Origin of the sequence: Maribacter polysiphoniae (assembly GCF_003148665.1) — a bacterium.
In the GTDB taxonomy this organism is placed as follows: domain Bacteria; phylum Bacteroidota; class Bacteroidia; order Flavobacteriales; family Flavobacteriaceae; genus Maribacter_A; species Maribacter_A polysiphoniae.
On sequence record NZ_QGGQ01000012.1, the window covers coordinates 1 to 57671 of the forward strand.

Below are 57671 nucleotides of genomic sequence, written 5' to 3' on the forward strand. Positions count from 1 at the left end.
GTAGCTTAAGGCTACTTTATAGAATATGATTTCTCCCTATGGTCGAAATGACTTAGGGATAAAACGATTGGGGAATTACATCAAGGTGAGCTTATAGCCAGGATAAATATGTACATGATGCGATTCCTCCTCGCATGGCTCGTTCGGAATGACTTTTAGATTCATTAGGGCAATCCGTCATTTCGAAGGAGTGAAAGGACTGAGAAATCACACTGGTAGCTTAAGGTTACTTTATAGAATATGATTTCTCCCTATGGTCGAAATGACTTAGGGGTAAAACAATTGGGGAACCACATAAAGCCGAGTCTGAACCCAGGATTTTTAAGTATAGGATGCAATCCCATATTTTTAGTGATTCTAATGGCACTTCTTCCCTCCTTAAGCAAGAACAACTATCGGTAGATCATCGCATTCTTGAATGCACCCTTTCCTGTGGTTAAGTCCAATAAGAATCCGTTTATAACCGCATATTCGGGTTTTCCATTCTTTTCCAACAGGAAGGTAGGATTAATACCTACCTGCAATTGAAGTTCGGTCGATTCATAGGCACTTCCCACAATGTTCAAGGGAATGGGTGATTCCAACGCGTTTAAAGGAATTTTAGCTATCCGTATAAAGGTATATCCTTGCTGTAACAGTTCCATGGCATTAATCTGTTCCAATTCAGCCAAGGTGTTTAGGGTTTTTGGATATACTTTCCCTTGTTTTATGGTATAACCCGTGGCATCGATAGTTTCATACCCATAATAGGTCGACAAATCCCCTTGGTCCAAAATACGGCTACTGTACCAAAAGTCGTTTTTTCCTTCTTTGTCAACTTCCAATCTATTTATACCTAAATCAAGGACATAATTTTTATCCAAAAGGCGATAGGTGGCGTTGGTGATTTTCAAATCAAACAATTTCCTGTCATTTTCGGGGATCTTTTCATAATCCGCAATGGGAATATCCTTATAATTCCCTTCCGCAATCGTATAGATGGCCGAAAGTATGGATACATAATTGAGTTTCCGTATTTCCTGCTTTTCCACATCATTGGCATATCCACCGGATTCTATTAAAATGGTGCTTGTGCCCCACTTTTGTATATTATCCCCAAAGGCCCGTGGTTCAAAATCATCATTGTAACGCCCTACTTGCCCTGGAGCATATTTCTGGATGATATTGTTCATAAAAACAATGATTTTCATGGCATTTCCACGTGTTTCATTAATGTCCTTTTCATAATTATAGGCAGGAGCCAAATAGGAAACCGTGGCTGGCTTATCGGTGCGCTCGGCATTGTAATAGGTGCTTTGATCGTGAAGATTAAAGCCGAAATCGGCCTTTAAGCTATCCCTTACCCGTTTTAAGGTTTGGCTTTCCGGGGATTGTAACCGTAGTGCATCCCGATTTATGTCGACCCCCAATACGTTTCTTCGCTGAAAACGTTCTGCCCCATCGGGATTCAACATCGGCAAAAAGTGGAGGGTTAGGTTGTTAAGGATTTCCTCTTTTTCAGACTTAAAATCCCCACTGGATAGAAAATTGAGGATATCGAAAATAGCCTGGGTGGCAGTTGGCTCATTCCCATGCATTTGGGACCATAAAAAGACATGGGTCTTACCCGAACCGATACTGATCAAACTCAAATCGCGTCCTTCAATGGACTCCCCCACCTTGTTTATCGTAAATATGGGGTTAGCGGCATGTTTGGCAATCAACGGTTGTAAATCATGGTGTTTTATACGCCGTATATTCAATTTTTGTTCCTTGTAGGTATCATAGGTACTATAGAGTTCCGAGGTGATATCCGAATTTTGGGAATATACGGGATGGAATAGGATAAGGCTTAAGAAGAGCACTATTAACTTTGGATTCATATTATTTGGTATTGTTTGGTAGTGGTTTAAATCCGTAATTTTTTGTCGCCTTTCTGACCTTGGACATAAATTCCTCCCCAGGATCCGATTTTGTCGTTCGGTATCCTTCATCTTTTTCCAACCATAATTCATGTCCTTCAAAAAGGGTATATTCATGGTGTCCGATGACATATTCAATATCGTACTTTTCAGCCAAATACTTCACCAGCCAAATATTCGATTTTAATTGTGCCTTGGTCAGTGGGGTGTCTTCAGTACCCCCAACGTTTTCAACCCCAATAGCACAATGGTTCAACCCAATAACATGCCTCCCCATAGTGGTTTCCGGTATCAATCGGTAAACAGTGCCGTCACGATCGATCAAAAAATGGGCAGAGACATTCAAGCCACTGACACTCTCAATATCTGGTCTCCAATTCGGTAATTTTGGATCATGGAAAGCCTCAAAGGACTTTTCAAAGGTTGGGATGGCGGTCCAATGTAACACAACCATCTTAGGTACAATGGTTGGTTCTTTTTGATCCAAACCATATCTGTCCTTTAAATATTTTAATGTAAGTTCATTGCGTTCCTCATTGAAAACAACGGGTTTGTCCACAATATTCCTAGTACTTGAGCATGCCGTAACAGCGAGTAGGACGAAAAGCGGTAAAATCTTATTCATCATGTTTGATTTTAATCGTTTAAAGGTAAAGAATCCAATTTTTCTTTTAAAACGGCATATTCAATAATTATCTTTCTTTTTCCCCAATTAAGTGCCGTATCGATTTGCTTTCCCATATAAATGTCAATCTTGTTTTTCCATCTGGGATGCATCTTGTCATTAATATAAAATGTATCGGGAAAAGTATCGATCCGCACCATGGTACCATATTTTAAACCCTTTGCGATCAAATCACGGGAAACGGCCAATGATTTTACCCCAGGTTTCAACGTATCGCCCCAAGCGGTGATGGTAGGTGCCTCATTGGTTTGGGAAGGCAGGGAATTGTAGGCGGTAGCCGTAACTTCCAAAGGGATCCAAACATAGGGATCCTCTTCTTTATCCTCTTTACATCCCCAGAAAATGGAAATGATAAGAAAGCCAATAAGTTTATTGTTGCTCATGCCCCGATCTTGTTTTATTCTCCAAAACCAAAATATCAATACCTTTTTCCCTCCAATATTTGGTTTTTTCAATAGGGACTTGGGTAAAAGCGTATGAAAATGAACTTAGGATAATATCCTGGTCCCCATCATTATCGACATCACCGGCATCCATAAGCAACCATCGGGCAAAGTTGGCCTCTTCAAGGGTCGCATCCTCAAAAGTAAAGTCCTGCGCATTTTTGTTTTCCAAGTAAACAAATGATGATTCTTTAGGATTATGGTAATTCGGGAATGTGGATAACAGTCCAAAATCGATATCCCCATCCTGATCAAAATCCCTTGCAACCACCCTAGTGGCACCGTTCAAGGGATAAAAGTATTTCTCTTCAAAATGATTACTCCCATCATTGATATGCAACCGCATACCATGATAAGGTTTGGGAATAAACGTGAGGTCGGCATTATCGCCGTTGACCGTTACAATATCGACATCCCCATCATTATCATAATCGATCAACTCAAACCAACTACTCCCATAGATGGGACTAAAACGAATGACCTTATCCATGGTGAATTTCAAATCATCTTCTTGGTAGAATATGGTAATACTCTCATCCCCTTGGGAAAATAAAGCCACAATATCCTTTCTCCCATCTCCGTCCATATCCTTGACAACGGATCGAATCACTCCCGGAAGTCCAGATAGGACTTGCTTTTCAAAACCTGTGGAATCATTCGATTTCAATATGGAGAGCTTTCCGGTAAGGTACCCGAATTCGCTGATGATAAGTTCATCCTTCCCATCCCCATTCAGATCATCGACTACCGTATGTACGGGTCTGTGCAAAACTTGGGGTAAATGGGTAGTGGTCCCTTCTTTTTCGACGAAGACCCTACCGGAAGGAATCTCGGAGGGATTTAATTTACCCACTGCCGTAATATAGGTGGTATGTTGTGATTTATTAAAGGCGGTTATTGGTCGGGAATAGGCATTCAAATAACGCAATCTACCTGTCGTGTAATCATAGTTCAAAAGCCTTCCTGCCATATCCCCGAGTTCTATTTTGCCCGAAGGGCCATCAAAATTCAGATAAGTGAACATTAACCCGGGTAAGGTGTCAAAGGAAATAGGTCTTGGTCCGAAAATAGCTATTTCATGATGTGTTATCTCCCTATTGGGCATGGAAACGGAATCTGGGGCCTGTTGAATGATATAATCCTGCAATAGCTGCCAATCCTCATTTTTGATTGTTTGGGGTAAGGAATATATTCCTGATTTCATCATGGCTTCCTGCTCCTGATACGAACGGCCTTTATACGGATTGTAATTTGGATTTCGAACACCCATTCTCGCCCCCATATCGGGCAGCACCTTGTTTTTCCATAGTTCTTTGGAAAGCGATTGAATATCTGGGGGTATGTGGCATGCAGCACAACGGGCTTGGTATAGGGCCAAAGCTTTTTTTTCTTTGTTCTTCGAGCAGGATGAACTTAATAAACTTAAAATGGCAACGAAATAGATATATCTAAAAATGCGCATTGGGGTGTGTTGATTACAGGTTCTTCAACCGGTTTTGCCTAACTTCTTGATGCCATATACCGTAAAAGTACATGAAACTGTGCCTTTCGATAATTTTAGGTTTTAACCAAAAATCGGATGTTCTATATATTTTAGGCAATTTATAAAATATGTTTTAGCAAATGTGGGATTGAATTCATAAAAGGGAAAAAGAAATATTAAATTTGTGTGTAAACCGTATTGAAGTTATGAAGGTAGTAAAAAGAGTTGTTGTTCCTGTACTTATCCTCCTTGCAGGAATTATTTGGTTCAATTATCCAAAACTGAATATCATATCCGGATTTGCCGCAAAAAGCATGGCTTCCAACCAATTCATCGCCCACCGTAGTATGGAATCGGTCAATGCGAATGACCATAACGTCCCCATGATTAAGTTGGCCCATGCAGAAGCTATCAAGAACGGTGCGATGGCTACAGTATATGGACTAATGAAGCGTAAGGCCATTTGCAATGAAGGTAGCGGCTGTGTTTTGATAAACGATGATTATGATATCAATGCATACCAATTTACGCCCCATAGGACCCATACGGCATCGAATCTTCCTTTTCCTTATGGTGATGCAGCCCCTAAGGATACTGTTTTTGATAATGTGGATTACCAACAACTTAATAAAGCAATTGACGGCGCCTTTGCCAATGCTGAAATCCAAAAAACAAGAACCGTTCTGGTTGCTTATAAAAACCGTATTGTCGGGGAAAAGTATATTGATGGATTTACCAAGGATACACCAATTTTAGGATGGTCAATGACCAAAAGTATTTTGGCCACCCTTTATGGTATATTGGAATATGAAGGTAAGATTGATTTGAAGGTACCGGCTCCTATTGAAGACTGGCAACAAGACGAACGAAAAAACATTACCCTGGACCATTTGCTAAGAATGCAGAGTGGATTGGCTTGGGACGAGGATTATACTGCAATTTCCGATGTTACCCGAATGCTATTTTTGGATGCGGATATGACCTTGGCCCAAAAAGAAAAAGAAGCAATTGCCGCTCCGACGGAACTATGGAATTATTCCTCAGGTACAACGAACCTACTCTCGGGAATATTACGCGATCGTTTTGAAACCCATCAAGAGTATTTGGATTACCCCTATAAGGCATTGATCGATAGGATCGGTATGAACTCCATGCTCATTGAAACCGATATGAAGGGGAATTATGTTGGTTCTTCCTATGGGTGGGCCAATACCCGTGATTGGGCAAAATTCGGTCTCCTTTACCTAAATAAGGGTGATTGGAATGGGGAACGGCTTTTTGATGCCTCATGGGTGGATTATATTACGACACCAACCGCATTTTCGAAAGGTACTTATGGAGCCCATTTTTGGCTCAATGCAGAAGGGGAATATCCCGATGTCCCCAAGGATTTATATTCAGCGAATGGGTATCAAGGTCAGTACGTCTTCGTAATTCCTTCCAAGGAATTAGTGGTTGTACGTACCGGACTTGCAGAAGACCCTGAATTTGATGTGAACGCTTTCTTGAGTGAAGTGATAAAAGCAATCCACTAGTTTTCAAAGAAATTGGAGCTGATTTAGTGTTTTTCTTTTATTAAATATCAATTTTTAGGGTTTTCACCACAAAACTTCACAAGGTTACAACAAGAGTTTTTGTTCTAGGGAGGTTGATGTTACATTTACCGTGTAATAATCAAGTAAATAATTTTTTTCATTTTCATATAGTGTTCTCGTAAAAGAGTCTTGTCCATTAAGGGTGAGGCTCTTTTTAGTTTGGGGATTCTAAAAAACAAGGAGAACCAATTTAATCCCTTATACAACGTATGGAAAAGCCATAGTTCTTGCTAAGGTTGATTATATTCAATTCTCCCTCATCAAGTAATAAATATCTCGCCCAAGCACTACCTTCATGATATTCTGTCGCGGTCCAAAAATAGGGCAGTGATCCCTTATCAAAGAAAATCCCATCTCTATTTCGTTTTCCTCCAGGTAAAGCCTTAAAACTTCCATTATTCATCTTTTCTGCAGCTTCCCACGGGCCGCCGAGATAATCAATCAATACTAAATATTCGTCATACGTTGCCACATGCCATCCTTCCGGGGCAATATTTCGTTCATCACTGGCGGCATACCAATTATATAGCTTACCATAAATATTGGAATTGGATACATCGTTGTCATAATTGCAATATGCCCCCGTTTCGGTATTATTCCATAATGATTTGTCCTGTATTTTCTCTATAGGGTCTCCGTTCTTATATTTGGTGACATTCAGGTTTTCTACGGTCCATACCTGTGTACCAATGGCTACTGTAGTATAAACGTTGCCATCAATATCCTTTATAGTGCTTTTTAATGGTTTTAAATATACCGAATTTCCATAGGCCGTGCCTACATTATTAGTGGCATAAGCTCTTACATAATATGTCGAATCACTGTGCAGACCAACAATTGTACTGGAAAAAGAACCTATCCCCATTCCATTATTGGTTTTCTGATCGGCAATTGTTGGAAGGGGATTGACACTCCAACAGACTCCCCTTGCCGTTACCCCTCCTTTACCTTCAAATACTATGGTTCCTCCACTTTTTCCCGTTGTGGATGTTACCAATGATAGAGGTGCAGTTTGCACTATGGGAAGGTCGGAACCATTCGTTTTAAAAGTAACTTCTTCGCCATAAGTCGTCCCTTCGGCATTGCTGGCATAAGCCCGAACGTGGTAATCGGTATTTGGTGACAAGTACTTTAGCTCACTTATAAAACTACCGTCCCCGTAGCCGTCTACAGTTTTTATATTTTGAATAGTTGGTAAAGGAACAGTATCCCAACATATGCCCCTTGAAATTACAACTCCCTTACCGTCGTTATCAATACGCCCCCCACCAATTGCCGTGGTTTCACTAATGAAACTAATTTTAGTTGTAATTACTATGTTAATTGATTCTTGATCCTTATCTCTCTCACATCCCATAAAAAGAAAAGCACTGACAAACAGTACTTTTGAAAAAAAACTCTTGTTTCTTATTAAAGTGAACATTTAAAAATTTATAGGATCTAAACATCAATTTAATGAATTTAAAATAAAGTTAAATGTTATGGCTATTTCAGAGATTTCATAATCACTTTACTATTTCCAAATAAATAGATGGGAATCATGGAATCCAGCTATTCTTGTCGAAGTTGGGTTTGCGTTTCTCCAAAAAGGCATTCCGTCCTTCCTTCGCCTCTTCAGTCATATAGGCCAATCGGGTTGCTTCCCCTGCAAATACCTGTTGTCCTACCATGCCATCGTCGGTAAGGTTCATGGCGAACTTCAACATTTTTATTGAGGTGGGTGATTTCTCCAGAATTTCCTGAGCCCATTCATAAGCGGTATCTTCCAATTCTTCATGAGGGATCACAGCATTCACCATTCCCATTTCATAAGCGTCCTGAGCGTTGTAGTTTCGACCTAAAAAGAAAATCTCACGTGCTTTTTTCTGTCCGACCATTTTGGCCAAATAGGCAGAACCATACCCGCCATCAAAACTGGTAACATCGGCATCGGTCTGTTTAAAAAGGGCATGCTCCTTACTGGCTAAGGTCAGGTCACAGACCACATGGAGACTATGTCCGCCACCAACGGCCCAACCCGGGACTACGGCGATTACCACTTTCGGCATAAAACGGATCAAACGCTGTACTTCGAGAATATTAAGACGGTGCATACCATCCTCACCAACGTAGCCTTTATGTCCACGAGCCTTTTGGTCACCCCCACTGCAAAAAGAATATACCCCATCCTTTGTAGACGGACCTTCTGCTGAAAGTAGAACAACCCCTATGGAAGTATCTTCCTGGGCATCATAAAATGCCTTGTACAGTTCACTGGTGGTCTTTGGCCGAAAGGCATTGCGCACATTGGGCCTGTTGAAGGCGATGCGGGCAACCCCATTACTTTTTTTATAGGTGATGTCCTCAAATTCCATGGCGGTTTTCCAACTGGCTTTTTGCATGTTATCGGTTTTTGATGTGCAACAAAATTAATAAGTGCAAAGTAACACAATTTGATAAAATTATGGGTTAAGGTTGTCTTCGTCTTTTTCCAAAAAATACTCACCATCAGTTTTTCTGACAAAGAGACCAAAATTCGGAAATCGATATATGAATGTTAAAAGTGTGGCTAAATTATTTATATTTGAGTACTCCCCCATTTTTTATTAGCTATTGCAGTAGTAGAGCACAGCTTGGAAAAGGAAGCGAACTTGGTTCACTTACCTCCTATCTTTAATTTAAATAAAATGCATTTTTATGAAAACGGAAATTTTAGGTTTATTAATGGTAATGTTATTGGTTTCTTGCAAAGAAGAACCTCAGATGGTCCAAAGGGAAATCAAACAATACACTATTGATCAGTTCATGGACAATGAGTCTGTAGGTGGAGGAAGCTTTTCTTATGACAATAACAATTTATTGGTTTCCAGTAATCGGTCAGGTATTTATAATATCTATACGATTCCTGTTAAAGGGGGTGAAATGACAGCGATTACCGCATCGGATAGTACATCCGTTTTTGCGGAATCATACTTTCCAAATGATAATAGGATGCTTTACAGCGCAGATGGCAATGGAGATGAAATAGATCATCTTTTTGTACGGGAGTTGGATGGTTCGATCAAGGACATAACCCCTGCGGAAGGTGCCAAAGCAGGTTTCTATGGATGGTCAAAGGATAAAAACCATTTGTATTACGGGTCAAATAAAAGAGACCCACGGTTTTTTGATGTATATAAATTATCGATCGATGACTATACATCCGAAATGATCTACCAAAATAATGACGGCTTGGATTATAGTGAAATGTCAGATGATGAGAATTTTATCGCCTTATCAAAGGTGATGAACACCAATGACAGTGATTTATTTATCTATAATGTAAAAACCAAGGAAACAGCCAAAATCAATGAAAACCGAAGTGCAAATTCCGCCCAGGATTTTTCGGTGGATAATTCAACTTTTTACTACACCACTGATGATGGTGGTGAATTCTCCTATTTGATGTCCTATGATTTGGAGACCAAGGAAAAGAAAAAGGTCGTTGAGAAGTCTTGGGACATTATGGGAAGTGGTTTTACCTCGCAAGGAAATTACATGGTAGTTTATACCAATGAAGACGGAAAAAATGCCATTGATATATTGGATGCCAAAACAATGCAGCCTATTGATATGCCGGATTTTGATAACAAGAGTATTACAAGTGTCAATTTTAGTGATAACGAAGAATGGATGCGGATGTATGTTGGTGGTTCTAATGCACCTTCAGATTTGTATACCTATAATCTTAAGACCAAGGAACAATACAAATTGACCCATGTTTTGAATGATGCTATTGATGCTGAAGATTTGGTCAATGCCAAAGTGATTCGATTTAATTCGTTTGATGGCACGGAGATTCCTGCCATTTATTATTTGCCATATCAGGCTTCCGAAACCAATAAAGTACCGGCCTTGGTATGGGTGCATGGCGGTCCTGGTGGTCAGACACGTCAAAATTTCAGCTCTTTGATCCAGTATATGGTCAATCATGGCTATGCCGTTTTGGCCGTGAACAATCGTGGCAGTAGTGGCTATGGAAAGACCTTTTTTAAAATGGACGATAAGAATCATGGTGAAAAAGATCTCCAGGATTGTGTAGAGGGTAAAAACTGGTTAGCCGAACAGCCTGAAATCGACGGCGAAAAAATAGGGATTATTGGCGGGTCGTATGGTGGATACATGACGATGGCGGCATTAACATACACTCCAGAGGAGTTTGATGTAGGTGTTAATTTATTTGGTGTCACCAATTGGCTGCGTACCTTAAAAAGTATTCCTCCGTATTGGGAATCGTTTCGAGAGGCCCTGTACCTGGAATTGGGTGATCCCTATTCGGCGGATTCCGTTCGTTTAAGACGTATTTCACCTTTATTCCATACCGACAAGGTTACCAAGCCCTTAATAGTACTACAAGGCTCAGAAGACCCAAGGGTTTTACAAGTAGAGTCCGATGAGATCGTGGCAGGCGTACGGAAAAACAATGTTCCTGTGGAATATGTATTGTTTGAGGATGAAGGTCACGGCTTTGTAAAAAAGGAAAATCAAATAGAAGCGTATAGCCGAATATTGAAGTTTTTGGACCGATACCTTAAAAAAGAGCACCTACCTGTTGAGGGAGAAGTCCCCAAAATTGAAATTGAAGAGGAAGAGTGATGCTTTTCCCTTTACCGATAACAGCAGTTTCGACAATCGTAATTTTATAGATCATCCAACCCTAAACACCCTTGTTTCCCTATGAGAGAAACTTTTATGAAAATCATACAACGTTCATCATTTTAGTACCAATGAACAACCATATATGAAACCAACCAAACAAAACCAACAACAGGTAACCGAAGTCTATGACAAATGGCTTCACAGTTACTTAAATGGGGATATTGAAACCTATGATTCTTATTTTGACAATGCCTTTCATTTTATAGGTTCTACCAATAATGAAGAGTTTTTGAACAGAAAGGATACCACTGATTTTTTTAGGAATACCGCAGAACAATTTTCAGGAAAGACCCAGTTACGCAATGAAACCAAAATTGTTGAACAGTTTGGGGAATTGGTAATTATAACCCACATCTTCGATGCATGGTTCTCGAATGGGGAAATTTGGAATTTTTATGACCGATTTCGATTCAGCAATGTATTGGAGAAGAATAATGATGGTTGGCATTTTGTGTATCAACATTATTCTACACCCGATAGCAAGGCCCAAGATGGGGAAACGCTGGGCTTGGATAAGATAAGCAAGGAAAACCTAGAGTTAAGGGAAGCTATACAACGACGGACTATTGAACTCGAAGAAAAAAATGGGGAACTTGAAATTGAGGGAGCCTTAGAGCGTATTCGAGCAAAGGCCTTGGTAATGATCGTCTCTGAAGACCTTTTGGATGTGGTGGTGACCTTACGGACTGAATTTCTCAAATTGGGTTACGAGGCACAGTATTTCTGGCATATGATGTGGTTGCCAGATAAATATGAGAAAGCCATGACCTCGGGTGATGGTACCCGTATTGGCATGGTGATGGAACTCCCTAGACATATGCACGGGGATATTCCACTATTGGCCCAATGGGAAAAAAGTACCGATCCCATAGTTGTTTATGCCATGGACGCTGAAGCTGCCATTGATTATGTGGATAAAATGATCACATTGGGCAATTTTCAACAGATCGACCCCCAAGCCCCTACCCATGATGATATTCGGCATATTGGTGGACTAACCTTTGTTATGGCGCGTACCACCCACGGGGAAATAGGATATAGCCTGCCCGGTGTAGTTGAAAACCCTCCAAAGGAGGACCAAAAAATCTTAGTGAAATTTGCAGAAGCCTTTGATTTGGCACACCAAAGATTTCTTGACCTTCAAAAATCTGAAAAACAAGCGCGTGAAGTCCAGATCGAATTGGCATTGGAAAAAGTGCGAAGTAGAACCATGGCCATGCATCATAGTGATGAATTGCAGGAAACATCATTTCTATTGGATCAACAAGTAAGAGCTTTGGGTATAAAGACTTGGGGTTGCGCTTTCAATATTTATGGGGAAAACGAATCTACCGAATGGTTTGGTAATGAAGCAGGGATTTTACACACCTACACAGTTCCAAGGGCCGGGATATTCAAGAAGTATTACGATAGAGGTCAAAACGGGGAAACACTATATATTCAAGAATTTTCAGGTGATGAATGTGTGGCCCATTATGAATTTATGAGCTCCCTTCCTGTAATTGGCGACGTTTTAAAACAATTAAAGAAAACCAATAACGGTTTCCCTACCTATCAAATAGACCATGTCGTCTATTTTAAATATGGGTATTTGTTATTTATCACCAGGGAACCGGTACCGGATGCCTATGATATTTTCAAACGTTTTGCAAAGGTTTTTGAGCAAACCTATACACGTTTCATAGACCTTCAAAAAGCCGAAGCGCAAGCACGGGAATCACAGATAGAAACCGCTTTAGAGCGAGTACGTACACGTACAATGGCCATGCAACACAGCAACGAACTTCCTGAGGCCGCCAACGACCTGTTTTTACAAGTTCAGGAACTGGGCATTCCAGCTTGGAGTGCGGGCTATTGTATTTGGACAGATGATAAAAAAGGGGCTACCGCATTTATGAGTAGTGAGGGCGTTATTCAAAAGCCATTCGTATTGCCCAACGTTGGTGTGGGTTATGATTTTGATACACCTTTAAAAAACGGGGAAAATTTTCATATTGGTGAACTAGGCGGTGAACTCATTAAAGAACATTATGTGTTTATGCGTACACTTCCCGTCTTTGGTGAAGTGATCGAGGGTGTCCTAAAAGCAGGACATCCACTTCCCTCCTTTCAAATATTCCATATATGTTATTTCAAATATGGTTATGTAATGTTCATTACCTATGAAAGAGTACCAAAATCCCATGACATATTCAAGCGTTTTGCCACGGTATTCGAACAGACTTATACCCGTTTTTTGGATCTACAGGTAAAAGAAGAGCAGGCCACTGCCCTACATACCGAAAAAAAGAGATTGGAAGATACACTTTACAATCTTCAAACTACACAAAAGCAATTGATCCAAGCCGAAAAGATGGCAAGTTTGGGAGAACTAACCGCTGGCATTGCCCATGAAATACAGAATCCGTTAAACTTCGTCAACAACTTTAGTGAAGTCAGTAATGAACTTATTGATGAAATGAACGAGGAACTGGATAAAGGTGATTTGGAGGAAGCAAGGTTCATTGCAACGGATATCAAACAAAACCTTGAAAAAATAAACCATCACGGTAAACGTGCAGACAATATTGTAAAGGGTATGCTGCAACATTCAAGAAGTAGTAGTGGCAAAAAGGAACCAACTGATATCAATACCCTTGCAGATGAGTATTTGCGCTTGGCCTATCATGGTCTGCGGGCAAAGGATAAATCATTTAATGCCGAACTGATAACTGATTTTGACGAGCATATTGGAAAAGTAAACATGATACCGCAAGACATGGGGCGAGTTATTCTCAATTTAATTACGAATGCCTTTTATGCCGTTAACGAGAAAAAGCAAAAAGACACAGATTTTAAACCTATAGTCTCTGTAAGTACCAAAAGCCTAGGTAACCATATTAGCATTAGTGTTTCTGATAATGGTGATGGCATTCCCGAAAAGGTCAAAGAGAAAATATTCCAACCCTTTTTTACTACCAAACCAACAGGTCAAGGTACTGGTCTGGGGCTAAGCATGAGCTATGATATTGTGACCAAAGGGCATGGGGGGAAACTCCATGTAGAAACCATAGAAAATGAGGGAACGCAATTTAATATTACGTTGCCAGTATAGTAGTGTAATTGTGACCGAACCAATAAAAATGAGATGAAAGCAAAGACCAGATTCATTACTGCTCTAATCTGCCTAATAACTTCTTTTGGATTTGCCCAAGTGAAGCAACAGCAGATAAACCCCACCTATTTAAGCATTGCCGATGGTCTTGCCTCTCCAGACGTAAAAGAGGTTTTACAAGATAGCTATGGTTTATTATGGATTGGAACAAGTAATGGCCTACAAAAATATGATGGCTACAGATTTGAGACGTTTAAACATGTACCAAACAACCCCTATAGTTTACTTACTAATGGTATTTGGGGCCTTGCAGAGGATGCAAACCAAGATATATGGGTGGCAACGGACGAAGGAGTATCCAAGTATGACCGAAAGAAAAATGAATTTATCAATTATGCTTTTGTGGAACTATTTGATTTACCCCCAGACGTAGGTCGTGTTTTTACCGTTTTTATTGATTCTCAACAACGCATTTGGGCAGCTACACAAGCAATGGAATTGGTGAAATATAATCCTGAAACTGATAGCTGGGGTTTTGCCGAGTATGACATCCCAAATATAACCGACCCAGACCATAATGGTTTTAGTATTGCAATAACCGAAGATGCACAAGGAGGTATTTGGTTTGGCTCCACCCTTTATGGTTTAATGCACATGAGTAAAGACGAAAAAACCTTTAAGCCGGTAAAAGCTGATAATTTGGAAGGGTTTGACTTCGTAAATCCAAATAATCATATCTCATCAATATATTCGGATACCAACAATATACTTTGGTTAACCACTCGTAAAGGCATATACAAATTCAATCCGAAAACCAATAACCTAAAAACCCTTGTCGACTACAGTGATTCCGAAACTAGACTTTACGATAGGCTGAATAAGATTTTACCTGACCAACAGGGTAATATATGGATCACCAATAATTTTAAGGGAATATTAAAATTTGATGGAATTACGGATAATTACCAAGAAATTACAATCGCAGGAAAATTAAAAATGAATGGTGCTATGTGGGACATTACAATGAGCCATTTAATTGTTGATCGTAGCGGTATTTTTTGGTTTGGGAGTTTGGAATCCGGTTTATTGAAATACGACCCGATCAACAAACCATTTTCCTATTTTTCCCATATAGAAGAGGACCCTCTGAGTATTAGCCCTAATGGCGTTTTTGGCATTCTTGCTTCTACCGTAAAACCAGGCACCATGTACGTTGGATCGAGAGGTGAGGGATTGAATATTTTTGACCCAAAAAAACGAAGCTTCGAAAAAGTAGCTTTTGATGTCGTTGATGATTATTTTGGTGGATCTGTAAGAAGTATTGCGGAAGACCCAGATGGCACCCTTTGGTTGGGTACTTGGGGCGATGGATTAATTGAACTGGATAAAAATTATCGTGAAATCAACAGGTACAAATATGAAGCTGATAATACCAATACCCTATCTAACACGCAAGTACGTGTCATTAGGGCAGATGGGCGAGGCAAACTCTGGGTTGGCACCAATAATGGAGTAAATATTTTTGACCCTGCTACTGGAAATTTCCAGCGATTGATGAGCAAATTCACCCTTGCCTATCCACAAAATTTAGTGAAAGAATTTGATACATTATCCCGATCAGATCAAAGTATGGGACTCATTGATAAGGTCAAAGATTCTGAAGACCGCTCCCAAGCTATAGAAATAAATGAAGAGGACACCTATTTTATCATGTCTGTAGGGGAAGGAGATTCCAGAAGTATGGCTGATTATGGATGGATAGAGAACGCACAAAACGATACGATATGGAAATTTAACAACTTTGAAGAATCTTATTATGCTGGAGGTGCAGCAAAAAATAGGATTGTCATGGCGCCTATAACACTTCAACCTGGCTCTTATACATTACGATTTAAAGCAGATAATAGCCATGCCTATGACGCATGGAATGAAGACCCGCCGGATCAAACGTCCCTATATGGTTTATCACTTATAAAACCTTTAAACGACAAGCAATCTGCATCATTTGAGCAACGTATTGCCGAAAATAAAAAAGGTATTGTAATGGGAGGTAACAATATTTCAGACATTGAAATAGGCACCAAATATATATGGGTTAGCGCGAATGGGCAAGGCTTGAATAGAATTGATCCTGAAACCAATGAAGTAACCTATTATGACTTTGACCCAAAAAAGGAAAACTCATTGTCTAGTACTAGTATTTCAGACATCCTAGAAGATAGTAAAGGTATTATTTGGCTGGCTACGTCAGAGGGAATTAATAAGCTTGACCCTGATACCGGAATATTCACCCAATTTACAGAGATCGATGGGCTTCCCACCAACCTCACAGAGGTAATTTTGGAAGGTGATAATGGTGAAATGTGGATTGGTACACAAAACGGAATCTCACAAATGGTTACCAACGAAAGTTTGGGTAAAGTAACCTTTATAAATTATAACACAACCGATGGTCTTGGTGGTGATATTTTTATACCCTTGGGCGCTGCACGCAGTACGGATGGTACTTTTTACTTTGGCGGCGATCATGGCCTCACCTCTTTCAAAAGTATCACGGCGAACAATACACCGCCTGATTTACTTATTTCTAATGTGTTGATCTCAAATAAATCGGTTTTGGATATGGGATCGGAAAGTCCGCTGACAACAAGTTTGCTAAACACCGATGTGCTTAATTTATCCCATCAACAGAACAACTTGAGTTTTGAATTTTCGGCCTTACACTTCGCAAATCCAGAAAAGAATCAATATGCCCACAAGCTTATCGGGTACGATGAAGATTGGATCTATGACAATCGAAATTTCGCCTCCTATACCAACTTATATCCAGGTGAATATCAATTTGCGATAAGGGCTTCCAACGCCTATGGTATCTGGAACGAAGAAGGAAAAATCTTAAATATCATTATTGCTGCGCCATGGTGGCAACGATGGTGGGCCTATGCATTGTATGCGGTGGTAGTACTTCTTGGCTTTATTATGGTAAACCGCTTTATGCGGGCAAAAATCAAACGAAAAGAACAAGAACGATCCCGTGAAAAAGAGTTGGCACATGCAAAGGAAATAGCAAAAGCCTACAACAAGCTAAAGAATACTCAGTCTCAACTCATCCAATCAGAAAAAATGGCCTCCCTTGGAGAACTTACAGCGGGTATTGCCCATGAAATTCAAAATCCATTAAACTTTGTCAACAATTTCTCTGAAGTTAGTAATGAACTCATTGATGAAATGAACGAGGAACTGGATAAAGGGGATCTTGAAGAGGCCAAGGCTATTTCATTGGATATCAAACAAAATCTTGAAAAAATATACCACCATGGTAAACGTGCGGACAATATTGTAAAGGGTATGTTACAACACTCAAGGAGCAGTAGTGGCACAAAAGAACCTACGGACATTAATGCTTTGGCTGACGAATATTTGCGGTTGGCTTATCACGGATTACGGGCAAAAGACAAATCATTTAATGCCGAACTGGTAACCGATTTTGATGAGCATATTGGAAAAGTAAATATAATACCCCAAGACATGGGGCGGGTAATCCTTAATTTAATTACGAATGCCTTTTATGCTGTCAACGAGAAAAAGCAAAAAGACAACAATTTTAAACCCATAGTTGCTGTCAGTACTAAAAAGACCGGAGATCATTTGGAAATTAAGGTAACGGATAATGGTGATGGTATTCCTGATAAAGTTAAAGAGAAAATTTTCCAACCTTTTTTTACTACAAAACCCACAGGGCAAGGTACCGGCTTGGGTTTGAGTATGAGTTACGATATCATTAAAGCCCATGATGGAGAAATTCACGTTGAATCAGAAAATCATATAGGCACAACATTTTGGATCACATTACCGGTCTAATAAATAACATCCAATACTTGTTATATCATGAACACTAAGGACGAAATAAACAAAGAAGAAACCAATTTAAACTCGTTGGCCTATCAATTGAAGCAACGAGAAGCGGAGCTATCCTTATTGAATAGTATACAAGATGCCATCAATAAAGAGATCGGTATGCAGGGTGTATATGATATGGTGGGGGACAATATACGGAACTTGTTTGATGCACAGGTTGTTGGCATTTACACCATTGATCATGATAAACAGATGGAAATTTTCAACTTTTTGTATGAGGACGGCGAATTGATTCGTCCAAAGCCAAGAAAGTTGGATGCTGTACGAAAACTTTTGATTGATGGGAAAAAGTTAATTCTAATTGATCAAAATTTACCCACCAAAGTTGCTGAAATTGCAGGAAAACCAGCACAAGCCGTTCCTGGAACCCGATTGCCAAAATCAATTTTATTGGTTCCTATGATGGTTAGAAATACGGTATTTGGATATGTTAGTATTCAAAATTTAGATAGGGAACTTGCCTTTTCGCCAACTGATATAAAATTATTGGAATCAATTGCCAATAGTATGGTCAATGGCCTTGAAAATGCACGCTTGTTCAATGAGGCCGAACAGCGGAATGCCGAACTTGCCGTTATTAATAGTGTACAGGAAGGTCTTGTTGCCGAAATGGATATGCAGGGCATTTACGATTTGGTAGGAGATAAAATCCGAGACCTTTTTGATGCACAAGTGGTCGCTATTTCTACGTTTGACCATAAAGATAAACTTGAAGAATTCAATTATGTATTTGAAGATGGCGAAAGATTTAATATTAACTCCCGTCCTATTGATATCTTAAGGCAAAAAATAATCGATTCAAAGGAATTTATCTATTTGAACGAAAATGTTGATGCAATGTGGACGAAGATTACCGGTGAGGTTCCTACCGTTATTCCTGGTACACAATTTACCAAATCTGCACTATACGTCCCGATGATAATGGGTAAGGAAGTGAGAGGCTACGTCAGTTTACAAAACGTTGAAAGCGAAAATGCCTTTTCAGAACCTGACATTAGGTTATTAAATACACTTGCCAATAGTATGACCGTTGCGTTGGAGAACGCTAGACTCTTCAATGAAACAACGCGACTATTGGAAGAAACAAAACAACGTGCAACAGAATTACAGACTGTTAATAAGATCAGCCATGCCTTAGTTGCCCAACTCGACCTAAAATCGCTTATCAAATTAATAGGTGATCAGATGCTTCAAACTTTTAATGCCGATGTTGTTTATTTGGCACTGCATGATAAGAAGGCAAACATGCTTCATTTTCCCTATATGTATGGAGAAGACGATGCGAAATCGAGGGAGTTTGGTAATGGAATCACGGAAAAAATCATTATCAATAATGAACCTTTACTTATCAATAAGGATATGGAAAAAGCATATGAGGAAATTGATGCTGATAAGAAAGGAAAATGGGTTCAATCATATCTAGGAGTTCCTATTGTAACGGGTAATACTGCCACAGGTGTCATTAGTGTTCAAAGTACGGAAAAAGAAAACCGTTTTAATGAATATGATTTACGATTACTTAAAACGATTGCTGCCAATGTTGGTGTAGCGATACAAAATGCTGAAGCCTATGAGAAATTGCAAATTGCTCTCAACGACCTTAAATCAGCACAAGAACAACTCATCCAAGTAGAAAAAATGGCAAGTCTGGGAGAACTCACCGCTGGCATTGCCCATGAAATCCAAAATCCGCTGAACTTCGTCAATAACTTTAGTGAAGTAAGTAATGAACTTATTGACGAGATGAACGAGGAACTGGATAAAGGTGATTTGGAGGAAGCAAAATGTATTGCGACGGATATCAAACAAAACCTTAAAAAAATAAACCACCACGGTAAACGGGCCGAGGGTATTGTAAAAGGGATGTTACAGCACAGTAGAAAAAGTACGGTGGAAAAAGAACCCACGGATATCAATAAACTGGCTGATGAGTATTTACGCTTGGCCTACCACGGATTAAGGGCCAAGGATAAATCGTTCAATGCTGAATTGGTAACTGATTTTGATGAGGGTATAGGAAAAGTAAATAGTATACCCCAAGATATGGGGCGGGTAATTCTCAATTTAATTACCAATGCCTTTTATGCCGTGAATGAAAAGAAGCAAAAAGATGTAAATTTTAATCCTATAGTTTCTGTCAGTACCAAAAAGAACGATGACCATATAACGATACATGTTTCAGATAATGGGAATGGTATTCCCGAAAAAGTTAAAGAAAAAATATTTCAACCTTTTTTCACCACCAAACCCACAGGTGAAGGCACTGGGCTGGGCTTAAGTATGAGTTATGATATTGTGACGAAGGGCCATGGGGGAAAATTAATGGTGGAAACAACAGAAAATAAGGGAACCACATTTATTATAGAATTACCAAATGCAACCAACAACTAGACCAGTATGAAGAACAAACCATTTATGAGACCAATATTCTTAATCAGTATCTTTTGCTACCTATTTTGGGTTTCTTGCCATAAACAAAGCAAGTCTGAAACGGAAACTACAGTAGGTGTTTATAAAGTTCCAGAAACCATACCGTTACAATTTTCGGAGCCAGAACCTTTTGAATGGGAAACCATAACCAATGATTCGCTGATAACCCCGGTAACCTACGATTTGAATGTGGATGCCCTGCCTAGCAAACCCTTTGAACTAAACACGTTTAAACCGTTAAAGTCCCCAATGAAGGAATATGATTTGGACTGGGACAGTTATCCTACGGGGGAATTAAAGTTTGATTCCGTACCCTTTACAGTGACCACAGCACCCATAAAAAAACCGACCATCACTAAAATGAAACCTCCAGGGATTATGGACGGTACCTATGTAAACTTATTACAACTCTCTACGAATGAAGGATTACCCACTAATGATGTTACTTCCTTTTTGGAAACCGAAGATGGGGCCATTTGGATGGGATCATCCATGAACTCAACACCCCTAGCCTACTATGATGGTGAGAACGCCTTTGTATATGATTACCCCGGAGTGTATAAAATGACCTTTGACCAACAAGGTAAGCTTTGGTTGGTAAGTCCGGGGCCTAATTTTTTAACGGTATTGGACTTTAAGAACGATATAGCATATACGATTACCAAGACAGACATTTTTACACCTTTCGATATTCTTTGCGACCATACAGGAACGATCTACATGAACTCCCTTACTGAAGGATTCTACGTAATGGATGCGGAAATGAAAAGTTTACGAAAGATTATAAATGAAGGCTCCAATAAACCTTGGAAGATATTTGAGGACAGCAAAAATAATTTATGGCTCAGTTATCAAGATGGTTTGAGCGTGTTGGACCCCTCCAGAAAAGAATTTAGAACAATTTCCAATATAGCCGAAATTGAACTTAACTCTATTGTTTGGGATATAAAAGAAGATGCCTATAACAATATTTGGCTGAGTTATCCTTACCCAACGCCCAATGGTAGTTCCAATGCTTCTTCCAGTGTTCTAAGATTAGCAATGGATAAGCAAAAAGTTAGCGTTTTAGGTTCTGAAAACGGGTATACCATTACAGGTGATAAAATAGAAGAGGATGCCCAAGGCAACTTATGGATATTCGGAGCGACAGAGGCCTTTCTACTAAGTGAAAATAGGGATGCTTCCAAAACAATTGCCCTAAACGCTGCTCTGCAAGGCTCTCTTAGGATACCAACCCCTTTAAAACGTAAGGATGGGTCTCTTTGGATTGCCACCACAGATAAAGGGGTGCTCATCGCCAATGCGTTTACCTTAAAAATGGAATACTTTGATACCTCCCGAGGTTTGATCAACGATGCAGTGTGGGAAATTGAAGAAGACTCTAGAGGTGACATATGGCTAGGAACGGCTGCGGGGATCAATATTATTGACTTAAATAAACATACGGTCAAATCCCTCAGTTTTTCCCAACTGCATAGTGTACCCAATACAATCAATTTTATCAAAGAAATATCACCGGACATGTATTATTTAAGTACAAGGCCCGGCTTTTCCATCCTTGATAAAAAGAAAAATAAACTTTCCGTATATGCCAATTCTTCCAACATTTTTGGTGCAGGTGTTTCTATTTTAAACGAACATACTTTTGCCAACTACTCTAGTTCAGGACTGTACATATTTAATATTGAAAACAACACCGTTAAAAAAGCAATCTCTAAAAATGGCGAAGAAATTCTAAAGGCAGGCAGCGGATCCGTCATAGCTTATGACAAAGAAATTCTTTGGATACCCACTGCCAATGGTCTAGCCAAAGTAGATTTAGAAACGAACACTGTTAGCTATCTTAGAAAAGAAGAAGGTCTTAGCGATGAAAATTTATCTACAGCCAAATTTTCTAATGAAGGTGAATTATGGATAGCTACCTTGAATGGTGTTAACGTACTTGATTTAGAACAAAATACACTTACCACAATAACAAAAGAAAACGGACTTTATCCTACAGATTTTTATGATCTGGCCGAAAAAGGGAGCATGATGTACGCTGGCAGTAGTAATGGTTTGGTTGCTATTCAGAAGGCCACCGTAAAAGAAACAAATAAAGGTTTCTATAATTTTAATGGTGGACTCGGTTTTAAATATAACGACTATTTACAAGGTTCCCCTAGATTTCTAAAAAATGGTCAGTTTTGGGCCGGTGTTATTAATTCATCTAGTGAATTTAGGCTAATGGTGTTGAATACTGAACCTAAAATTGATACTACCATAAGTACGGTTCAAATCAATAATATATTTGTAAAGGATGAAAACCCTGGGTTTGGCAATCAATATATTTCAGATTCTACCAATAACAAAAAGGCATCCTATGCCATTGATAATAGTATATCATGGGATTCAATTAAACGTCCTTATAACATTCCTGAAGGGCTTACCCTTCCTTTCGACCAGAACAGCCTTAGTTTTAGCTATGGAAGTAGTACTGTTTTAAATAGGGATAAATTAACCTATCGTTTTATTCTAGACGGAGAGGATGAAGATTGGAGTTATGCTGGAAATGCCACAAAAACCAAGAACTATTACAATTTAAAACCCGGTAATTATACCTTTAAAGTTGCCGTTAGAAATTCCATTGGCGATTGGTCCGTGCCAGATACACTTTCATTTAAAATAAATCCGCCATGGTGGCAAACGTGGTGGGCATACTTGATATTCGGTTTAATTGCAGCTAGTATTTTAAGGGCATATATTGTTTTTAGGGCCCGGAAATTAACCAAGGAAAATAAGCTTTTGGAAGAGCGGGTTTCCCATAGAACGGTACAGCTTAAAACCAAGATTGATGAGTTGAAGTCCACCCAATCCAAATTGATCCAATCGGAGAAAATGGCAAGTTTGGGAGAACTTACCGCTGGTATTGCCCACGAAATTCAAAATCCGCTAAACTTCGTCAACAACTTCTCTGAAGTGAACAAAGAACTTCTGGAAGAAATGGAAGAAGAAATTGAGAAAGGTAACTATGACGAAGTAAAAGCCCTGGCCAAAGATGTATCGGATAACGAGGATAAAATCATTTTTCATGGCAAACGTGCCGATGGTATTGTAAAAGGGATGCTACAACATAGCCGCAGTAGTTCGGGTCAAAAAGAGTTGACAGATATCAACACCCTATCAGACGAGTACCTTCGCCTAGCCTATCATGGTCTGCGTGCCAAGGACAAGACTTTCAATGCAACCTTGAATACGGATTTTGATGATTCTATAGGCAAAATCAACATCGTAGCACAAGATATGGGTAGGGTAATCCTAAACCTGATTACCAATGCCTTTTATGTGGTAAAAAAGAAAAAAGAAGAAAACCCAAAAGGTTATGAACCAACGGTATCGGTCGGAACCAAAAAGCAAGGAAATATGGTGTTGATCTCGGTTTCAGACAATGGTAACGGGGTGCCAAAAGAAGTACTGGACAAAATATTCCAACCCTTTTTCACCACAAAACCCTCAGGGGAAGGTACAGGGCTGGGCTTATCCTTAAGTTATGATATTGTAAAAGTACATGGTGGTGAGTTGACCGTACAGACAGAACAGGGAGAAGGCACCACCTTTACGATTTCATTACCATCAAAAAAATGAGCCCACTTTATAATTAATCATAAACCATAAAAAGAACAGAATATGAAAATATTAGTCGTAGATGATGAACAAGATGTAAAAGTGCTATTCCAGCAACGTTTTAGAAAGGAAATACGTCGGGCGGAACTGGAATTCGTATTTGCCTTTTCCGGAGAGGATGCGCTAAAAGTTATGAAGACCATGGAACAGGAGGCTGTCTTGATATTATCGGATATTAATATGCCGGGAATGAGCGGACTTGAATTATTGGATACCATTAAAAAAAACTATGTAAAACCACCACCGTTGGTTATGATGATTACCGCCTACGGAGATGAGGAAAATAGAACGATGGCTAAAAATCTTGGGGCTGATGATTTTCTAACCAAGCCTTTAGACTTTTCACTATTAAAGGATAAGCTTATAAATTTAACTTAGGGTTATGGCAAAAATAATGGTAGTAGATGATGAGACTGATTTGGAAATACTCATCAAACAAAAATTTCGAAAACAAATACGGCAAAACGAATATGAGTTTGTCTTTGCCATAAATGGTAAGGATGCGTTGGATAAGCTTGCTGAACATCCAGGGGTGGATATTGTTTTGAGCGATATCAATATGCCTGAAATGGATGGTCTTACCCTGCTCTCAGAACTGCATGAATCCAGTCCGCTTATCAAAGCGGTCATTGTATCTGCCTATGGTGATATGGAAAATATTCGTGTGGCCATGAACCGCGGTGCTTTTGACTTCATCACCAAGCCCATCAATTTTGAGGATCTTACCCTGACAATGGAGAAAACCTTAAAACATGCCAGAGAGATCCGAAAAACGTTGCAGGCAATTAAGGAGAATAATATCCTTAAAATGTACGTCGATGAGAACGTGCTTAATTTTATGGGGGGACAGGAATACGAGTCCAAGATCATGGCCAACGAAAGCATCGAAGGCACGGTTATGTTCGTTGATGTATGTGGATTCACGAAAATCAGTGAAACAACAAGTCCAGATGTAGTCGTCACCATGCTGAACACCTATTTTGATGCCATGGTGAAAGAAATAATGGAGCAGAATGGCATTATCGATAAATTTATAGGCGATGCCGTAATGGCTGTATTTAGAGGGGAGTACCACTTAGACCGAGCGATTGATGCCGCATTGGCCATCAGAAATCAAGTGAACAGCTTACCTAAAGGGGAAGGCAAAGAAACATACCAGCCAAAAGTTTCTATCGGTATTAAAAGCGGGGAAATGATTTCGGGCAATATTGGTTCCGCTACTCTTAAGCGTCTAGATTACACCGTAATTGGTGATACTGTAAATACGGCTGCCAGGTTACAAGATGCAGCTATAGAAAATCAAATTATCATCTGTGAAAGTTGTTACGAACAGGTAAAAGAGGCTTTTAAATGTGAGAATCTAGGCAGTATTACCTTGAAAAATAAAATAAAACCACTTACAGTCTATAATGTTTTAGAATAATTTTTTTTGGAGTCTTTAAATTACAAACTATGACCAAACCTTTAAAATCCGGTAACCAGAAAAACACCAAAGCCAAGGAAGGACAAAATCCGTTATCTACTTTCGAAAGAGGACTTCTTGACGAACTTAAAACGAAAGGGCATGCCGAAGAATTGGTGGATCACTATTGGGGCACCATCAACTATGTTTCCAATCTTATTAAGGCTTCCGAGCTAAAGGCAGGACTTATTTTATCCTTTTATGGTATTATACTGAACTTTATTTATCAAAGTGCCGAAACCGTATTGCGTTCAGAAGCAAATCCCACCCCATTATATATTCTAACAAGTCTATGGTTCATTGCAACCGTAATTTCGGTTTTTTATAGCGTTCGCTGTTTTATTCCAAAATTAGAGGGGAATTATGATGATAATGTGTTCTATTTTGGGGATGTTATCAACAAGTTCGGTACTATCAAGGAATTTTCCAAGAAATTTTATGATGTCAGTATCAATGAAAAAGAGGTTTTTGAGCAATTGGGGGAACAGATCTATATCAATTCCAAAATAGCCGCTTGGAAATTTAGGAACGTACAACGATCCATTCGGTTTTTGGTAATCAGCCTTGTCTTATTGTTTGTAACCGCAGTGTATTTTGGATTGCATAGGATTGTATAACCATGATTTTGATGACCATCAACCATAAAATTCAAATTGACCATGCCTATTTTAGTGGCCTTATCGGACTTGATTGGTCTTTCGAGACAAACTTGTGTATTGGCCTACCATTACGGAGCGATTATACCCGATATGATCGTACATGAATAAGAGCGTAACATACTGGAAATATGAAAGCGGATTGCTTACTATAATCCAACACAATTTTTTATAACTTGAATGAAGGTTTCCCATTACAAGTAACCAAACCAAAAGAACACCAAAAATGAAGAACTACACACTCTTATTAGCATTTGCCTTTGCAAGTTTCCTGTCAGCACAAACCGAAATTGAAAAAGTGGTCGAAACCGTCAATAAAAGTGAAATTGAAGGGCATATCCATTTTTTGGCGGATGATGTATTGAAAGGACGTGCCACAGGGTCTCCAGAATTAAAAATTGCGGCATCCTATTTGGCTAACACCTTACGTAGTTACGGAGTAAAACCCATTTCGGACAGTGGTGACTATTATCAAAAATTTGAAATGTTCCGTTTCCATCTAACCGAAGAAATAAACATATCCCTTAATGGCATAAATTTCCCTGAAATAGTGGCTTTTGATATTGATGCTATCGATAGTGAAGAGGATGCTGTGTATCTCAACTATGGACTTGAGTCTGACTACATCGGAAAAGATGTAAAGGATAAAATAATCATTGTGAAAGCCGGTACCCCAGATGCCTTGGAATTAAGGCCTGCCCTTGGTAGTAGGGCGCCAAAAAGGGAATTGGCCATAAAAAATGGGGCGAGAGGTTTAATAGAAATCGGGGCTTTTGACGAAGCGATTTGGCCACGTTTCAAACATGCCTTTGAGGAACGTGTGAGTCTTACCGAAGGTGAAAAAGAGCCCTTACCACTTTATTTGTGGATTCAAACCAGTCAGGAGGAATTGGATAATTTGGGTGCTGAAACCTTAAAAATCAAAATTAAGAGTAATGGTATCCAAAAGGCAATTATCCAGAGTCAAAATGTGGTTGGGGTCATAGCGGGTACGGATCCTGAACTTAAAAAGGAATATGTGATATATTCTGCACATTATGACCATATTGGTATCGGCAAACCGGATGCTAAAGGAGATAGTATCTACAATGGGGCCCGTGACAATGCCATTGGCGTTACAGCTGTTCTGACCATAGCGAAAAACTTAGCCAAATATCCCACAAAGCGCTCAGCCCTTTTTATATTGTTTACAGGGGAGGAAATGGGGCTATTGGGAAGCCGATATTATGTTCAGCACCCTGTGCTGCCTCTTGAACAAATGATCTATTGTTTTAACACAGACGGTGGTGGTTACAACAATACGACTTTAGCTACCATAGCCGGGTTAAACCGTACTACGGCAAAAGATAAAATGATTGAGGGCGCCAAAACCTTTGGGTTGAAAGCCTTGGATATAGATGAGGTTGCACCGGAAGAAGGACTTTTCGACCGCAGTGACAATGTTAGTTTTGCCAAAGTTGGTATACCGGCGCCCACCTACTCCACCGGTTTTGATGCCTTTGATGACGAAATCAATAAATATTACCATCAAGCCGCAGATGAGGCAGAAAGTTTGGATTATGATTATTTATTGAAATTTTATCAAGGTTATGTGCTCTCTGGTAGATTGATATCCAATGATCCGGAAAGACCCTATTGGATCAAAGGGGACAAATATGAGGCGGCTGGCAATGCATTGTATGGCAAAGTTCCCAAAGTTCCTATCAAAGATTGAATCATGGATAATCAGATTCCCTGATACCGATGGCAAGTATTTCATTGACGATGTTTTAGATGAACTTCGAGACTTTGATAAAAACGTTGAACATAACCCTAACCAAAATGAAAAAAATCCTAAAATACTTATTCAGTGCTTTACTCCTATTAATTGTTGTGCTATTGTTCAACACGATACGCATGAGCTCAAAACAGGTAGCTCCAGAACCATTGGAAGAGGTTACGATAGCGCAAGATATTTATCAAAACTTAAGTAAAGGCCTTCAATATAAAACGATATCCTATAGTGAGGATGCCGTACCGGATTCTACTGCTTTTTTTGGTTTCCATCGTTTTCTAGAGGGGACATTTCCGTTAGTTCACCAAAAAATGACCCTTGAAAAAATAAGCACCTATAGTTTATTGTATACTTGGCCTGGGAGCGACCCTTCTAAAAAACCGATCATTTTAATGTCCCACCAGGATGTGGTACCTGTAGATGAACCAACATTGGGAGACTGGGAAGCAGGACCTTTTGAAGGCAAAATCACGGAAACGGAAATTATTGGCCGTGGCACGATGGACGATAAAGGAACGCTCATTGCCTTGTTAGAGGCTGCGGAAGGGCTATTGGAAGAATCGTTTCAACCGGAACGTACCATATTCCTGGCCTTTGGTCATGATGAGGAAGTCGGAGGTCCAAATGGTGCCGCAAAAATAGCTGAATACCTAAAAGCGAAAGGAGTGCACGCAGCCATGACCTTGGATGAAGGAGGTTTCTTGGCTGAAGATCTTGTTCCAGGTATCAATACTGTTGCCGTGGTAAATCTGGCCGAAAAAGGTTTTGCTTCATTTAAGCTGATTGTTGAAACCTCTGGAGGTCACAGTTCCGCACCGCCAAAAGAAAACACTATAGGAATCCTGGCACAAGCTATCGTAGACCTGGAAAACAACCAAAGACCCTATAAATTGGTAAAACCAATTGATTACCAATTTGAGTATATGGGTCCGGAACTACCATTTTTCCAAAAGGTTGCCTTTGCAAACCCTTGGCTTTTAAAAAAACCGGTTCTAGAAGCTTTAAATGCACATACTACTACTGCTCCCACAATTATAGACGGTGGGATAAAAAATAATGTCATTCCAACCGTTGCGGAAGCCACTGTCAATTTTAGGATTTTACCGGGAGAAACGATAGCATCTGTGCAAGAGCATATAAAGAATACCATTTCAGACAAAATAAAAGTAGAACATGTAGGCTTTTTAACCAACCCCTCACCTGTTTCCAGCATTGATTCCGATGCGTACAAAATTTTAGAAAAAACCATACGAAGTATGTTCCCTAACAGTGTGGTAGTACCAGGTCTTTTAGGTGGCGGCACCGATTCACGGTATTTTTATGATATTTCAGAAGATGTATACCGTTTTTATCCCATTCGGTTAAATCCTAATAATAGAACTCGTTTTCATGGTATTGACGAAAAAATAAGCAAGGCCAATTACAAAGAGCTTGTTGAATTCTCCTATCACTTGATCAAGCAATTTAATTAAGCTATGATTAAATACTTCCGGAAAATCAGTTAAAACCAACTTTCCAAAGGTGAAACCTTCAAATACCTCAAAAACGCCGTTGGTGGGATTACATACCTTGCCACTGAATCTTCTCCGTATTTCACAGACCATGGGTGTTGATTCAATACTATTTAAAACAGTGGTTTTTTGTTAATTTCATAGCATTGATAATCATGGGAATTCACGAACTTTGTTTGGATTGTTGTATGATTTAAAAATGTAAAAATGAAATATTTATTCCCTATTCTCCTTTTGCTGATTGCTGCTTGTTCCCAACCAAAAATAGAGGTTGTAACCTCTACGGAATCAGAACCTTGGGTTGTCGGTGGGCTGGCGAAAACAACTTCTTCCAAAGAAAATGTTGATGCGCAAATAGTTCGTACGGATACCTTACAGACCATTGACGGATTTGGGACATGTTTCAATGAATTGGGTTGGACGTCGCTGCAACGGTTGAGTCAGGAAGATAGGGACGGTATTCTTCAAGAATTGTTCCAGCCAGGGGTTGGTGCAAATTTCACAATTTGTAGAATGCCCGTCGCGGCCAATGATTTTGTGGAAAAATGGTATTCTTACGATGAAACGGAAGGCGATTTTGAAATGAAGGATTTTAGCATTGCCAACGACAAAAAATCACTGGTGCCTTTTATCCAAAATGCGCAAAAGTATAATCCGGAACTGAAAATATGGGCTTCTCCTTGGTCACCACCCCAATGGATGAAATACAACAAACATTATGCGGCAAAGAGTTTATTGGGCGATTCTTTAAATATGTCCGATAAAAATGCAAAGGATATTACCGTGATCGGTAATGGCTTACCCTTGGATAGGCAAGGAAAGGAAGGTACCGATATGTTCATTCAAGAACCCGACTATTATAAGGCCTATGCACTTTATTTCACCAAATTTATTGAAGCCTATCGCAAAGAGGGTATCGATATTTTTATGGTAATGCCCCAAAACGAATTCAATTCGGCACAGGTTTTCCCCAGTTGTACATGGACAGCGAAGGGGTTAACAACCTTCGTAGGTCAATATTTAGGGCCTGCGATGAAAGAATTAAACGTTGATGTGATGTTCGGTACCATGGAGCGTGGGAATGAAGCTCTTGTAGATACCGTATTGACCGATGTTGATGCCAAAAAATTTGTATCAGGTGTTGGTTTTCAATGGGCAGGGAAGGAATCCATTCCGGGGATACATAAGCGTTACCCTGATTTAACCCTGTACCAAACCGAACAAGAATGTGGAGATGGCAAAAATGATTGGTCTAAATGTGTTTATTCTTGGGGACTAATAAAACACTATTTAACCAATGGGGCCAATGCCTATATGTATTGGAATACGTCTTTGGATGCCGGTGGAATAAGCACTTGGGGATGGCAACAGAATTCATTGGTTAGTGTAGATACAACGGATAATACGTTTCAATATAACCATGAATATTATTTGCTTAAACACCTAAGCCATTTTGTGCAAAAAGGGGCTAAATTGTTACGTACAACCGGTAGTTTTGACAATATGCTGGCTTTTAAGAATCCAGATGATAGTGTCATCCTAGTGGTGCAAAACGAATTAAAGGAAAATAGACAGTTGAACCTTAAGTTGGATGGCACCTATATTTCCGTTGATCTTAAGGCGGACTCCTTTACCACCCTAAAGATAGAATAAGGTGTATGTAACATATCACCTAGGGATCTTCGGGCTTACCTCCCACTCCATTCCACCAAATACTTTGTGGTAAGGGTTGTGGCGTTAATTTCTGTATGCGTAGCTATAAATCAATTCAATAAAAAATTATAGAATAACTTTTGTGTTCAATGTGTGCTTCAATCTTCTTAAGCCATTTTGGCTTTGTTTCTTTTGGTTGTAAAAGAAAGTGCTTTCTTAACCTTAGAGTTTTTGAATTTGTATAATCGAGCTACTTCAGTGGTAGTTTCAGTCTTAACCTCGTTTTTGGTTTCCGTAGTAGTAGCGATAGTCATTTCAATAGTTTCAACCTGTACCTCTTGCGTGTTGTTTTGGGCTTGTGCAGTTATTCCGAAGAAGATGATAAAGATGATGGTTGCTATTGCTTTCATGACTTGTTTTGTTATATAATGATAACAGTAACAAGTGCATTTTGAAGGGTTGCAATTCGCTGAACGCCTCTATTTATCGTTCTTTGACAACTATTGGGGTGAAGTGTAATATTCCCTCGGTAAACGGGAAGCACCCCAAAAACAGCTTACCGAAAAAAGTGGTATTTAAACGGGATAATAGAGCGGGTCACGTCCGAAAAAATGGGAATGAAATCCCCAAAGGAGTCATAATTACCGATACCGTAAAAAAAGTAACCAAGTTATTTAGCTATACCATATTTTCAAATGAAGCTTTGTGGGGCATGGCAGAAACCGATACCAACCCCCTATAGTCGTTATTGCTTTGTTCTTTTCTTTTGTAAAAACCAGAGCCCTTTATGATAGATTATCCATTAAATGTTCAACCGTGGCCTCGATTTTTTGGTTCAACAACTCCTTTTCCAAAATCTTGGGAGGTACGATACGCTCCTTACAATCGGTGATTGGGCAACGTTCACATGTAACCCCTACATGGTAGTTCTCGATTTTGGGGTCGTCCAGGAATGCTATCTTGCGTTTTAGCTGTGGATTGATCAATATACCTATACTGATGCTTCGGTACTGGTTTTCCTTAAATGGGTCTTTCGTGGCCGAGGAAAACACCAAATAAGAAGGCTGGTTATTGGGATAATGGGATATTTGTACATCAAATACATGCTTCTCCTTCTTCTTGATGATCTTTTGTAGCACCCGTAGGGAAACCCATCGCCGACAATAATGTTCATTGTTTTCATTCGCATGGGGTGAATGTTGGTGCGATAAGTGTAACTCCTTGGTGAGATAATACTTTTCATCCCCTTTTTTATGCACAAATCGCAAAAAGAAAAGGTTCTGTACATTAAAGTCCTTCGGTAGTATATTTGTCATACGTTGGTACAACGATTCCGGTGAGGCATTGAACGAGTCGATCATTTTAATGAACAGTCCAGGATCAAAGGTTTTCTTATTGAACAACTGTTTTAGTTGCTTTGTGAATGGCTCACGGGGCAAAATCATGGCTCCTGCAAAATAGGAAGCGTAGAAATTATTGAGGACCTGGTCAAAATTCTCGAATTTGATCCAAGAAAATGTATAGAGCCTTTCCTTGTATCCCAAGAAATTAAAGGCAATTTCCTTGGCATAAATAAACGTACGTTGTGCCTCGTCTATATGATTCGCCAATAAAAGGGTTTTGGTCTTGGGAACAAAAATCGAACGCAGGGCATCCAACTCCTTATGCTTTTCCAGATCTTTATTGTTTATGGTATACCCATATTCTTCCACGAGGATCTCCTCCAATTCCTGTGAGGTTACATTTTGGCTGAGGTCAATTTGATAGGCCTTAGAGAATTTAAGGACTTGTTGCTCCAATTCATCAAAATAGTTGTGGTTGGCTTCTTGGAAAGAACGTAATGAGGCTAGAAAAAAGCTTTCCTTTCCAAAATCATAGTTCTGTGCGATCTTGATAATGGTACTGATAAAGGCATTCATTTTTGCAGGGGCGTTGGATACGATATCGATCAACGTACTTTCTTTGATTCCGAAGAGGTCTAACGGAATCTCCTTTAAGACCTTTGACTGTAGAATTTCGCCAATCGGGGCTAGATTCTTATCCAGTTTCAGGGATACCATTTGGTCATATGGTACGTCCAATTTTTCGGCAAGGATGGAAATTTTATCCGGTTTGGGATATTTTTTCCCCTTTTCAATTTCATTCAAATAGGATTTGGACAGGCCGGAAAGTTTTGAAAGCCCAAAGAGCGATAAATTTCTGTCAGTCCTTATCTGCTTTAGCTTCAGCCCAAAAATAAGTTTAATATAATCTTCTTCCATACTTACAAATATAACCAATTTTGCGAACATCCATAAATTACGAATAAATATAAATAGCGAACGTTCGCTTGTTTTTTAAAAATGTTTTTTATAACATTGTTCTCGTAAAATCAATGTCATGGAAAACACACTATTAAAATTACCGCCAGTCAACTTCGCCAAGGAAGTACAAAATCATTATCCTGAAATCCTTACCAAGGAGGCACTTACCTTTCTTTCTGCATTGCATGAGTATTTTAATGCCGAACGATTGGAGTTGTTGGAATCCAGGAATGAACAACAAAAGGAATTTGATGAGGGGAAGTTTCCTGATTTCCCCCATGAAACCGAGGCTGTCCGTGCAGGTATATGGACTGCCGCACCCATTCCGCATGATCTTCAGGATCGCCGTGTGGAAATCACCGGACCCGTAGATCGTAAAATGATCATCAATGCCTTGAATTCGGGGGCAAAGGCCTTTATGGCCGATTTAGAGGATAGCAATTCCCCTACGTGGCAAAATACCATTGAAGGCCAAAGTAATCTTATCGATGCCAATAAAGGGACCATATCCTTGGTCGATACCGTTAAAAACAAATCGTATCGGTTGAATGAGGAAACTGCTGTACTAATGGTTCGGCCTAGGGGACTTCATCTTAATGAAAGGCACCTGACCATCAATGGGGAAGAATTATCCGGTAGTTTGGTCGATTTTGGACTTTATGTCTTCCATAACACCAAAACGCTGATGAAAAAAGGAACGGCTCCGTATTTTTACCTTCCAAAACTGGAACACTATGCAGAGGCACGATGGTGGAATAGGGTTTTTGAATTTGCTGAAAACTATTTAGAGGTGCCTGTAGGAACGTTCAAGGCAACCGTGCTCATAGAGACCATTACGGCAAGCTTTCAGTTGGATGAGATCATCTATGAGTTGAAGGACCATATTGTGGGACTCAATTGCGGACGATGGGATTATATTTTCTCCTATATCAAGAAATTCAGGAACCATCCCAATTTTGTGGTCCCGAATCGGGATCAGGTGACCATGACCTCACCTTTTATGGATGCGTATTCAAAGTTGGTGATCCAGCGTTGTCACAAAAGGGGCATTCTGGCCATTGGGGGTATGGCGGCACAAATTCCTATCAAGAACAATGAAAATGCGAACCGGATCGCATTGGAAAAGGTTCGGTTGGATAAGGAACGGGAAGCCAAAAACGGCCATGACGGTACATGGGTGGCCCACCCGGATTTGGTTGCCGTGGCCATGGAGGAGTTCAACAAATACATGCCAACACCCAATCAGATGCATGTTTCAAGGGATGATGTAAAAATCACAGCAGAGGATTTAGTCGAAATACCTTTGGGAACAGTGACTGAAAGCGGTGTGCGTAAAAACATCAACGTGGGTATACTATATACCGAGGCTTGGCTCCGGGGTTATGGGGCAGTTGCACTCTACAATCTTATGGAGGATGCCGCAACGGCCGAAATTTCCCGGACCCAGGTGTGGCAATGGTTAAAGAACGAAGTGAAGCTTGACGATGGTAGAACGTTCAATTTGGAATTATGCCATAAAATCTTTGATGATGAAGTTGAAAAAATCATAAAGGAAGTCGGGGAGCAAAATATGGTCAATACCAAATTTGAATTGGCCATAGACCTTTTTAGGAAACTGATTACAGCTAAAGAGTTTGAGGAATTTCTAACGCTATCGGCCTACAACTATATATAACTAAAAAAAATCCCGCGAATGCGGTAACACTCGACGGGATTCTCAATTATTAATTACTAATAACGTTTCGTAAAATTATGGAAAAACAAGACAGAATTCAAGCATTAATTGCAGATTGGACCACTAATCCGCGTTGGAAAGGTATTGAAAGGCCTTATACGGCAGAGGAAGTTGTAAAATTACAAGGTTCGTACAAGCTAGAACATAGTATCGCCCGCTTAGGAGCCGAAAAATTATGGCGAAAACTGAATGCACAGGATTTTGTGGCCGGCTTGGGCGCTTTGACCGGCAATCAGGCCGTACAGGAAGTTGAAGCAGGACTGGAAGCGATTTACTTAAGTGGATGGCAGGTAGCTGCCGATGCAAACCTTGCCGGGGAAATGTATCCTGACCAGTCCCTCTACCCTGCCAACAGCGTACCTTCAGTGGTAAAGCGAATCAACAATGCACTTTTGCGCAGAGATCAAATTCAATGTGTGAATGGTGAGGGCACAACGTTGGATTATTTGGTACCTATCGTTGCAGACGCCGAAGCAGGATTCGGAGGTAACTTAAATGCCTTTGAACTTATGAAGGCGATGATCGAGGCGGGTGCATCAGGCGTGCATTTTGAAGACCAATTGAGCTCAGCTAAAAAATGTGGACATTTGGGAGGTAAAGTATTGGTGCCAACGCAAGAGGCGATAAATAAATTGGTTGCGGCCCGTTTGGCTACGGATGTCATGGGGGTTCCTACCTTGATCATTGCCCGAACCGATGCCGATGCAGCCAATTTGTTGACCAGCGATATTGATGCCCGTGATCATAAATTCATCAACGGAGAACGTACGAATGAAGGATTTTTTGGGGTGAACAATGGTATTAAACAAGGGATTGCCAGGGGATTGAGCTATGCTAAGTATGCCGATTTGATATGGATGGAAACATCAAATCCTGATTTGGACTATGCCCGTGAATTTGCCGAAGCGATCCACGCGAAATATCCGGGTAAGATGTTGGCCTATAACTGTTCGCCCTCTTTCAATTGGGCTGCAAAACTAAGTGTTGCCGAAATGGAAACCTTTAGGGAGGAATTGGCCAAAATGGGTTATAAGTTCCAGTTTATCACCCTTGCAGGATTCCATGCCTTGAATACCAGTATGTTCGAATTGTCCAAAGCGTACAAAGAACGGGGTATGGCAGGCTATTCCGAATTGCAGGAACGCGAGTTCAAATTACAGCAAAGTGGTTTCAAGGCGGTGAAACATCAAGGATTTGTAGGTACCACCTATTTTGATGCCGTACAGAACACCGTTACCGCAGGGGCAGCGAGTACTGTGGCCATGAAGGATAGTACTGAGGTAGCACAATTCTAAAAGAGTATTATATCCTATTAAAAAAGCAGCTGGGCCCCACCCAGCTGCTTTTTGTTTATATAAGCTCCTACCCTTGCAATTTCAATCCTTGATTGTTTTGGATAGGTATATGTTGTTTTTTAATCGATATAACAAAAGTGGGTCAATAAGGAGAAGAATATTGTGATGGCTGCTTATGCCATTTTAGCCTTGTTCCTTTTGGTGGTAAAAGAAAGTGCTTTTTTGATTTTGGAATTTTTGAACTTGTACAATCTAGCAACTTCCGTTTTTGTTTCGGTCTTCACTTCGTTCTTGGTTTCAGTGGCCGTTGTGATGGTGAACCCCATTTCGATGGTTTCAACTTGAACCTCTTGGGCATTGTTCTGAGCTTGGGCAGCTATTCCGAAAAAGATGATGAAGATGATTGTTACGATTGCTTTCATGACTTGTTTTGTTATATAATGATAACAGTGACAAGTGTATTTTGAAGGGTTGCAATTCGCTGAACGCCCCTATTTATCGTTATTTGACAAGAATAAGGATTAAGTGCAAAATTCCCTCGATAAATGGGAAGCACCCTAAAAACAGCTTACCGAAATAAGTGGTCGTTAAACGATGATGCAAGGCTTTAGTCAAGCCCTATTTCTTCTATTTATCGATTTATTTCAAGTATTATATGGAGTTCGTCCAATTTGGTATAACAAAAGCGGGTCAATAAGGAGAGCAATATTGTGATGGCTGCTTATGCCATTTTGGCCTTGTTCCTTTTGGTGGTAAAAGAAAGGGCTTTTTTGATTTTGGAGTTTTTGAACTTGTACAATCTGGCAACTTCCGTTTTTGTTTCGGACTTCACTTCGTTCTTGGTTTCAGTGGCCGTTGTGATGGTGAAACCCATTTCGATGGTTTCAACTTGAACCTCTTGGGCGTTGTTCTGTGCTTGGGCAGCTATTCCGAAAAAGATGATGAAGATGATTGTTACGATTGCTTTCATGACTTGTTTTGTTATATAATGATAACAGTGACAAGTGTATTTTGAAGGGTTGCAATTCGCTGAACGCCCCTATTTATCGTTATTTGACAAGAATAGGGATTAAGTGCAAAATTCCCTCGATAAACGGGAAGCACCCTAAAAACAGCTTACCGAAATAAGTGGTCGTTAAACGATGATCTTAAGGGTAGATAGTTGTTATTTATTCTTTTCCTCGATCCATTTGGAAAGATATTTGGTACTCGCCATAGATTGATGGCGTACCATGGCACCTATAAAATTGTTTGTTCTATGTTCTTCCAAATGGGCATGAAGTGCATCTAGGGTGTCCGCTAAGTTTTTATCGAGGGATTCCTTATTGTAGTAGGTGTCTATAATTCCAAATCCATTTTGCTGGGCCTGTAGCCATTCCGATTCATTATTGTACAATGCAATGGCGGACTTGGCGATTTCTTCGGCACTATTCGCTATTTGTCCGTTCCAGGGTAAATCGTTATTCATGCCCTCTGCCCCTATTGTTGTCGTTACGCTTGGGGTACCATAGAGCATGGCATCAATCAATTTACCTTTGATTCCCGCTCCAAAACGCAATGGGGCCAAATTTACGCGGCTATTACCCATTACCTCCTGTACCTCCTTGGCCCATCCTTTGACCAAAAAACCGGTTTCAGGTTTATGCATTTGTTTTATATGTGCAGGAAGATATGCCCCATGGATATGTAATTCGGCCTTTGGTAGGGCTTTACGGATCAATGGCCATATTTCTGATTTGAGCCATACAACGGCATCCATATTGGGTGCGTGCTTGCCATTGCCCATACAGATAAAATCCTTTCGAGCATTAAAAGGTAATCTACCCAAAGCATTTTCTTTTTCAATCGTTTCCAATTGAAAAGGCAGATGAAGCAATAGGCTTTCATCCATCTTGATGACGGCCGTTAGCAAATCCATTTCAAAGGTGGATATGATCAGGGAAAGATCACACCTGTAGATCGAGGCCACCTCCCTTTTGGTCATATCGCTCGCTAGCCAAAGCGTTGAATTGAATTCCACATTCGACTTAAAACATTGTTCCCGTACGGCCCGTAATGAATGTAAATCCTCTGTATCCAATATACGTAGGGCATTGGGTACTGTTTCGGCTACGCGCCAACCAAACTGTTCCTCGGTCAAATATCGGTCGAAAAGCACGATTTTGGGATCTAGGTTTTTGACAAAAACATTGAAACCTGAATCATTCAGAAGGATGTCCTGGGTTGCAACACCCAAGGTATTCAAGTCAAGGGAATGTTCCGTATGACTGGCGGTACTGGCAAACGTAATTTTATAATCGTGCTCAAGGAAAAACCGGATCAATTGCAACATTCTGTTGCCCGCAGCCGTCGTTGAGGGTTCAGGCCAGGTATAACCAATGATAAGAAGCTGTTGTTGTCCCATTATTCTCAAAAATTGGCGGTTGGAAGTACACCATATGTTTTGGGTGTTCAAAAGCACATATTTCCAGTGAACGCTGCGAATGTATGCTTAAAATCACATTCTTTCAGCGAACATCTTTGAAATCTTAGAGCGCAATTTACGTTCGTAATCTTCTTCCAACCACTCTTTGTAATTTTTGGTATTATTCATAATACAGTAGGAATATTGGCGTACCCGATAGGCGATTTCCTCTTTCAAAGACTTGGCCAATATACGGGCATCAAAAACATCCTCGGCATTCTCGACACAAATTTGGGCATGTTGCTCAATACTATTTTCCAAAACGACCTTGGATTTTAAGCCTTGGGCAAATACTTTTTTGTATTCGGCCTTGATATCAAATTCGATATTTTCCGATTTCGCAAATTGCTTGCGGAGTTCAGACGGCATCTCATAAACGAATTCCCGTTCAATTTCCTCATCATTCTTAATGTTTTCGAGATAGAAATCAGGAAAATGGAAAATTTCCTGCCAATCTATAGGGGCGTTCCAAAGTCCAAAACGGGCAATATTGTTCCCCAAGTCCACTACAGTGAATTCCTCTTTGTTCGGTAAAACCCTAGATCCACGACCAATCATTTGAAAATATAAGGTCAGTGAACGTGTGGCCCTATTGAGCATAATGGTTTCAACAGTGGGTTCATCAAAACCCGTTGTCAGGATACTCACCGAGGTAAGTATGGCATCCGGTGTTTCGGAAAACCATTGTAATATTTCGCGTCGTTCCGCAGCAGTATTCTTATTGTCTAGGTGCCGAATGGGGAGTCCGGCTTTTTTAAAGGTCTCATACACATAGATCGAGGTGTTGATACCATTGTTGAAAATAAGTGTCTTCTTTCCTTTGGAAATCTCATTATAGGCATTCAGAAGCTTGCCCAACATACTTTGGTTCCCATAGAGTTCATCAGAGGATTTTACGGTATAATCCCCATTGATACCCAATTTCAACCCCTGAAGACTAACATCGTAATTGTACATATTGGCCTTGGCCAAGAATCTCCTCTTGATCAATGATTCTATGGATTCCCCAACAATCAACTTTTGATAGTTGTCCTTCATGGGAAGTTTGATGTTCGAACTTAGTGGAGTAGCCGTAACTCCGAGAATAACCGCATGTTCAAAATATTTGAATAATTTTCGGAAAGAATTGTAGTGGGCCTCATCGATAATCACCAACCCAATATTATTGATTTCTATTTTTTCATCCTGTAATCGGTTGTTAAGGGTCTCTACCATGGCCACAAAGCACATGAAATCATCTTGGTCATTCAATTCTTTGACCTCGCTATTGATGATTTTGTTCTTGACCCCAAAACCATGAAGCATTCGGGAGGTTTGTTGACTTAATTCTATACGGTGCGTTAAGACAACGACCTTCTTTTGGGTTTTGGATATATATCGCTTTGCGATTTCTGAGAAAACCACCGTTTTCCCCCCACCCGTAGGCAATTGGTATAGTAGATTAACATTGTCGGGGGATTCCTCCAAATAATTGAATATGGTATTGAGGTCCTCTAACTGATAATCGTAAAGTGTTTTTTCTTTAGTATTTTTTTGTACTTCCAAACAGGTCGATTTGTGATTTTCTACATTTCTATTTTGATGGGCGTTACGGCAAAGCCCAATTTTGCAAAATTAGGAGAAATAAAAACCTGCACGAAATTTAAGGACATAAATCCTTGAAAAATATAGAACGGCGTCTTGTAACCTGTGGATAAACAGTACTATACGTACAATGTAAGTCCGCAAAACTTTATTGGCCAACTGATTCTGGGTAAGTAAGACCAAGAAGGATGTGGATTGTTTCTTCCTATCCGGAAATAATGCCCTACAAATCAGTCCAGGATATCCAAGGCCCTGGAAAAGCCTTCTTGGAAACACCAATGGTTGTCTTGTGTGAAATTATATACTTTGACAATGCGTTCCTTATAATTGGGCAATAGCCCATTTAAGGAAATGAACTGAACCATTTCGGTGAACGAATTCAACATACTCTTGAAAAAGGACTCGGGCACATTGCGCTCCAAGGAAAAAGTTTGGGCGATTTCGAGGTTATACAACATTACATCGGCGATTAAATGGGGCTCTACCCCCAACTTCATAAAATGCTTGATGTATTTCTGGGCCACAGAACGTCGCGCTTTGGGTCTTTTTCTTTTTAAAGGGAAATATTCATTGGAGATTTTAGCTTTGGCTTCCTGCACCATTTTATCCTCTTTCGGATTAAAGATAAAGTCGTAATATTCTTTCACCACAGGAAACCGGGTATAAAGATCAAGAAGCTGCTCTTCCAACTCCCGTTTTTTAAGTTCCGTCACATATTTCTTTAGGGCTCTTTTACTCATCTTCTTGTCTTGAATTTCAAAAATACACCAAGCAATAGTAAAATACCTGTCCAGTTGAGCTTTAATTCCAAAACTTGTCATAAATTCTGTATAACATTCACGGAATCTTTTGGAAAAGACAGAATATTAATGTATTATGAAGACTTGTAGAATGTTGAATTTTAAACTCGAACTATATATATGAGGCAACTTAAGATTATCAAGCAGGTAACCAATAGAGAATCAAAATCACTGGATAAATACTTGCAGGATATCAGTAAAATCGAATTGATCAATGCCCAGGAAGAAGTAGAATTAGCACAGCGTATTCGGGCCGGTGATCAAATTGCCCTTGAAAAATTGACCATAGCCAATTTACGTTTTGTCGTTTCTGTGGCAAAACAATACCAAAACCAAGGATTAAAATTACCCGATTTGATCAATGAAGGTAATTTAGGGCTTGTTAAGGCCGCTAAACGTTTCGATGAGACCCGTGGGTTCAAATTTATCTCCTATGCGGTCTGGTGGATCCGTCAATCAATTCTGCAGGCCTTGGCAGAACAATCACGGGTGGTAAGGCTTCCTTTGAACAAGATTGGCTCCATTAATAAGATCAAGAAGACCTTTTCCTATTTGGAACAGGCCCATGAACGGCCACCATCCCCAGAGGAAATAGCCAAAGAGCTTGAAATGACGGTTTCCGAGGTAAAACAGTCCCTTAAGAATTCAGGAAGACATGTATCCATGGATGCTCCACTTCGTGAGGGTGAGGATTCGAACCTTTATGATGTACTCCGTTCTGGGGAATCACCAAGACCCGATAAGCTATTATTGCAACAGTCACTGAATACCGAGATCAATAGGGCCCTTGAAACCTTATCCCCTCGCGAGGCTGATGTGGTTAAACTCTATTATGGTATTGGGGACCAACAATCGATGACCTTGGCCGAAATTGGGCAAACTTTCGATCTTACACGGGAGCGTGTTCGTCAAATAAGGGAAAAGGCCATAAGAAAGTTACGTCACAATTCCAGAAGTAAATTATTAAAAACCTATTTGGGATAGCCAAAGGGAATAAATGGCAATAAAAAAAGCCCTGACGTTATCGCCAGGGCTTTTTTTATGGTTAATCAGCTCTCTAGGAAAAGCTTAATTTACTAACATTGATGTCTACCAAGATTTCATTCAAATTCTCGATAAAATTCATGTAAGCTGCGTTATCTGCGTTTCTATTTGCCATAATGCGTAAGGTTTTAGGGGTTTATGGGGTTAACGAAAAAGATTACATATAATCCAATTCTACTAATTCATTGATACTTAAAATTTCGTTCAGATCTTGGAGGAAAGCTAAATACTCCTCCCCGTAGGTATCGTATAGCATGTGATTTAAAGTTAAGTTATAGCTGCAATAAGCAAGCGATTTGGGTTATTATTTATATAGTAAACATATTGATAACGGGGCCATGGCGCAATAAATTGTGGTGAAACAAAAAAAATATGTTGTCAAAATTGCATTTTTGATGGAATAGCAAATCCAGTAAAATTCAGGTGTTGCCGTTCATCGAGAATTTTATCATTTGGTGGACCGGCATAAAGGTCCGTTTTTTTCAATTGGAGCATTTAAAAGTAAAAAGGATTGCTAAAATTTCGTCCAAATGATGTGTGGCAGGAAGCCAAAAGGAAGTTATCGGAAAGATCTTTTTATCACATCCAGGATTGATGAGTTCCGTTCAATCCACGCTTTGAATAGTTCCTGTTGGTTCGTCAGACGTTCCTGAGAAAGAATATCGAAAGTTTCTGATAGATCAAAGGATAGACTTTCCTTGAAAATCTTATTTTCCAGACCCTGTAGTACTGAAATGGCCTTTGTGCGAATTTCAGCATGCGGATCTTTACTAAGCTTCTTTAAAAAGTTGATCTCTTTTTTATCGCCTACGTCAACGATCATATCCATTAAAATAAGTTTTGCCTCAACGTCACAGTTACGGAAAAGATCCTCAAAAACACTAAAAGGGTTGAATTCCTCCTCCAAATAGTTTCGAATATTCCTTTGGGAGGCCTTGGCTTCCCGTATGGTGAATTCATGTATAATCCCCTCTATTCTGTTTATCATGGCTTCGTTCTTCACTTTTAATCGTAGTTCCTTGAGTAAAGGAATTTCGCGGCAATCACCAAATGCTTCGATATCCTCAAGTAAACGCCTATTTACAAAGGCCTTTCCGTCAAATAATATAGGGTTGGGAAGTCTTGTTGAAATATCAAGTGATTCATGCTGTTCCTGGTCAGGTTCGTTTAAACCATTCTTATCATCAGGGATCAAGGAAATAAACTTTAATAGGGAGCCCAAGTCCGTATCCGCATCTATCGCAAACCATTCCATACCATCATGGAGGGCCTTTTTGGGATTATTGACTTCCGTACCTGATTCTGGATTGCCAGTGATAGCGCTCCCATCATCGATGACCAAGGGTAAAAATGTCAATTCGTCCTCATTGATTCCTAAGGTATTTGATGAAATGGAAGCCTTCGTTGCTGAATTCCCAATTTTGTCCTTGTCGACTACTTTAGGTAAAAAGTCAACATTTAAATGGGTAGTTTCGGTATGCAGGGCATTGAGGCTTTTTTTATTCTGTCTACCCCAATTGTTATAGGGCTTACCTGATTTTGGTCCAACTTGGGAAAAATTATGTGGGTTGATGGAAAAAGGGAAATGTCCTTGTGATTCCAGTTTATGGTCTTTTTCAATCTTCCTTTGTATTGAAACGCTCATTTTGTTTAAGAATCGGATCGTAACAAAGTATAGTGCCGTAAGGGTCACTATCAATAAGGAAAGATCCCATAACAGGTTTTCATGTAGTTTGGGAACTAAGAAAAGTAAATCGGTTTTATATGTCAGTAATAGATAGTTCAACTTTGGTCTTATTCTGTTTGACTTTTATTTTTTGAATGTTCATATCCTATTTTCCAAGTTTCGCCATTTCCGAATCGATGGTTTGTATGACCAATTCATGTTCCTTGATAAAGGATAGTTGCAATTTCTGCATCTCCTTAATATCCTTAGCGGTAGGAGATTGTACGATGGCCTGTAATCTTTCAAGAATGACCATCAGGGAGTTTGCATGTAACAAGGTTACCCCAGGCTTTATTTTAAGAACTGCACAGGATAGGTTTTCCCAATCGGCATTTTTCATATGTACACAATAAGCCCCTATGAATTCAAGTATATTCTGTTTGAATAAGCGAACCATTTCACTTAGAAAGCCATAATCACCCATACATTCTTCGAGCATGGTATCTAGACAGGCGTTTGGTAGTTTATCTTGCGCGGTTGAATCCTTGGGTTTTGATGCCAGTGTTGTTTTGGAACCTTTGGCTTTATAACCGTGGGTTATTAATTTCAATAAAAGTTCCTGGGAATTGAAGGGTTTAAGTATAAAATCATTTAACCCGATCGCCTCTCCATTTTTTCTTTCACTTAGGCTAAAATCGGCACTGACGGCTATTACGGGGATTTCATTGACGTAGTTATTGGCATTGGCCCTTATTCTCTTGGTGATCTCATAACCATCCATATCGGGCATCCTTAGATCCATCAAGATTACATCCACCTTGTTTTTGGCAATATAGTCAAGCCCTTGCGGACCATTATCCGTGATATATACTTTACAGCCCCATTTTAAAAGTCGTAACTCGATCAATCGTTGATTCATTTTATTGTCTTCGAAAACGACAATATGCATTCCTTTTACCTGCTTTATGGCTTTGGATACCATAACGGTATCTGTATATTTTTTATCAATATTGCTTTCAATTCCTTTTTCGTAAGGTATTTCAAAATCAAATGTTGTTCCCTTTCCAAGTTTACTCGAGACTTCGATTTGTCCGCCCAATAATTCTATTATCTGTTTTACGATGGTCAACCCCAAACCACTTCCACCATATTTTAAGAAGGTGTCGTTGGTTGCTTGTGTAAAGGATTCGAAAATGTGACCTAACTGCTCCTTGGCTATGCCGATACCGGTATCCGATACGCTAAAGGCAAGGATCAATTTGTCATTTCTAAGCCTTTTTTGGGTTATGGCGAGTTTTATCTCTCCCTTTTCAACGAATTTTATCGAATTGCCGAGTAGGTTGAGTAATACTTGGGACAGTTTACTCGGATCGCCTTTCAGTATTTTTGGAATTCCAGGTTCAACCGTTACCTTAAAAGATACGTTTGGCTTTGTTATCAGCGTATTACAGAGATATTCTATATTTTGGATAACATTTGGGAAATTAAAGTCCCTTTGTTCAATAGCCTCCAAACCTTGTGATAATTTGGAATACTCAAGCAGCTCGTTCACAATTCCCATAAGTGTGTCAGAGGCATTCTGGATAGCTTCCACTTTTTGCAGTTGGTTTTCTGACAGTTCCCCTTCCTTTAGCAAATCACTGAAACCGATAATACCGTTTAAGGGGGTTCTCATATCATGGCTTACCGTCGCAATGAGTTTTGAGGCACTTATACTGTTTTTTGGTTTGGAAACCTTATTTTTCAACAGCACCCTTTCTTCACTGGATTCGAAGTTTCCCATATTCCGGTTCACGGAGGGGGTGTACAACTTATCCTCCAAACTGGTTTTGAACGATTCAAATTTCCTCTTTAAGTCCGAGCCTTCATTGACACTCAACTCTTCATAGGAGAAATCCTTCAGTAACGATTCCAAATTGGATAAATATGATAGTATTTTATTAGCTTTCAAGGAGCATGGGATTTGGGTTCATATAATTCTAAAATAAAAGGTCTCTAATTAATTTATCGGTAATCAAGGAATCATCATTCCCTTAACTAGACTTTAAAATTGTCCATTATTGGTCAGCCAGCCAATTTATTGTTCCCGAAGTAGGCTATTATGTTGTCAAATTGCTTTATTTGTAGGTATAAAATCCATCCTATGAAACATCTTGTCTACCTAAGCAGTCTTTTAACGCTACTCTCTTGCGGGAATAACCAAAAAAAAGTGGGGGTTGATGGTGAAGATGCGGTCAAGGAAATCCATGATAAGGTCATTACGATAGACACCCATAACGATATCAATGTCAATGATTTCACCAATGCAATCAATTATTCGCAAAGACTTGATACACAAGTAAATATACCAAAGATGGAAGAAGGTGGCTTGGATGTGTCCTGGCTTATTGTCTACACAGGTCAAGATTCATTGAACGCAGAAGGTTATGCCAAGGCAAAGGCAAACGCCATGGCCAAATTTGATGCCATTCATAGGTTATGTGAGGAAATTGCCCCGGATAAGATCGAGTTGGCGTACACTTCAGATGATGTACGTAGAATTGTGGCATCTGGAAAAAAAGTGGCCATGATCGGTGTTGAAAATGCGTACCCTATAGGTGAAGATCTTTCTGAATTCGAAAACTATTATGATATGGGGGCCAGATACATATCCTTATCCCATAATGGCCACAGCCAATTTTGTGACTCGAACACCGGGGAGGCTGATGGTGTATGGCTTCACAATGGTTTAAGTGAATTAGGCAGGAAAGCGGTTAAGGAAATGAACCGATTGGGCATTATGATCGACGTTTCACACCCGTCAAAGGAATCGATAATCCAGATGATCCAATTGTCCAAAGCACCTATTATCGCTTCCCACTCATCGGCTAGGGCCCTTTGTGACCACAGTCGTAATTTGGATGATGAGCAACTCTTGATGATGAAAGAAAATGGAGGTGTGGTACAAACCGTTGCCTTTAGATCTTACCTGAATACCGAAAAGAACGATAAACGTACCTCCTATATGAAGAATATATATGCCCAAGTTGCGGATTCATTGGGGGTAGCTTGGTATGAAAGGTCCCAAATAAAGGATTTGACCGAAACCCAGAAAGAGGAGTTTTTCAGCAATTATCGGAAGGTAATGGATATTGGAACCGAATTGGCCAAAACCAAAACCGATGTTCCGGAAGATGTGAGTGTCGTCGATTTTGTGGATCATATCGATTATATGGTCGATTTAATAGGGATCGACCATGTGGGTATCAGTTCCGATTTTGATGGTGGGGGCGGAATCGAAGGATGGTCAGATGCCTCAGAGACCATGAATGTAACCGCAGAACTTGTAAAAAGGGGGTATTCCGAGGAAGCGATAGCAAAACTATGGGGCGGTAATTTATTAAGGGTACTCGATCAAGTTCAGGAAGTTGCGATTGCGTTGAATAAAGAACAATAATTTAAATTACACCTTTATATAAGGTAGGATGGGCTACATTTTTACCCAATAGACAAAAGAAGGCTTCGTGTAGGTTAATTAGACGTATTTGTTAATTGAGACTAGGGAATCATTAGGACAATTCTTGTTAATTTTCGTGATAAGAATAAAAATAATGTAACATTCCCATTATATTTGATACTAATCAAACAATAAAATAAAAACTCAAAGAATGAAAACACTAAAACTATGTATTGCAATATTAGCCATTACTTGTATTGCACCCTTAAGCGCACAAACCGCCGATGAGATCCTTGATAATTATTTCGAAAATATCGGTGGATTGGATAAGCTTAAAAGTGTAGAGGGTATTAAGATGGTTGCAAAAATCAATCAACAGGGAATGGAAATTCCTTTGGAAATCCTACAATTTAGTGATGGTAAACAAATGACCATTATCAACTTCCAAGGAAAAGAAATAAAGCAGGGTGTTTTTGATGGGGAAACTTTATGGAGCCACAATTTTATGACCATGAAACCAGAAAAAAGTGATGCAGAGGCTACGGCCAATTTTAAATTGAACTCCAATGACTTCCCTGATTCGTTTATAGATTATAAGGAAAAAGGGTATACCGTGGAATTATTGGGCAATGAAACCATAGATGGTACGGAGACCTTTAAAATAAAACTGACCAAGGAACCTATTACAGTAGACGGTAAAAAGGAAGAAGATGTATCATTTTATTATTTTGATACGGAGAACTTTGTGCCTATCGCCGTGCAATCCGAAGTTAAGTCAGGTCAGGCCAAAGGAATGGTACAAGAAGTGACCTTTAGTGATTATCAGGAAGTCGATGGACTGTATTTTCCTTTTTCAATGACCCAAGGGGTAAAAGGTCAACCCGGTAGTCCCTTAACCATAGAATCCATTGTCTTGAATCCCACAGTGGAAGAATCCTCCTTCACATTTCCAGAGGTGATGGCAGTAGAGGAAAAATAATAACCACAACATTGAAAAGCCCTTTATTTAAGGGCTTTTTTTATCTAAAACCATCTTTAAATGAAACAACTATTATCCCTAGTGGCCCTTTGGGGCCTGGTCGGACTGTATTCAGTAAATGCACAAGACAAGAATAACGACGGTAAAGCCTTGTTCGGTGATATGACCGCTAGGCATATTGGTCCGGCCCTTATGAGCGGACGAATCAACGATGTGGAAGTGCATCCGACCAATAATAGGATAATTTATGCAGGGACTGCAGGTGGTGGTGTATGGAAATCCAACGATGCGGGTTCTACCTTCAACCCAATTTTCGATGATTATTGCCAATCAATAGGGGCGGTAGCCTTAGACCCCAATGACCCGGATAACACTATATATGTAGGGACTGGGGAAACGTGGACCCGAAATAGTGTTTCCTTGGGTGATGGTTTGTATAAGTCGATAGATGGAGGGGCCAATTGGAAAAAACTAGGATTCGACAAATCTGAACGTATCGCCAATATCATAGTCAATCCAAAAAATGCGAAGGAAGTTTATGTTGCCGTTTTGGGAGCACTTTGGGGCGATAGTGAAGAAAGGGGTGTCTATAAATCATTGGATGCGGGGGAAACTTGGAAAAAATTGTTATACGTAAATCCTAAAACCGGTTGTGCCGATTTGATCATGGACCCCATTGACCCCAATGTACTCTATGCCTCGATGTGGGAATTTAGACGTACGGGTTGGAGTTTCGAGTCAGGGGGTGATAATAGTGCCTTATACAAATCAACTGATGGTGGTGCGACTTGGAACAAAATACACAACGGTTTTCCTTCCGGAAAATTAGGAAGATTGGGGATTGCCGTGGCTCCTTCGAATCCTAAAGTATTATATACCGTAATCGAGGCGGAAAAAGATGAACGTAAAGGCTTATATCGAAGTGATGACGCTGGAAATTCATGGAAACAATTGAACAATGATTTTGGTATTACGGTTAGACCATTTTATTTTTCAAGGATTGTCGTAAATCCCCGTGATGAAAATGTGATTGTCAAGGGTGGCCTTAGTGGTTCTATCTCCAGGGATGGAGGAAAAACATTCAAGGCCCTTGGGAATATGCATAGCGACATTCATGATATCGCTTTTAGTATTAAGGATTCCGATATTATGTACGTCGGTACCGATGGTGGTGTTTATCGTTCTTGGGATGGTGGTACCAATATGGAAATTGTGGAAAACCTTCCATTATCACAATTTTACCACATAAGTGTGGATAATGAAACCCCATACAATGTATATGGAGGCCTACAGGATAACGGTTCTTGGTATGGGCCCTCCTCCTCCCCAGGCGGCGTAGCGGCCCGGGATTGGAATTCTGTGGGATATGGTGACGGCTTCCGGGTCTTAAAACATCCAACCAAAAATATTATCTATTCCGAAATGCAGGGTGCGGAGAATGTTTGGCGTATTGATGTGGATAGAAACCTTACGAAAACCATTCAGCCCCTACCCTCCAAAGGTATTGCCAAACTGCGATTCAATTGGAATGCCCCTATGGCTATCAGTGTACATCAACCAGATCGCTTTTACATGGGAAGTCAATTCCTGCACAAATCGGAAGATATGGGGGATACTTGGAAAATCATCTCACCCGATTTAACCACGAATGACCCTACCAAGCAGGCACAGGAGGATTCAGGAGGATTGTCCAAGGATAATTCCGGGGCAGAAAACCATACTACCATTTTTACAATAGCGGAATCACCTCTTGATGGGGATGTGATTTGGGTAGGTACGGATGATGGCAATGTTCAGGTAACCCAAGATGGAGGAAAATCATGGACAAATACCGTTGTGAATATTACCGGTCTTCCTAAAAACACATGGACATACCACATAGAAGCCAGTGTATTCAATAAGGGAACGGCCTATGCTGTTTTTGAGGGGCATACCCAAAATGATATGCATCCTTACACCTATAAAACGACCGACTTTGGAAAAACCTGGAAGAGTATCATCACAGCGGATGTGGTTGGTATTGTCCGAAATATCCAAGAAGATTATGTAAATCCCGATTTATTGTTCCTAGGGACAGAATTTGGGCTGTATATCACCATGGATGGTGGAAAAAATTGGAAAAAATTCACCAATAACATGCCATCGGTAGCTGTTCATTATATTGAATTACAGAAAGAGACCAATGACTTGGTTATGGGTACCCACGGTAGGGGCGTCATCATTATTGACGATATTTCCCCACTTAGGGAAATCAACGAAGAAGTATTGAACAAGAACGTACATTTCTTTGCCAGCAAGCCTACCGTTATTCACGAAGAAAGTAGTTTTTCCGGCAATTTCGGAACAGAAACACAATTCGTGGGGCGTAACAAAACCAAAGATGCCCAAATAAAGTATTTCCTTAAGAAAAGGCATACGTTTGGGAAAATGAATATGGAGATTCAGGATATGGAAGGTAATACCGTTATTGAGTTGGGTCCTGGAAAATCGAAGGGAATCAATATTGTAAACTGGAACGGAAAAATAAAACAACCCAAAATTGCCAAGGGAAAGACATTTTCTTTCGGTGGATTTACGTCCCCATCCGTTCCTGCGGGTTCGTACAAAGCGGTTATGACCAAAGGAAAGGAAACCTTTGAACATACTTTTGAATTGATCTATGATACGAATTCCCCATTAACGGCCGAAGAAAGGGAATTTAAGAACAAGACCACCATGAAAATGTATGACATGACCCAGGAATTGGCCTATCTGGTATATGAATTGGATGAAATGATAACCAAATCAGAGCTCGATAAGAATTCCAAAATGGCCGGTAAATTAATTGACCTCAAAGAAACTTTGGTCATAACCACAGGTGATAATTATGTGGGTTCCGCCGAACCGCAATTGCGCGAAAAAATGGCCGATCTCTATAGTAAATTAGCCGATAACTATGATAAGCCAACATCATCCGAGGTGGAAAACCTTAGTATCATCGCTGAAAAATTTGAAGCTGCAAAATTGGATTTCATAAAATTGAAGAAAAAGTTCAAGACCAAAGAACCCCTTGATATAATGACGTTTGAAGAATTCTTGGAGCACAATTAGCAGAACGTATCATATTAAAAAGGTCATTGGTTGTTTACCAATGACCTTTTTTGTTTATAACCCCGTTAAAAACTTAAACAAGGGGAGTGCGAAGAAGATATTGAAACAGGTATCTTTATTAAAACTTCGGAACATGAGTGACAGGTCCCATAATCTTTTGCGTATACGGCCACAGGTTTTGTCGGCTAAAGTGAATCCATCAATGAGTACTGATGAACAATTCCAGAACCGAACCATGCGTCCTATAATTAAACTTCAGAACGATCTTTTACTGGCTGTTTTTCAAAACTATATCATCAAACACAAAAATAGGTACCATGAACTAAGTTTGGAGAATAAGTTGCTCTATATCGAAAATTCCATCCATAAGGATATTAAATTCCGGAATTCCCTAAAAGGGATGATCATTGGTCAATTTACGGTTGAAGAATATGAAGGTTACATAAAAAATTCCTCGGCCCTCAACAAACGCATGATGCATATGGTCATCGAACGTATTAAAAGCCAAATGCAGGTTTTTGAGATCCCTACCTTAGTCCAATAGCGATTCCCCGTTGAGATTGGTTGTTAAAATATCACTCATTAGGTCAAAATAAGGACGGATAACCTTAAACGATTCATCCACCGTATTGACAAAATCCTTTGAAAGTACTTCCTTATCCGTAAATTTTCGGATAAAAATGAATTGTTTCTTTCTGATCAGGGCTATATCCAGATGCTCCTTATCAAACCCTTTTGGAGCCGTTTTCAACTCCTCACCTACTAGATTTCCCCAGATTCCTTTAAATTTTGGTTCATAAATCACTGCTTTGAATTCCTCGGCATCCAATTCCAATTCTTTTCGAATACGCAATAGGTCCTCCTTCTCGGGGTTCCAGAATCCTGTGGCAATTAAACTTCCCCCAGGGGCTATATGTACATAATATCCACCTCGTAATCTTGCCCCTGCCCTAGCGTATGAACCGGCCAAATGTGTTTTATACGGTGTTTTGTTCTTTGAAAAACGGACATCCCTATAAATACGGAACATTTTCATCTTTTCAATATCATCATGCTGTTTCATTTTTTCCATAAGGACACCTAAAACATCCTTTACGCTGGACTGCAGTGCTTTAAACCTGTCTTTGTTTTCGGTAAACCATTCCCTCGTGTTGTTTTGCTCCAACTCCTTTAAGAATAAAAACACTTCTTTAGTAATTACTGCGTTTTGCATACGACTTATCTGGGGTTATTTTAAGCTAAAGTTAACCAAATGGAACAAACTCCTTTTAAAATAATGATTAATTTAGATTTCGAAATCAACACCGAATGGACCAGCAATCAGTAATCGATAAAATAAAACAGCACAAAAAACAACCCAATCTAAGGTTTGCCTTAAAGGAAAAGGTTGAATTGTTCACCAATAAACTGTTTTATACCCTTTTTGATATAGATACCCCTGTTGAAGGGAATTTAAAAATCTTGAAAACCGATTTTGAGGAATTGGCCAAATTGGCTTGTTGGGAATGTGAGAATCCATGTAGTAAGATATGGCAAGGCTATTTGGAATCCTTACCAAATGTGCTTGAAAGCCTTAACCTGGATGCTGAGGCAATCGTTGATTGCGACCCTGCCTCCATGTCCATAGAAGAGGTTTATATGGCATATCCTGGGTTTTATGCCATCGCTATATACAGATTGGCCCATGAGCTATATCAATTGGGTTTTCCGCTGGTACCGAGATTGATGACCGAATATGCCCATAGTAAAACGGGCGTTGATATCAATCCGGGTGCCCATATTGGCAAGTCATTCTTTATTGACCACGCCACAGGGGTTGTCATAGGCGAATCGGCCATAATAATGGACAATGTAAAGATATATCAGGGGGTTACCCTTGGGGCTTTGTATGTTGCCAAGGATTTAAAGAAAACAAAAAGACACCCGACCATTGAGGACAACGTCACTATATATGCCAATGCTACCATACTTGGTGGCGAAACAATTATAGGGGCCAACAGTGTCATTGGCGGTAATGCTTGGGTAACATCCTCGGTACCCCCGAACTCAACGGTCTTGAACACACCAATAATCAAAATCAAAACAGCTACAAATGTCTAAGAGTATACTCGACACTATTGGAAATACCCCTCTTATTGCATCACAGGTCCTGAATACAAATCCCAATGTAAAACTGCTTTTTAAAATGGAGGGTCACAACCCCGGTGGTAGTGTAAAGGATAGGGCAGCTTATAATATGATAAATGCCGGGTTGGAAAAAGGTACCATCACCAAGGATTCCAAGCTTATTGAAGCCACAAGTGGTAATACGGGCATTGCCTTGGCCCTGATAGCGGGTATTTACGGACTCAATATAGAACTGGTCATGCCAGAGAACTCTACCAAGGAGCGGGTGCAGACCATGCGCGCATATGGTGCCAAGGTTACACTTACCCCTTCAGATGTAGGGATTGAAGGCGCAAGGGATTATGCCGAGGCCAAGGTAAAGAATGAGGGCTATATTATGTTGAACCAATTTTCCAATGAGGACAATTGGAAAGCCCATTATAAAACGACTGGACCGGAAATATGGAATGATACGGAAGGGGAAATCACCCATTTTGTGTCATCGATGGGGACCACAGGAACAATTATGGGGACCTCTACGTATTTAAAGGAACAAAATGAAAACATACAGATTGTCGGGGTACAGCCTACTGATGGTTCCAGTATTCCGGGCATACGCAAATGGCCCGAAGCCTACCTGCCCAAAATATTCGACGCAGATAAAGTTGATCAGGTCATTGAGATAAGTACCGAAGAAGCTCGGGAAATGGCTAGAAAACTGGCCAAAGAAGAAGGTATTTTTGCAGGGATGAGCAGTGGCGGCGCTACAATGGCCGCATTGAAATTAGCGGCCACCTTGGATAAAGGAACCATCGTATCTATCATTTGTGATCGAGGAGACAGATATCTTTCCTCCGATTTGTTCGATTAAAGTGAAAGTATCCGGGTTATAGCCAATTTTTCTTTTTGAAAAAGAATACCATCCCGATAAATACCACAATCATGATGCCCCAAATGAGGAAATAACCATATTTCCAATGTAGTTCGGGCATATGTGCAAAGTTCATTCCGTAGATACCGGCAATAAAAGTCAATGGAATAAAAATAGAGGACATAATCGTGAGGACCTTCATGACCTCATTCATCTTGTTGCTCATATTGCTCATGTACATTTCCATTAGACTCATGGCCATTTCACGATAAATCTGCAAACTCTCGTTAATTTCATAGGAGTGATCAAGGGCATCCCTTAGAAAAAATTTGGTATCCTTACTAATGAGCGGATTTTCAGAATCGATCAATCGGCCTACAAGTTCTTTTACCGGGAAAATCCATTGTCTTATTTTAAGGACTTCCTTTTTTAACTGTTGTATGTTACGGGCTACCTCAGGGGTGGGATTTTCATAGAGCTCATCTTCCAAGGTTTCGATCTTGTGGCTAATGTGTTCCAAAACGACAAAGTAATTGTCTATGATGGAATCCAATAGGGCAAAAAACAAATAATCGGTGTCTTTGGTTCTTATCCGTCCCGATTTGGCACTTATTCTATCCCTGACCCCATTAAAAACATCATAATCAAGTTCTTGAAAGACCAATACACAATTTTGCATGAGCACCATGGCGACATGTTCTCCGATCAATTCATTGTTGTCATTGATGTAGACCATTCTGAATGTCCCAAAAATATAATCCTCGTATTCGTCGATTTTCGGACGTTGTTGGGTATTTACGATGTCCTCGAGAATCAATGGATTCAAACCAAAGTGGAAACCTACCTTTTCAATAAAAGACTCATCACTTAAACCTACGATATTGACCCATGAGGTTGTAGGGGTATCCTTATGGGCGACAATTTGTCCAACATCCCCCGGATAATGGATTTTATGAAGGCTATCGGTATACTCAATAATGGTGACTTTGGTCTCAGCGGCTTCCCGATGCCCCATATAGGTTATCGTTCCAGGGGCTTTACCAACTTTTTTATGTCTTTTGAATTGTCTTTTTAAAACGTCCTTCTTTTTGGCCATGTAGCGATATTTATATAAATATACTAAAAGAAATAGAGGTCTTTCCTTTATTTGAATTCTATGCTATTCAATAACAGTCCTGACCCAGGGGCGACAGTTGTCAGCTTTAAGGAACCAGGGGTGGAAAGGGAATCTTCAATATCATTCAATGACAACTCCCCTTTTCCCAATTGGATCAAGGCTCCCATGATCATTCGTATCTGATATCTCATGAATCCTTTCCCTTTTATGTGAAGTGCATAGGATTTTTCAGGAAAAAAATTGGCCTTAAAAAGGGTGTTTTCCCGAATCTCACACACATCTATTGTCCGTAATCGTTGTTTGTTTTTTTGGGCCTTCACCGTGTAGGAGGTGAAATCATGGGAACCCACAAAAAAAGATGTGGCCTTGACCATGGCCTGCAAATCCAAATTTTCAAGGATATTTGTGATAAACGGTGCACTGAAAGGGTGGTTCTTTGAACCGAAAGAAAAAAGATAAATGTATTCCTTGGTTTTAGGATCTTTAATGATGTTAAAGGATTCATCTACTTGCTTGATTCCTGTCACCCTAATATCGGAAGGTAAATTTTCATTGAAAAGTTCCAAGAAAACAGCATGGTCCTTAATAGGTACATCGTTTATGAAAAGCTCAAATGCCGCATCCAAGGCAGAGACCTTTGAGTCCGTCCGTCCGGCACCCAATATCTTGAACTGAACATTGGGCATAATAAACTTTAGGGTCTTGGTGATCATACCCTCGATGGTTTTTTGTCCGGGCTGTTTTTGCCAACCACTGAACCTAAAACCCAAATATTGGACATTGATCAAATAGTAAAACCGTTGCTGCCTCATTGGTGAATTATTTGCCCCAAAATTACAGCTTAATTACAATTGCCATAATTTTTGTATTTTAATTACGTAAACAACTAAACAAAAATAATATGGCAAGCAATGGTAAAGTAAAAGTACCTGTCTGGTACTGGATTGTAAGTATTGTGGCACTGATATGGAATCTTATAGGTGCAATGGCCTATTTGGGACAGGCATTTATAACCGATGAAATGAAGGCGGCAATGCCAGCGGAACAGTTGGCTTTAATGGAAAATACGCCGGCATGGGCGACCGCAGCATTTGCTTTTGCTGTTTGGGGTGGGGTTTTGGGATGTATAGCCTTACTCCTCCGTAAGAAATGGGCCAAAATGGTATTGATGGTTTCACTCTTGGGTATATTGATCCAACTGGGATACTCCTACTTTATGACCAATGCCGTTGAAGTTTATGGTACAGCCCAAGGGGTCGTTATGCCAATAGTCCTAATCGTTATTGGTGTGGGTCTGGTAGTATTCGCCAACTCAGCACAAAAGAAACTTTGGATCAATTGACCATAAAAAATCAAGAGAAAGTGTGGCAAGGCAATTCTTGGATTTTGACCACACTTTTTCTATTCTTGACAACATAAAATGTCGTTTATCGATTATTTTAAATTTTAGATATAGCTTTTCGTTTTCTTTGTATCAAAAGGGTTCCCCAATACCCCAGAAATCAATTAAAGATGAAATTAATAACGCGATTGTTGTCGTGGAAAAGTTGTCTCATACTTTCAGTAAGTGTCTTACTTTTATTGAACATATTTAGTTTTTATGGACTCTATACCAATAAATTCTATTTCTTTAAATTCGATAACTATATCTTCCCCTTATTGACCTTAGTCCATTTTACATATCTCTATGCGGTGTGGTTTAAAATCAAAGAAGAAGAGATAACCGACCCCCAAATGCGCAATTTGGAGTTTACGCTTTACGTAATCTTAGTGCTATATGTTTACAAGCTTTTTGAAACCATTTCCATTTTATTGAGTTATAGCGATTTTGAAAGTCATGTGATTCCCGCCACCTTTATTCCAATAGGGACTTTCATCACTTTTTTATATGTAATGTTATTGGTATTGACCTTGGTTACGTTCAAACACCGGAAAGATAAAATAGGAGCCTATAATTTTAATAAGATCAATGATGAAATTGATTCATGGGACTAGAGGGATCGATAGTCATAAAAAAAAAGCTCCTTGATTAATTTCAAGGAGCTTTTTTTATTTGTTATAAAGATCTTATCGCATTGCGGTGCCAGAAGGGAAACTGCCGTTCACGTTACTACTTATTTGCTGAACGCCCATTGCATCGGTAGGTATCATTCCCGCCAAAGGTTTTAAAGTAAAGGGGGCAAGACTATTGTCAGGATAAGGTTCAATGCTGATTACGGCAATCTTGCCCCTAATA

43 protein-coding genes (1 of these 43 running past the window's edge) are annotated in these 57671 nt (G+C 39.8%); 24 read left to right on the plus strand and 19 right to left on the minus strand.

What is annotated here, in order from left to right:
* Window positions 1–392: 392 nt before the first annotated feature.
* Genes LX92_RS18605 through LX92_RS18620 form a run of 4 tightly spaced genes read right to left on the minus strand, consistent with a single transcriptional unit; the run spans window position 393 to window position 4491 of the window.
* A complete protein-coding gene (locus LX92_RS18605; protein WP_109653869.1) occupies window positions 393–1862 on the minus strand; it encodes a M14 family metallopeptidase in 1470 nt (489 codons plus the stop codon).
* A gap of 1 nt (window position 1863) precedes the next feature.
* Entirely contained in the window at window positions 1864–2526 is a 663-nt protein-coding gene (locus LX92_RS18610; RefSeq protein WP_109654117.1) for a peptidoglycan recognition protein family protein, read from the minus strand.
* Between the two features lie 11 nt (window positions 2527–2537).
* Window positions 2538–2969 carry a 3D domain-containing protein gene (locus LX92_RS18615; protein ID WP_109653871.1) on the minus strand — a complete coding sequence of 144 codons (432 nt, stop codon included), beginning with the start codon at window positions 2967–2969 and terminating at the stop codon, window positions 2538–2540.
* Window positions 2956–4491: an FG-GAP repeat domain-containing protein gene (locus tag LX92_RS18620; protein ID WP_109653873.1), complete on the minus strand. Its 1536-nt coding sequence runs from the start codon at window positions 4489–4491 to the stop codon at window positions 2956–2958. The genes LX92_RS18615 and LX92_RS18620 overlap by 14 nt, the downstream gene beginning before the upstream one ends.
* A gap of 227 nt (window positions 4492–4718) precedes the next feature.
* Between LX92_RS18620 and LX92_RS18625 the strand changes: the two genes are divergently transcribed.
* Window positions 4719–6047 (plus strand): serine hydrolase domain-containing protein, encoded by a 1329-nt coding sequence (locus LX92_RS18625; RefSeq protein WP_109653875.1) that lies wholly within the window; start codon window positions 4719–4721, stop codon window positions 6045–6047.
* 250 nt (window positions 6048–6297) lie between these two features.
* Here LX92_RS18625 and LX92_RS18630 read toward each other — a convergent pair whose 3' ends face one another.
* Window positions 6298–7530: an FISUMP domain-containing protein gene (locus LX92_RS18630; protein ID WP_109653877.1), complete on the minus strand. Its 1233-nt coding sequence runs from the start codon at window positions 7528–7530 to the stop codon at window positions 6298–6300.
* A gap of 115 nt (window positions 7531–7645) precedes the next feature.
* Window positions 7646–8488 carry a 1,4-dihydroxy-2-naphthoyl-CoA synthase gene (locus tag LX92_RS18635; RefSeq protein ID WP_109653879.1) on the minus strand — a complete coding sequence of 281 codons (843 nt, stop codon included), beginning with the start codon at window positions 8486–8488 and terminating at the stop codon, window positions 7646–7648.
* 295 nt (window positions 8489–8783) lie between these two features.
* Here LX92_RS18635 and LX92_RS18640 point away from each other — a divergent pair, with 295 nt between their 5' ends.
* The 11 genes from LX92_RS18640 (at window position 8784) to LX92_RS18690 (ending at window position 30945) form a co-directional block, all read left to right on the plus strand.
* Window positions 8784–10721: a S9 family peptidase gene (locus LX92_RS18640; protein WP_109653881.1), complete on the plus strand. Its 1938-nt coding sequence runs from the start codon at window positions 8784–8786 to the stop codon at window positions 10719–10721.
* A 145-nt stretch (window positions 10722–10866) separates the two neighbouring features.
* Window positions 10867–13878 (plus strand): ATP-binding protein, encoded by a 3012-nt coding sequence (locus tag LX92_RS18645; protein WP_109653883.1) that lies wholly within the window; start codon window positions 10867–10869, stop codon window positions 13876–13878.
* A 33-nt stretch (window positions 13879–13911) separates the two neighbouring features.
* Complete coding sequence (locus LX92_RS18650) at window positions 13912–17739, plus strand: sensor histidine kinase (protein WP_109653885.1); 3828 nt, start codon at window positions 13912–13914, stop codon at window positions 17737–17739.
* Window positions 17740–17766: 27 nt separating this feature from the next.
* Window positions 17767–20187 carry a GAF domain-containing protein gene (locus LX92_RS18655; RefSeq protein WP_109653887.1) on the plus strand — a complete coding sequence of 807 codons (2421 nt, stop codon included), beginning with the start codon at window positions 17767–17769 and terminating at the stop codon, window positions 20185–20187.
* Between the two features lie 24 nt (window positions 20188–20211).
* Window positions 20212–23850, plus strand: coding sequence for a sensor histidine kinase (locus LX92_RS22810; protein ID WP_223308416.1), 3639 nt, complete (start codon window positions 20212–20214; stop codon window positions 23848–23850).
* 42 nt (window positions 23851–23892) lie between these two features.
* Window positions 23893–24267: a response regulator gene (locus LX92_RS18665; protein WP_109653891.1), complete on the plus strand. Its 375-nt coding sequence runs from the start codon at window positions 23893–23895 to the stop codon at window positions 24265–24267.
* Between the two features lie 4 nt (window positions 24268–24271).
* Entirely contained in the window at window positions 24272–25312 is a 1041-nt protein-coding gene (locus tag LX92_RS18670) for an adenylate/guanylate cyclase domain-containing protein (RefSeq protein WP_109653893.1), read from the plus strand.
* 29 nt (window positions 25313–25341) lie between these two features.
* Window positions 25342–25968 (plus strand): Pycsar system effector family protein, encoded by a 627-nt coding sequence (locus tag LX92_RS18675; RefSeq protein ID WP_223308417.1) that lies wholly within the window; start codon window positions 25342–25344, stop codon window positions 25966–25968.
* Between the two features lie 265 nt (window positions 25969–26233).
* A complete protein-coding gene (locus LX92_RS18680) occupies window positions 26234–27721 on the plus strand; it encodes a M28 family peptidase (protein WP_109653895.1) in 1488 nt (495 codons plus the stop codon).
* 107 nt (window positions 27722–27828) lie between these two features.
* On the plus strand, window positions 27829–29253 hold the full coding sequence (locus tag LX92_RS18685) for a M20 family peptidase (protein WP_109654121.1): 1425 nt from the start codon (window positions 27829–27831) through the stop codon (window positions 29251–29253).
* A gap of 246 nt (window positions 29254–29499) precedes the next feature.
* Window positions 29500–30945 carry a glycoside hydrolase family 30 protein gene (locus LX92_RS18690; protein WP_109653897.1) on the plus strand — a complete coding sequence of 482 codons (1446 nt, stop codon included), beginning with the start codon at window positions 29500–29502 and terminating at the stop codon, window positions 30943–30945.
* 167 nt (window positions 30946–31112) lie between these two features.
* Here the strand turns inward: LX92_RS18690 and LX92_RS18695 are convergent, their stop codons facing one another.
* Window positions 31113–31355, minus strand: coding sequence for a hypothetical protein (locus tag LX92_RS18695; protein ID WP_109653899.1), 243 nt, complete (start codon window positions 31353–31355; stop codon window positions 31113–31115).
* Between the two features lie 98 nt (window positions 31356–31453).
* On the opposite strand from LX92_RS18695, the gene LX92_RS18700 reads away from it, so the two are divergent.
* Window positions 31454–31687 (plus strand): hypothetical protein, encoded by a 234-nt coding sequence (locus tag LX92_RS18700; protein ID WP_170117895.1) that lies wholly within the window; start codon window positions 31454–31456, stop codon window positions 31685–31687.
* Between the two features lie 43 nt (window positions 31688–31730).
* On the opposite strand, the gene LX92_RS18705 is transcribed toward LX92_RS18700, so the two are convergent.
* On the minus strand, window positions 31731–33206 hold the full coding sequence (locus LX92_RS18705) for a helix-turn-helix domain-containing protein (protein ID WP_109654123.1): 1476 nt from the start codon (window positions 33204–33206) through the stop codon (window positions 31731–31733).
* Window positions 33207–33324: 118 nt separating this feature from the next.
* Here LX92_RS18705 and aceB point away from each other — a divergent pair, with 118 nt between their 5' ends.
* Both aceB and aceA read left to right on the plus strand, forming a co-directional pair.
* Window positions 33325–34923, plus strand: coding sequence for a malate synthase A (gene aceB / locus LX92_RS18710; protein ID WP_109653904.1), 1599 nt, complete (start codon window positions 33325–33327; stop codon window positions 34921–34923).
* A gap of 77 nt (window positions 34924–35000) precedes the next feature.
* Window positions 35001–36278, plus strand: a complete 1278-nt coding sequence (gene aceA, locus LX92_RS18715; protein ID WP_223308418.1) for an isocitrate lyase — start codon at window positions 35001–35003, stop codon at window positions 36276–36278.
* Between the two features lie 173 nt (window positions 36279–36451).
* Here aceA and LX92_RS18720 read toward each other — a convergent pair whose 3' ends face one another.
* The 5 genes from LX92_RS18720 to LX92_RS18740 all read right to left on the minus strand — a co-directional run bounded on the left by LX92_RS18720 (window position 36452) and on the right by LX92_RS18740 (window position 41066).
* On the minus strand, window positions 36452–36700 hold the full coding sequence (locus LX92_RS18720; protein WP_109653908.1) for a hypothetical protein: 249 nt from the start codon (window positions 36698–36700) through the stop codon (window positions 36452–36454).
* A gap of 299 nt (window positions 36701–36999) precedes the next feature.
* Window positions 37000–37248, minus strand: coding sequence for a hypothetical protein (locus LX92_RS18725; RefSeq protein ID WP_109653910.1), 249 nt, complete (start codon window positions 37246–37248; stop codon window positions 37000–37002).
* 195 nt (window positions 37249–37443) lie between these two features.
* Window positions 37444–38682 carry a glycosyltransferase gene (locus LX92_RS18730; RefSeq protein WP_109653912.1) on the minus strand — a complete coding sequence of 413 codons (1239 nt, stop codon included), beginning with the start codon at window positions 38680–38682 and terminating at the stop codon, window positions 37444–37446.
* Between the two features lie 93 nt (window positions 38683–38775).
* The gene (locus tag LX92_RS18735) at window positions 38776–40287 is read right to left on the minus strand and encodes a DEAD/DEAH box helicase (RefSeq protein ID WP_109653914.1); all 1512 of its coding nucleotides are present in this window, start codon (window positions 40285–40287) and stop codon (window positions 38776–38778) included.
* 269 nt (window positions 40288–40556) lie between these two features.
* The gene (locus LX92_RS18740) at window positions 40557–41066 is read right to left on the minus strand and encodes a DUF6155 family protein (protein ID WP_109654125.1); all 510 of its coding nucleotides are present in this window, start codon (window positions 41064–41066) and stop codon (window positions 40557–40559) included.
* Between the two features lie 180 nt (window positions 41067–41246).
* On the opposite strand from LX92_RS18740, the gene LX92_RS18745 reads away from it, so the two are divergent.
* On the plus strand, window positions 41247–42110 hold the full coding sequence (locus LX92_RS18745) for a sigma-70 family RNA polymerase sigma factor (protein ID WP_109653916.1): 864 nt from the start codon (window positions 41247–41249) through the stop codon (window positions 42108–42110).
* Between the two features lie 619 nt (window positions 42111–42729).
* On the opposite strand, the gene LX92_RS18750 is transcribed toward LX92_RS18745, so the two are convergent.
* On the minus strand, window positions 42730–43815 hold the full coding sequence (locus tag LX92_RS18750; RefSeq protein WP_109653918.1) for a hypothetical protein: 1086 nt from the start codon (window positions 43813–43815) through the stop codon (window positions 42730–42732).
* 187 nt (window positions 43816–44002) lie between these two features.
* Window positions 44003–45787 (minus strand): ATP-binding protein, encoded by a 1785-nt coding sequence (locus LX92_RS18755; RefSeq protein ID WP_109653919.1) that lies wholly within the window; start codon window positions 45785–45787, stop codon window positions 44003–44005.
* A 192-nt stretch (window positions 45788–45979) separates the two neighbouring features.
* Here LX92_RS18755 and LX92_RS18760 point away from each other — a divergent pair, with 192 nt between their 5' ends.
* The 4 genes from LX92_RS18760 (at window position 45980) to LX92_RS18775 (ending at window position 51885) form a co-directional block, all read left to right on the plus strand.
* Complete coding sequence (locus LX92_RS18760; protein ID WP_109653922.1) at window positions 45980–47272, plus strand: dipeptidase; 1293 nt, start codon at window positions 45980–45982, stop codon at window positions 47270–47272.
* A 211-nt stretch (window positions 47273–47483) separates the two neighbouring features.
* The gene (locus LX92_RS18765; RefSeq protein ID WP_109653924.1) at window positions 47484–48251 is read left to right on the plus strand and encodes an outer membrane lipoprotein-sorting protein; all 768 of its coding nucleotides are present in this window, start codon (window positions 47484–47486) and stop codon (window positions 48249–48251) included.
* 60 nt (window positions 48252–48311) lie between these two features.
* Window positions 48312–51341, plus strand: a complete 3030-nt coding sequence (locus LX92_RS18770; RefSeq protein ID WP_109653926.1) for a WD40/YVTN/BNR-like repeat-containing protein — start codon at window positions 48312–48314, stop codon at window positions 51339–51341.
* 133 nt (window positions 51342–51474) lie between these two features.
* Window positions 51475–51885 (plus strand): glyoxalase, encoded by a 411-nt coding sequence (locus tag LX92_RS18775; protein WP_109654128.1) that lies wholly within the window; start codon window positions 51475–51477, stop codon window positions 51883–51885.
* On the opposite strand, the gene LX92_RS18780 is transcribed toward LX92_RS18775, so the two are convergent.
* Window positions 51874–52554 (minus strand): DUF2461 domain-containing protein, encoded by a 681-nt coding sequence (locus tag LX92_RS18780; protein WP_109653928.1) that lies wholly within the window; start codon window positions 52552–52554, stop codon window positions 51874–51876. The genes LX92_RS18775 and LX92_RS18780 overlap by 12 nt on opposite strands.
* A 95-nt stretch (window positions 52555–52649) precedes the next feature.
* On the opposite strand from LX92_RS18780, the gene epsC reads away from it, so the two are divergent.
* Both epsC and cysM read left to right on the plus strand, forming a co-directional pair.
* Complete coding sequence (epsC, locus tag LX92_RS18785; RefSeq protein WP_109653930.1) at window positions 52650–53441, plus strand: serine O-acetyltransferase EpsC; 792 nt, start codon at window positions 52650–52652, stop codon at window positions 53439–53441.
* A complete protein-coding gene (gene cysM / locus LX92_RS18790) occupies window positions 53434–54318 on the plus strand; it encodes a cysteine synthase CysM (protein ID WP_109653932.1) in 885 nt (294 codons plus the stop codon). The genes epsC and cysM overlap by 8 nt, the downstream gene beginning before the upstream one ends.
* A 16-nt stretch (window positions 54319–54334) precedes the next feature.
* On the opposite strand, the gene corA is transcribed toward cysM, so the two are convergent.
* Window positions 54335–55414, minus strand: a complete 1080-nt coding sequence (gene corA / locus LX92_RS18795; protein ID WP_109653934.1) for a magnesium/cobalt transporter CorA — start codon at window positions 55412–55414, stop codon at window positions 54335–54337.
* Window positions 55415–55461: 47 nt separating this feature from the next.
* The gene (truA, locus tag LX92_RS18800) at window positions 55462–56247 is read right to left on the minus strand and encodes a tRNA pseudouridine(38-40) synthase TruA (RefSeq protein ID WP_109653936.1); all 786 of its coding nucleotides are present in this window, start codon (window positions 56245–56247) and stop codon (window positions 55462–55464) included.
* Between the two features lie 89 nt (window positions 56248–56336).
* Here truA and LX92_RS18805 point away from each other — a divergent pair, with 89 nt between their 5' ends.
* Both LX92_RS18805 and LX92_RS18810 read left to right on the plus strand, forming a co-directional pair.
* Complete coding sequence (locus LX92_RS18805) at window positions 56337–56777, plus strand: hypothetical protein (protein WP_109653937.1); 441 nt, start codon at window positions 56337–56339, stop codon at window positions 56775–56777.
* Window positions 56778–56947: 170 nt separating this feature from the next.
* Window positions 56948–57430, plus strand: a complete 483-nt coding sequence (locus LX92_RS18810) for a hypothetical protein (protein WP_109653939.1) — start codon at window positions 56948–56950, stop codon at window positions 57428–57430.
* 72 nt (window positions 57431–57502) lie between these two features.
* On the opposite strand, the gene LX92_RS18815 is transcribed toward LX92_RS18810, so the two are convergent.
* Window positions 57503–57671: the final stretch of an anti-sigma factor gene (locus tag LX92_RS18815; protein ID WP_109654130.1), read on the minus strand. 716 nt of this gene lie beyond the right edge of the window; the window shows 169 of its 885 coding nt (coding positions 717–885); the start codon falls outside the window, past its right edge; the stop codon is at window positions 57503–57505.

What these genes read in the sequence shown, in the direction of transcription:
- LX92_RS18605 (WP_109653869.1), bottom strand. Translation starts at nt 1,862, where the DNA reads ATGAATCCAAAGTTAATAGTGCTCTTCTTAAGCCTTATCCTATTCCAT.
- LX92_RS18610 (WP_109654117.1), bottom strand. Translation starts at nt 2,526, where the DNA reads ATGAATAAGATTTTACCGCTTTTCGTCCTACTCGCTGTTACGGCATGC.
- LX92_RS18615 (WP_109653871.1), bottom strand. Translation starts at nt 2,969, where the DNA reads ATGAGCAACAATAAACTTATTGGCTTTCTTATCATTTCCATTTTCTGG.
- LX92_RS18620 (WP_109653873.1), bottom strand. Translation starts at nt 4,491, where the DNA reads ATGCGCATTTTTAGATATATCTATTTCGTTGCCATTTTAAGTTTATTA.
- LX92_RS18625 (WP_109653875.1), top strand. Translation starts at nt 4,719, where the DNA reads ATGAAGGTAGTAAAAAGAGTTGTTGTTCCTGTACTTATCCTCCTTGCA.
- LX92_RS18630 (WP_109653877.1), bottom strand. Translation starts at nt 7,530, where the DNA reads ATGTTCACTTTAATAAGAAACAAGAGTTTTTTTTCAAAAGTACTGTTT.
- LX92_RS18635 (WP_109653879.1), bottom strand. Translation starts at nt 8,488, where the DNA reads ATGCAAAAAGCCAGTTGGAAAACCGCCATGGAATTTGAGGACATCACC.
- LX92_RS18640 (WP_109653881.1), top strand. Translation starts at nt 8,784, where the DNA reads ATGAAAACGGAAATTTTAGGTTTATTAATGGTAATGTTATTGGTTTCT.
- LX92_RS18645 (WP_109653883.1), top strand. Translation starts at nt 10,867, where the DNA reads ATGAAACCAACCAAACAAAACCAACAACAGGTAACCGAAGTCTATGAC.
- LX92_RS18650 (WP_109653885.1), top strand. Translation starts at nt 13,912, where the DNA reads ATGAAAGCAAAGACCAGATTCATTACTGCTCTAATCTGCCTAATAACT.
- LX92_RS18655 (WP_109653887.1), top strand. Translation starts at nt 17,767, where the DNA reads ATGAACACTAAGGACGAAATAAACAAAGAAGAAACCAATTTAAACTCG.
- LX92_RS22810 (WP_223308416.1), top strand. Translation starts at nt 20,212, where the DNA reads ATGAGACCAATATTCTTAATCAGTATCTTTTGCTACCTATTTTGGGTT.
- LX92_RS18665 (WP_109653891.1), top strand. Translation starts at nt 23,893, where the DNA reads ATGAAAATATTAGTCGTAGATGATGAACAAGATGTAAAAGTGCTATTC.
- LX92_RS18670 (WP_109653893.1), top strand. Translation starts at nt 24,272, where the DNA reads ATGGCAAAAATAATGGTAGTAGATGATGAGACTGATTTGGAAATACTC.
- LX92_RS18675 (WP_223308417.1), top strand. Translation starts at nt 25,342, where the DNA reads ATGACCAAACCTTTAAAATCCGGTAACCAGAAAAACACCAAAGCCAAG.
- LX92_RS18680 (WP_109653895.1), top strand. Translation starts at nt 26,234, where the DNA reads ATGAAGAACTACACACTCTTATTAGCATTTGCCTTTGCAAGTTTCCTG.
- LX92_RS18685 (WP_109654121.1), top strand. Translation starts at nt 27,829, where the DNA reads ATGAAAAAAATCCTAAAATACTTATTCAGTGCTTTACTCCTATTAATT.
- LX92_RS18690 (WP_109653897.1), top strand. Translation starts at nt 29,500, where the DNA reads ATGAAATATTTATTCCCTATTCTCCTTTTGCTGATTGCTGCTTGTTCC.
- LX92_RS18695 (WP_109653899.1), bottom strand. Translation starts at nt 31,355, where the DNA reads ATGAAAGCAATAGCAACCATCATCTTTATCATCTTCTTCGGAATAACT.
- LX92_RS18705 (WP_109654123.1), bottom strand. Translation starts at nt 33,206, where the DNA reads ATGGAAGAAGATTATATTAAACTTATTTTTGGGCTGAAGCTAAAGCAG.
- aceB (WP_109653904.1), top strand. Translation starts at nt 33,325, where the DNA reads ATGGAAAACACACTATTAAAATTACCGCCAGTCAACTTCGCCAAGGAA.
- aceA (WP_223308418.1), top strand. Translation starts at nt 35,001, where the DNA reads ATGGAAAAACAAGACAGAATTCAAGCATTAATTGCAGATTGGACCACT.
- LX92_RS18720 (WP_109653908.1), bottom strand. Translation starts at nt 36,700, where the DNA reads ATGAAAGCAATCGTAACAATCATCTTCATCATCTTTTTCGGAATAGCT.
- LX92_RS18725 (WP_109653910.1), bottom strand. Translation starts at nt 37,248, where the DNA reads ATGAAAGCAATCGTAACAATCATCTTCATCATCTTTTTCGGAATAGCT.
- LX92_RS18730 (WP_109653912.1), bottom strand. Translation starts at nt 38,682, where the DNA reads ATGGGACAACAACAGCTTCTTATCATTGGTTATACCTGGCCTGAACCC.
- LX92_RS18740 (WP_109654125.1), bottom strand. Translation starts at nt 41,066, where the DNA reads ATGAGTAAAAGAGCCCTAAAGAAATATGTGACGGAACTTAAAAAACGG.
- LX92_RS18745 (WP_109653916.1), top strand. Translation starts at nt 41,247, where the DNA reads ATGAGGCAACTTAAGATTATCAAGCAGGTAACCAATAGAGAATCAAAA.
- LX92_RS18750 (WP_109653918.1), bottom strand. Translation starts at nt 43,815, where the DNA reads ATGAGCGTTTCAATACAAAGGAAGATTGAAAAAGACCATAAACTGGAA.
- LX92_RS18760 (WP_109653922.1), top strand. Translation starts at nt 45,980, where the DNA reads ATGAAACATCTTGTCTACCTAAGCAGTCTTTTAACGCTACTCTCTTGC.
- LX92_RS18765 (WP_109653924.1), top strand. Translation starts at nt 47,484, where the DNA reads ATGAAAACACTAAAACTATGTATTGCAATATTAGCCATTACTTGTATT.
- LX92_RS18770 (WP_109653926.1), top strand. Translation starts at nt 48,312, where the DNA reads ATGAAACAACTATTATCCCTAGTGGCCCTTTGGGGCCTGGTCGGACTG.
- LX92_RS18775 (WP_109654128.1), top strand. Translation starts at nt 51,475, where the DNA reads ATGAGTGACAGGTCCCATAATCTTTTGCGTATACGGCCACAGGTTTTG.
- LX92_RS18780 (WP_109653928.1), bottom strand. Translation starts at nt 52,554, where the DNA reads ATGCAAAACGCAGTAATTACTAAAGAAGTGTTTTTATTCTTAAAGGAG.
- epsC (WP_109653930.1), top strand. Translation starts at nt 52,650, where the DNA reads ATGGACCAGCAATCAGTAATCGATAAAATAAAACAGCACAAAAAACAA.
- cysM (WP_109653932.1), top strand. Translation starts at nt 53,434, where the DNA reads ATGTCTAAGAGTATACTCGACACTATTGGAAATACCCCTCTTATTGCA.
- corA (WP_109653934.1), bottom strand. Translation starts at nt 55,414, where the DNA reads ATGGCCAAAAAGAAGGACGTTTTAAAAAGACAATTCAAAAGACATAAA.
- truA (WP_109653936.1), bottom strand. Translation starts at nt 56,247, where the DNA reads ATGAGGCAGCAACGGTTTTACTATTTGATCAATGTCCAATATTTGGGT.
- LX92_RS18805 (WP_109653937.1), top strand. Translation starts at nt 56,337, where the DNA reads ATGGCAAGCAATGGTAAAGTAAAAGTACCTGTCTGGTACTGGATTGTA.
- LX92_RS18810 (WP_109653939.1), top strand. Translation starts at nt 56,948, where the DNA reads ATGAAATTAATAACGCGATTGTTGTCGTGGAAAAGTTGTCTCATACTT.